Below are 57,671 nucleotides of genomic sequence, written 5' to 3' on the forward strand. Positions count from 1 at the left end.
AGTTATAAAAACTTGGCAAACGGATAAGAAATTCACTGATCCAGATTTATTGAAAGTAGCAAATGGCTTATCGTTAATGTCAAATTATTTCTTTTATGTAAGTATGAATTCTGGTGATGCACCAAAACGTCTAGATTTAGCTGAAGCAATAACGCACATAACAGATCCAGCTTTGAAAGATGTTTACTTGCGCGATGCGGTAGCAACTTCAAGAATGAAAATCGAAGAGTATGAAAAAGTAGCGCCAAGCATCAAACCGTATATGATTTCAGATGCGAGTAAAACTTTTTTAGTAGAATACGAAAAAGTGCTTCATAAAAACGTTGGACAAAAAGGACTTGAATTCACATACAATGATATTAACGACAAGCCAGTTTCGTTTTCAGATTTTAAAGGTAAATTTGTTTACATCGATTTATGGGCAACTTGGTGCGGACCTTGCAAAGCTGAGATTCCACACATGAAAAAAATCGAGGAAGATTATCATGGAAAAAATATCGTTTTTGTGAGTCTTTCTTTAGACAAACCAAAAGACGCTCAAAAATGGAAAGATTTTGTAACCAAAGAACAATTAAAAGGAATTCAGTTAATGGCTGATAAAGATTTTGGTTCTGATGTGGCTAAAAACTACGACGTAAATGCTATTCCGAGATTTTTATTGTTTGACACAAAAGGAAATATTATCAATGCCGATGCGCTTCGTCCGTCAAATCCAGAATTGAGAGTGCAGTTGGATAAATTATTGAAGAGCTAAATAAGCAAAAAAAAATATTTAACACATAGAATCATAGATAAAAAAATAGGGAAAAGATATTTTTAGAATCAAGATTTCCCACATAGTAGCTATGTTCTTTAGGATTAAGTGAAACGCCTTTTTATAGGTTGCTAAACTATGTTACTATGTGTTAAAATATTTACTAACAATTTATAAAAGGAAATATGTTTTATAAAAAAATATCAATTTTATTATTCATCGTTGGGTGTTTCTCATCCGCGAAAGCGCAGAATTTTAAATCTACCGACCCAATCGCGGTCAACCAAAAAATAAAAAAAGGAGTTCTGCCAAACGGAATGACGTATTATATTTATCCAACAGATGTAAATAAAAATACGGCAAGTTATTACATCATTCAAAATGTAGGGTCAATTTTAGAAAATGACCAGCAGAAAGGGCTAGCGCATTTTCTGGAACATATGGCGTTTAACGGAACCAAACATTTTGAAGGAAAAGGAATCTTGAATACACTTCAAAAACAAGGAGCCGTTTTCGGAAAAAATATCAATGCGTACACAAGCACAGATGAAACGGTTTACAATTTAGATAACATTCCGTCAAAAGATGGGAGCGTTGTTGATACTTGTTTGTTGGTTTTGCACGATTGGTCGAATTTCTTGTCTCTGACAAATGAAGAAATCGATGCGGAACGTGGCATAATTACCGAAGAATGGCGTACGAGACAAAATGCTCGTGCTAGAATTTACAATCAGTTGGCGCCTTATTATTACAACAATTCGCTTTATGCAGAGCGCATGCCGATTGGTGATATGGAAATCATCAAAAATTTTAAATATCAAGTTTTAAAGGATTTTTATAAAGATTGGTATCGACCAGATTTACAGGCAATCGCGATTGTTGGAGATATCAACTCAGATGAAGTTGAAGCAAAAATCAAAAAACTTTTTGCAGATATTCCAACGCCTCAAAATCCTAAAAATCGTTTTGAAATCGCAATTCCAGAAAAAGTAGAGCCAACTTTTAAATTGGCTTTAGATAAAGAAATTTCGGCTTCCAATATCAGTTTTATGATTCGTCATAAAGCTGAAAAAACAACTAATACGTATGCAGATTTAGAAAAATCGACACAAAGAAGTATTGCTTTTTCAATTTTGAATAATCGTTTGGCTGAATTGGCACAAAAACAAGAATGTCCGTTTAAAGGTGCACAAATCGGCTACCAAAATTATACGCGTTTGAATGATATTTGGATTTTGAGCGTTTCGCCAAAACCTGAAAAACAAGCTGAAGCTTTTGCCGCAGTTATGAACGAGTGGATTCGTGCATACAAATTTGGTTTTTCAAAAGGAGAAATTGAAAGAGCAACTAAAGAAACCATTTCTGGATATGAAAATTATTTGGAAAAACTAAATGAGATTTCGCATAAACAAGTAATCGAAATGGTAAAGGACAATTATTTGGATCATGAAGTTATTGCCGATCCGAAAGCAGAATTTGAAATGACAAAAGACATTTTGAAAAATCTGGACAGTAAAATTCTTCAGGATCAAATTGCTAAATTATATTCTTCACAAAATCGCGTGATTACGGTTACAGGAGTTGAAGGCGAAGAAAATCTGAATCAAGAAAAAGCGTTTGATATTGTTCAGAAATCGGAAAACGATGCATCGTTGCAACCTTATGTAGATACTTTTGAAGGAAAAACACTTTTAGGAAATCTGAAAATTAACGCTGGAAAAATTGTTTCGGAGAAAAAAGAAGCAGCAATTGATGCGACAACTTTTGTATTAAGCAATGGCGTAAAAGTGCATTACAAATTTGCCGATAAAAACAAAAAAGAAGTCGAGCTAAAAGCAGAAAGTTTTGGCGGAACTTCTTTGTACGAGTCGCAAGATCTTCCATCTATTGGTCGTGCAACAGTTTTAGCAATGATGTCTGGAGTTGGAGAACTTTCAAATGTAGATTTAGAAAAAGTCTTAAAAGGAAAAATTGCCAATTCTTCGGTAAGTGTTAGCTCTCTTAAAGAAACAGTTTCAGGTGCTGCAAATGTAAAAGATATTGAAACAATGATGCAGTTGGTGCATTTGCGTTTTGTTCAGCCAAGATTTGACAATCAAATGTATGCGCTTATGAAACAACGATTAGAAAATTCGTTGAAAAACAGAGCAAATGACATCAATGCAAAAATGGAAGACATTTTATCAGCAGTCGTTTATGGAAAAAACAACCCGAGAATTAGAGAATTCAATCAAAAATATATTGACGATTTGTCTTTTGATAAGATGAAAGCTTTTTATCAAGATCGCTTTGCAGATGTTTCAAATTTTGAATTTTATATTGTTGGAGATGTTTCACCGGAAGTCTTGAAACCTTTATTGGAAAAATATATTGCAAGTATAAACGGAGTTAAACGCAAGGAAAAGTTTAAAACAAATGTTCCGAAATGGGTTTCGAATAAAATTGATCGCGATATTTTCATTAAAATGGAAACACCAAAAAGTTCAGTTCGTATTGCATTTTTACAAGATTGTGCTTTTACTCAAAAAAACAGAATCTTAGCGTCATATTTAGGCGATATTTTGACTTTACGTTATACAGAAAGTCTTCGTGAAAAAGAAGGCGGAACTTATGGCGCGGGAGTAAAAGCGAGTATTGATAAACTTCCAATTTCAAAAGCAAGTCTTCAAATTAATTTTGATTGTGATGCGGATAAAGTGGAGCATTTATTGCCAATTGTTTATCAGGAAATCGATAAAATCAAAAAAGGAGAAATTGCTTCTGAAGATATTGAGAAAACAAGAACGAATTATTTAAAATCGAGAGAAGACAGCAAAAACTTCAACAGTTACAGCATGAACTTGATTTATAATTATTTTGAAAACGATTACAATATGAACGATCCTAAAAATTATGTGGATATTGTAAAAAGCATCAATGCAAAAGACATTCAGGAATTTGCTAATTCACTTTTGAATAAAGCTGATGCTATGGAGGTTGTTTTCAAACCGTTGAAATAATCTTAGAAATTTAACTTGTACTTCCGTAATCAATTGATATTTTGAATTAGTAAGCATTATTAGTTGTAATATCGGATTTATAGGAGGGTTGTTTTTGCTATTCAGCCCTCTTTTCTAAAATTTTACCTATGAACAAGAACATATTTTTAGTGAGTCTGCTGTTGTTGTTTACAATAATGGTAAAGGCTCAAATTTATACTCCCATTAAGTGGAAAACCAGTGTCGAAAAGATTTCAGATACTGAATACGAATTGCAGGCAAAAGCGACTCTAGAAGCAGGCTGGCATTTATATAGCCAAGAAGTTTCAGATGGTGGCCCAATTCCAACTCATTTTACGTTTACTAAAAATGCAGATTTTCAATTAATTGGAAATGTCAAGGAAGAAAAAGGAAAAACTATAAATGATCCTGTTTTCAAAATGTCGATTAAATTTTTTGAAAAAGAAACGACATTTAGACAACGAATAAAAAATACTGGAAACAAGCCTTTTAAAATCAAAACTGAGGTTGAATACATGGTTTGTAATGATGAAAATTGCCTTCCGCCGAGTTATGACGAACTTGAATTTTCTGTAAGTCCATCGGCAACAACAGTTGCATCGGTTGAAGAAATTATTTCTGAGGCAAAGCCAGAAAAGATATTGCATGATTCCACTGCGGTTGATAAGGTTCAGGCTGAACCAACAGTAGTAAATAAACCAATTACTGCTGTAAAACCAGCCATTACAAAAAAGAAAAACAAAGCCGAATTAGATAGTTTATGGACGATTTTTATATTGTCATTTTTCTCTGGTTTTGCCGCTTTGCTTACGCCATGTGTTTTTCCTATGATTCCGATGACGGTTAGTTTTTTTACGAAACAAAGCAAAACCAAATCACAAGGAATTAGAAAAGCTGTTTTTTACGGAATCTTTATTATCACGATTTATATTTTTCTTGGAGCAGTCGTGACCTGGGCTTTTGGTGCAGATTCGTTAAATGCAATGTCGACTAATGTTTGGTTTAACTTGATTTTCTTTGTGCTTTTACTGGTTTTCGCCATGTCATTTTTGGGCGCTTTTGAAATTATGCTTCCAAATTCATTAGCAAATAAAGTGGACAGTCAGGCAGATAGAGGCGGAATTATTGGGATATTATTTATGGCTTTGGCCTTGGCAATTGTTTCGTTTTCATGCACAGGTCCAATCGTGGGAACTTTATTGGTGGAAGCGGCTTCAAGAGGTGGTGTTGCACCTTTTGTGGGAATGTTTGGGTTTTCTTTGGCTTTAGCTTTGCCTTTTACTTTGTTTGCTGCTTTTCCGGGTTGGCTGAATTCGTTGCCAAAATCTGGTGGTTGGCTGAATTCGGTAAAAGTGTTTTTAGGCTTTTTAGAATTGGCTTTGGCTTTCAAATTTTTATCTAATGCCGACTTGGTTTTGCAATTGCATTGGCTGGAAAGAGAAACATTTTTAGCCATCTGGATTGCGATTTTTGCAGTTTTAAGTTTGTATTTGTTCGGGAAAATTCAATTGCCGCACGACAGTCCGTTATCGCATATTAGCGTAGGAAGATTAAGTCTCGGAATTGTTGTTCTCTCGTTCACCATTTATTTAATTCCAGGTATTTGGGGCGCACCATTAAAATTAATCAGTGGTTTTCCGCCGCCGTTGAATTACAGTGAAATCCCGAGTGGTTTAGGAACAAACTCAGACGAATTGACTGCAAAATTGCCAGAAGGAGCTGAATTTGGTCCGCATAACATTATCGCTTTTACCGATTATGATTTGGGAATGGCCTACGCAAAAAAAATGCGCAAGCCTGTGATGATCGATTTCACAGGACATGCCTGCGTAAATTGCAGAAAAATGGAAGATAATGTTTGGTCTGACCAAAAAGTGCTTAAAGTTTTGAAAGAAGATGTTGTTCTCATTTCGCTCTATGTCGATGATAAAAGAGAATTGCCTCAAAACGAACAAGTTGTTTCTCAATTGACAGGAAAAAAAATAAAATACATCGGACAGAAATGGAGTGAATTCCAAACCGTCACATACAAAACCAATGCACAACCTTTTTATGTATTGGTAAATAATGAAGGCGAAACTTTGAATGAAACTTCGGCATATAATCCTGATAGTGCAGATTATTTGGCTTGGTTGCAAAGTGGAGTTTCAAATTTTAAAAATAGTTTTAATTAATTTTTATTTATTGTTACCCAAGGTTAAATTGGAAAAAGGGAATAGCAAAACAGCTATTCCTTTTTTTTTGCAAATTTTAGTGCTTGTAGTGCTGCAAATAAGGTGTTACTTTTGCAAAAAAAAATCAGTAAACCAAAAATGAAGAAAATCTATATTGCTGTTTTGACAGTAATTTGTACCAATTTTTACGCGCAGACAAAAAAAGATTCCATTAACCAAATGGATGAAGTCATAATTAACGAAAATCGCTTTAGTACTCCAATTTCAAAGCAGAACAGAAATGTTTATATTATTTCTAGTGAAACCATAAAAAAACTTCCGGGAAGAACACTTCAGGAAGTCTTGCAATATGCCAATGGTGTTGATATTCGACAAAGAGGGCCATTTGGAACACAAGCCGACATCAGTGTTGATGGAGGAAGTTTTGAGCAAACTGTCGTTCTTTTAAATGGAGCAAAAGTTATTGATTCACAAACGGCTCACAATATGCTTAATTTGCCTCTTCCTGTAGAAGTTATCGAAAGAATTGAAGTGGTTCGCGGGCCTGCAGCAAGAATTTATGGAATTAATAGCTTGACCGGAGCAATCAACATTATTACAAAAAAGCCAACGGATTCTGGATTTTTAGTGAGCACTTATGCAGGTTCAAATTTCGAGAAAGATTCTGAAGATACAGGAGATACTTTTTACGGAACTGGAATTCAGGCTGGCGCTGTTTTAGGAAAAGAAAAGCAACAACATTTAATTTTCGCTTCTCACGACAAAAGCAATGGTTATAGATACAATACGGCATTCGAGAACAATAAAATTTTCTATCAAGGAAATGTTCAGATTAATGATAAGAATCAAATTGTAGGTTCTGCTGGCTATATCAATAATGGATTTGGCGCTAACGGATTTTACGCAGCTCCTGGAGATAAAAATTCCACAGAAATAGTTCAGACAACATTTGCCAATATTCAGTCTACACATTCTATTACAGATAGCTGGAAAATTATGCCGAGAGTTACATACAGATACAATTACGATGATTATCGTTATTTAGGAAACTCTAATTTGGCTGTTGGAAGAAGTCAGCATTATACCAATTCTATAGCTGGAGAATTGAATTCGACGGTTAAATTGGCAAAAGGAGAAATTGGTTTTGGAGCTGAATTTAGAAACGAAGACATTCATTCTTCAAATATCGGAGATCACGATCGTGAAAATGTTGGGCTTTACGCCGAATATAGAACAAGTTTTTCTGAAAAATTAGATGTAAATATCGGGACATACTTAAATTACAATTCCGATTATAAATGGCAAATTTATCCCGGAATTGATGCCAGTTATGCAATTTCAGAGACATTCAAAATTATTGGAAATGTTGGTACAAGCCAAAGAATTCCATCGTTTACAGATTTGTATTTGAAGCAAACGGGAAATATTGGAAATCCAGATTTAGATTCAGAAAATGCTTTTCAGAGTGAAATTGGCTTCAAATACAATAAAAAAGCCTTGAACTTAAATGCGAATTATTTCTATAGAAAAATTGACAATTATATCGACTGGATGCGCAACGCAACTACAGTTCCTTGGCAGAGCCAAAACACGGGAGATTTAAATACAAACGGAATTAATTTGCGTGGAACTTACCGATTCGATTTTTCTAAAGATGCTAGATTGAATATTCTTTTAGCATACACTTATTTGGATTCGGAATTTAAAAGTTCGCGTACAGAAATTTATTCAAAATACTTGATTTCGTCACTAAAACATCAAATTACAAATACAATAGATTATCAATTTAAAGATTTCTCTGTTTTGTTTGCAACACGTTTCAACGAAAGAATTACTGGGCCATCGTATTGGATTAATGATTTTAGAGTAAGTCAGTCGATACATAAATTCACAATTTTTTTAGATGCTCAAAATATATTTAATGCAACTTATTATGAAGTAGGAGCGGTTCCTTTGCCATCAAGATGGTTTACATTGGGCGTGAAGCTTGTAACTTTTTAAAGTTTGATTAAAAAAAATATAATAAAGGAATAGCGAATTTGCTGTTCCTTTTTTTGTGCGATTGATGTTGCTAAAAAGTTTTTCGTTAAAAATTTAATTGTTTAAAAAATAGTGTGTTAATTTGACACTAATTCTTTTTTTATGAAGCAAATTTTAATAGTTGACGATCATTTGGTAGTACGAAATGGCGTTGCGATGGTTTTAGAAAAACAAATCGAAAATGTAGAAATTTCTCATGCTGAAAATTTCTTTGAAGCTCTTGCTGTTTTAAGGGAAAAACCAATCTGTTTGGTGCTTTTAGATATCAATATTCCCGGTGGAAAAAATACTGGGATGATCGCTGATATTAAAGCAATTCAACCTGCTGTGAAAATTTTGGTTTTTTCTGCTCATGAAGAAGATCAATATGCTTTGCAATATATTTCGGCCGGAGCAAATGGTTATTTGAATAAGCTTTGCAGCGAAGAAAAAATGATATTTGCAATCAATTCTGTTTTTGAGACTTCAACTTATGTTTCTCCAGAACTCGTAAGTAAATTGTTGGAAACTAGAATAAATAAAAAATCGAAAAACCCATTAGAAAGTCTTTCTAAAAGAGAACTTCAAATTGCCGAAATGCTGATAAATGGCAACGGAAATCTTGAAATTTCAAACATGCTCAATATTCACATGTCAACAGTGAGTACCTACAAGGCAAGACTTTTTGAAAAATTAAGAATCACAAATTTGGTTGAATTGATCAATCTTTTCAAAACCTATGATTATTAATCGTATTCAACCATTATTTCAATAGCAGTTCCTTTTCCTTCTGTACTAGTAATATTGATGTTTCCTTGAATAATCAAGAGAAGCTCAATAATCATATGCAGTCCCAAATGATAGTTTTTTACGATTGGATTTTTGTAAAAATCAAGGTAATAATCAATAAGTTCTTTGCTCATTCCTTTTCCGTTGTCAATAATAGTAAGCAACAACATATTATCCTTGGTTCCAGAAAATAATTCAACATGGCCGTTTGGAGCATTTTTTATGGCATTATCAACTAGATTGTGGATAATGATAGACAATGCTTTTTTATTTGTTCTGATGCGGAGTTTTGGGTCAACGCTATTAATGACTTCTATATTTTCGGCTTCGGCTATTTTTTCAAAAATGTCAATTTTTTCTTCAATCAAATTGTACAATGAATAGCAGTCGTCTTCGAGTTTTTTTCCTTCAATAAAAATAGAAGAGTATTTAATAAGATTTTCAACATATTCATACAATTGCGTAGTTGACATTTTGATTGTTCCAACGTGTTTTTTTAGTTGGGCATCGTCTTGAATGATTTCATTTTCAAATAAATGTGTGATTGAATTTGTCAAGAATTTCAAAGGGCTTTTGATGTCATGACTGATGCTTTTTACTAATGTTTCCTGCTGTTTGATTTCTTGCTTCAGAGTACTTTTTGTCTTTTGCAGTTTTTTGACTGTTGTCGCCAGTTTTTTTGTTTTTATATCAATAACCTCTTTCAGCTTTATATTTTTTCTTTTGATGTAATACAATCGGATGTACCAAAGTGAAATTATAAATCCGATAAACAAAAGGTACGTCAAGATGGTAAACCAGATGGTTTGATAGAATTTTGCTGGAACTTTTAGCAAAATTCTTTTATATACATATTCAGATCCAAAACCAGATAAGCTTCTTATGTTAAGTTTGTATTCACCTGGTGGCAAAGTGGTAAATGAAATCGATCTTTCGTTTTTTATTCGTTCCCAACGGCTGTTTGCTGTTTTCTCTAGTTTTGCTTCAATATGTAAATTTTCTGGATTGCCATAATAAGGATACGCAATCAAAATGCTGACCCTTTGAAAATTATTTGGCAAGACAATGGTATCACTTGGCTGAATTGCTTTTTGATCTACAATTATGTTGTCTATAAAAAGTTCTTTACCAGGGAGGAGCGGTTTTACTTTATATGGATTAAAAAATACAAAGCCATTTATAGAAGGCAAAACAATATTTCCGTTTTTAAGAAAATTGCTATTAGGCTGGCATCCGCCATTGAATTCATTGGTTAAAAAGCCATCTGCTTTATTGTATTGATGATAATATATAGCCTCTGATTTATCTTTGAGGTGTGCCAGTAATGCTTTTCTCGATGTTTGAAAAAGACCTTTGTTTGTAGGAATCCAAAAGAAGCCATTTTTGTCTTCGGTGATAGAATGTGAAGAATTCAGGTAATTGTCTTCATCTTTTGGAAAAGAGTGAAGGTGTTTGCGATTAGGGGAATAAAGAAAAAAACCTTTTTCATAAGTGGTCAGCCATACTTTTCTCTCATGGTCGATGAAAATGCTTCTGATATTTATTTGATTCGTATTTTTTATATAAAAGAGCTTTCGAGTATTTTTTTCATATCTAAAAAGACCTTTTTCAGTACCTAAATAAAGTGTCTGCGGATCTCGTTGGGCAATAAAATTAATATTGGTTTTAAACAGTGCGATCAAAGTTATTTTTCCGTTTTTTATGCAATATAATTTTGGTTTTTGGAATTCGGTATAAGCCAGACTAACCCAGATATTGTTTTCATTGTCACTGAATATAGTTTTCGGATTTTGGTTGAATTTATAAGTGATGTATTTTTTATAACCAGAACTTCTTAAATAGCATAAAACATTGGTGCGTCTGGAAAGCCATATATTTCTAGCATTATCTTGTGCAATTGTTATTTTTTCATTTAAGTCAATAATTTTTTCAAATGGCAAACTATCAATTAGTTTTTTGCTGTTGAAAATCAGTCCTTTTGGAGTTATTATGGTGCTATCAGTAAAAGCTTGAGCAGCATAGTAAGCCTCAGATTTTGTCGCTTCCTTTTTTACCGATTTAAAAGCGGGAAAAGTTATGATGCACAAACCATTTGTGTTGCTTCCTAAATACAGCTTTTGGCTAGATTGATCATAATAAATAGAAACGATATTGCTGTTGACAAAATCATCGAATTCGACAATATATTTGGAAGAAAGTTTTCCATCTTTAAATTGTACAAGATAGATTTTGTTTTTAAAGGAAAGGAAAATTTGTTTGGTGGTAATGTTCCAGAAAATTTTGGGTTTTGTTTTAAAAATATTAGAATCGAGTTGTCCCGAATTTTTTCCGTTTATTGAAAAGCTAGTATAATTTCCATTATCATTGAGATAAAAAAGAGTGTTGCCAATTGCAAAAAAGTTAAAAACAGAATTGTTTTTATATGCAATTTTATAAAGGCGTTTCATTTTTGAATCGCATAATTCTACTTCATCGTTATCGACAAAAAAGATATTTCTATTTGAAGTTTTGATGCAAAATTGCTGCGTGGGATCGATCGTAAGATAAGACGGAAGTCCGTCATGAAAAAAGGAATGTCCACCTTTTCTAATGTAATGAGTAACTGGAGGTTTTTTTTTGAAGACCTTTATTTTTCGGCCTGTAATGACTGCCAGTTCTTTTTTTCCTTCATTATAACAAAGCAGACTGTCTTTTTCAATACTCCCAAAAATATCTGTAAATCGGCTTCCTTGTAAATTGGTATTAGATGCATTGAATGCGGTAAAAGTATTGCCATCGTATCGAACAATTCCATTTTCAGTTGTCATCCAAATAAAATTGTATTTATCTGCAACTATGGCTTTTATACTGCTCTGAGGCAATTCATTATTATCAGCAGTGTACCATCTGAAAGCATAGTTTTCTTGGCAGAAACCCTTGGCTACAGTGAGTAGCAAAAACAAACAGCAATAACGAAAAGTGATAGATAACGTCATTTGTGCAATCAGATTTGAAGACACAAACATAGCAAACAAAATTTAGAATCTGGAGTTTGTAGTTTTAAATCTACAAAAATGTAGGTTTATTGGTACGCTATTACAAATCAATCGATTACAATATAAATTTATATTTGTTGTGTTAACATTTTACTTTTATGATTTAAGAATTTTTTTATGGAATCGAAGTAGATTAAAAAATAAAAAGATATGAAAATTGGATTTATAGGAGTTTGCAGAACAACAATGGATTTAGCCTCACGTGCTGCTAAATCAGGACACCAAGTGTTAATTAGTCATACGCGCAACAATAACCACATGCGGGATCTTGTTCAAATGATGGACGGAAAGGTAAAATTAGTCAGCCGACGCGAGGCCGCAAAAGCCAAAATGCTCGTATTGTTTATACCTCGGGAAGATATCCAGCTTTTTTTATCTGATTTGCCAGATATGACGGAGAAAATATTAGTACATGCAAACAATCCAATTTACAGTTTAGAATGTTTAGAGCCAAGTTTGAATATGAAATCATCTGGCGAAATAATAGCTTCTTTATTACCTGAAGCACATGTAGTTAAAATTCACAATATTGTTGATTCTGATATTCCTGTTCCAATGCATAAAAAGCACGAAAACAATGAATTGTTTTATACAGGATCTAACAAATTGGCAAAAAATAAAGTTAAACACTTTTTAAAAACTTTAAATTTTTCAGGAATTGATTTCGAAGAAATGTATCTTGAGACAAAGTTCGCGTATTCGTCAAACTAAAAGTAATAAATAAAAAAAGGGGGAATTTTTTTTATTATGCTACGTTGAAGGTTATATTAATTCACTTTAAAATCTAAAGTTTTTGAAACTGCTTTTTAAGCAGTTTTTTTTATTTATTTTTATGAGGAATTTCTCCAACACAAAAGAGTTTTAGCAGAGAGAAATGTAATTCCTAAAACTGTATTATGAAAGCAATAATAATTGGAGCTACAGGTTCAACGGGTAAAGAATTAGTTGAAGAGCTTTTGAAGAATAACGATTACAGTTCGGTTTCAATTTTCGTGAGGCGTTCAATCGGCAAAACACATCAAAAACTGACAGAACATATTGTCGATTTTTCCAAAATAGATCAGTTTAAGGATTTAATTACGGGAGATGTTCTTTTTTCTTGCCTCGGAACGACTCTGAAAGTTGCGGGTTCAAAAGAAAATCAATGGAAAATAGATTTTGATATTCCTGCCGTATTTGCAACTATTGGTAAAGAAAATAATATCAAGTCTTTTGTTTTGGTTTCTTCATATGGTGCTTCTGCAAAAAGCAGCGTATTTTATTCCAAAATGAAAGGGAAATTAGAAGATTTTATAGCCGATCTTCATTTTGACCAATATTTAGTTTTTAGGCCAGGACCACTAATCAGAGAAAATACAGATCGTTTGGGTGAAAAAATTTCAGTTGCATTGATTTCGTTCTTTAATGGAATTGGGCTTTTTAAAAATTTAAAACCAATTTCTACAGCATTCTTAGCTGAAAAACTGGCAATTGCGCCAAAAAAACTTCCCGCAGGAAATACTATTCTGGAGCTCAATGCCATTTTGAATTTGAATTAATACTACATAATAATTTAAAAAGCCTTGAAGAACTTTCTTTAAGGCTTTTTAGATTTTGGAGAAAATATGATTTTGCTCGGTTGAATTAAGGCGCAGGAACATCAAAACCATTTAAGAGTGTTGCAAGTAGTGCGTATGCGTCTATTAGAAATTTCAAGGTTTCTAGTTTTATAGGAAATATTCAGATGACATCCGATTTTAAGATTTAGGAAAGATTTTTTTCAAATTATTGATCGACCGAAATGAAAATCAATGCTATATAAAAAAAAACGCAATCATCAGTTTTTAGATGATTGCGTTTTTTACACATTATTTTGAATCAAAAATTAATTCGTTCCTGCTGCAGCTTTATCTACTAAAAACAATAATTCACCAGAAACAGGTTTGATTAATTGCATTGGATATAGCGTTGGATTATAATCTCCAGTTGTAACTTCTTTTAAGGCGTGTGTTTTCTTTTCTCCAAAAGCTACTACAACAATTTTTTCTGCTTTGTTGATTAACGGGGCAGTAAGCGTAATGCGATACATTTTTTGCGGTGCTAAATAATAAGCATCAACCCATTTGGTTTGTTCTTCTAAAACAGCTTCGCCTGGGAAAAGAGAAGCAGTATGCCCGTCATCTCCCATACCTAATAAAATTAGGTCGAATTTTCCTTCTTCGCCTAAAATTGTTCTTACTGATTGCTCGTATGTTGCTGCGTATTCTTCGGGAGTTACGCCATCTTTGTACATTTCAAAAATGTTTTCTTGCGGAATCGGGACATGGCTCAATAACGTTGCATACGACATTTTAGCATTGCTCAAATCATCGTTTAGCGGAACCCATCTTTCATCTCCCCAAAAAATATAAACTTTGCTCCAGTCAATTTTGTTTTTATAAGCATCAGAAGCTAATAGCTTGTAAATTCCTGCAGGAGAAGAACCTCCTGTAAGAACAGCTGAAAATTTGCCTTTTGCAGCAATTGCTTTTTCTGCAGAAGCAGTAAAAAGGTCTGCCGCTGTAGTATTAATTTCTTCTGTGTTATTGTAAATCTGTATCATTTAAAACTTCTTCTTTTGTTTGTGTATTCGGGATCCATTTGTGGCCTTGGCGTGCTAACAATTCGTCGGCTTCTTCTGGTCCCCAGCTTCCAGCTTTGTAATTTGGGAAATTCTTTGGAGCGGTTGTTTTCCAAACTTGCTGAATTGTATCAATTGCATCCCAAGCTTCTTCAACCTGATCCCAGCGCATGAAAAGCGTAGGGTCACCCGCTAAAGCATCTGCCAATAAGGTTTCATAAGCTTCTGGCGACATTGTTGAGCAAGCGAAATAATCAAATACCATTTCTGCAGGTCTTAATGCAAGCGAAAGTCCAGGTTTTTTAGTCATAAACTGCAATTTAATATCCATTGCAGGCTGAATATTTATAATCAATCGGTTTGGTGTCATTCCTTCTTTTCCATAAGAAAATGAAGAATGCGGCACTGGCTTAAACTGAATAATGATTGAAGATTGTTTTTCTTCCATTCTTTTTCCTGAACGTAAATAGAACGGAATTCCTTGCCATCTCCAGTTGTCCAAATAAATCTTCATTGCCACATAGGTTTCTGTGAGAGAATCGGGAGCAATGCCTTTGTCTTGACGATAACCTGGAACTGGAACTCCTTTTATTTCGCCAGGACCATATTGACCACGAACAATATAATGATCAACTTCTTCTGGTTTAATGCGACGGATTGATTTCAAAACATCGGCTTTACGATTACGAATGTCATCTGCGTTTAATGATGCAGGCGCTTCCATGGCCGTCATGCATAAAATCTGCAAAAGGTGATTCTGAATCATATCTTTTAATGCTCCAACACCTTCATAGAATCCGCCTCGTTCTTCAACGCCGACTTCCTCTGCTACAGTAATTTGCACGAAATCAATAAAATTTCGGCTCCATAAAGGTTCAAACATCGAATTTCCAAAACGGAAAGCCAAGATATTCTGAACCGTTTCTTTTCCTAAATAGTGATCGATTCTGTAAATCTGCTCTTCTTTGAAAGTCTGCGAAAGCATTTCATTTAGTGCAATTGCAGAAGTTTTATCGTAACCAAAAGGTTTTTCAATAATAATACGATCTTGTTTTGGATTTGCCGCAAGTCCGATTTTCTTGATGTTGCTTGAAATCGTCGAAATGAAAGAAGGTGTAATCGAAAGATAGAAAAGACGATTGGCGCGTTCTCCAAAAGATTTGTCAAAACCTTCAATTTTCTCATTTAATCCAACGTAAGATTCTTCTTTGTCGATATCAAGACTGTGGTAAGTGATGTGCGAAAGAAATTTTTCTGTTTCTGGATCATCAATTCCTTTTTTTCTTGAAAAAAGACCTAGATTTTCTGCTACATAAGCGCGAAAATCTTCATTGGTTTTTTCTGCTCTACCGAGAGCGATAATCTGAAACTTTTCAGACATACGCCCGTCAAGGTACAGATTTTGAAATGCGGGAAAGAGCTTTCTCTTTGCCAAATCTCCGGTTCCTCCAAAAATTACTATAATTGTTGGATTCTTTAGTTTATTTTTAGTCATTGTGTGTAGTTGTGTTGCTTTAAGTTGCTTATTCAGCCCATTGTGTGTGGAAAACGCCTTCTTTGTCTATACGCTCATAAGTATGTGCTCCGAAATAATCACGCTGTGCTTGAATTAAATTTGTTGGAAGATTTGCTGATCGGTAAGCATCAAAATAAGCTAACGAGTTCATTAATCCTGAAACAGGCAATCCTTTTTGAACCGCAAACTGAATCACAGCTCTCATTCCAGCTTGGTTTTCTACTAATTTTGAAGCAATTCCACCATCTAAAAGCAAGTTTGGCAAATCTGCTTTTGTAACATATGCTTTTCTGAAATCTTCTAAAATTGTCGCACGAATGATACATCCGCCACGCCAGATTTTAGCAACAGTTTCTAAATTCAATCCGTAATTATATTCTTTTGAAGCAGTATGAAGTTGTGCTAAACCTTGAGCATAAGTCACAACGATAGAAAAATACATAGCCGATTTTAAAGCCGCAATCGCTTCACTTTGAGAAACATTGGTTTCGCTTGCGTTCCAAACTAATTTTTTAGCAGCTTCGATTCTTTCTGGTTTTGTTTTCGACATATCGCGCATGTTTACTGCGGCATCAATAGTCGGAACTGGAACTTGTAAATCCATTGCGTTTTGCGAAGTCCATTTTCCTGTACCTTTAGATCTTGCCCAATCCGAGATTTTATTGATTAATTGAGTTCCATCTTCATCTTTTTGTTTTAAGATGTTTCCGGTAATTTCAATTAAATAGGATCTTAAATCATCCGTTTGATTCCATTCTGCAAAAGTTTTTTGAATGGTTTCATCATCGATGTTATAACCTCTTTTCATAAGGTCATAAACTTCAGAAATCAACTGCATGATTCCGTATTCAATTCCGTTGTGAACCATTTTTACATAGTTACCAGCAGAACCATTTCCTAAATATTCTACACAAGGTTCTCCGTCAACTTTTGCCGCAATTGCTTCAAAAATTGGGCGAAGTCTTTCATATGCTTTTTGATCACCGCCTGGCATCATAGCAGGACCTAAACGTGCTCCTTTTTCACCTCCAGAAATTCCCATTCCGAAAAAGTGGATTCCTTTTTCAGATAATTCTAAAAATCGTCTGTCTGTGTCAGTGAAATAAGTATTTCCGCCATCAATAATGATATCTCCTTTATCTAAATGAGGAAGTAAGCTTGCAATAGCACTGTCAACAGGTTTTCCCGCAGGAACCAATAACATAATCGCTCTTGGCTGTTGAATAAGCTCCACAAAATGTTTTACGTCTGTAGTAGCTTCAATAGTTTGGTTTGCATCGGCTTCTTGCTGAAGAGAGTTGACTTTTTCTGTGTCTAAATCTAAACCTGCAGCCGCAAAATTATGGCTTGCAATATTTAAAAGTAAGTTTCGGCCCATTACACCTAATCCTACAATTCCAAAATCAAATTTGTTCATAGTTTTTAATTAACTAAATTATTAGAAGAATGTTTGCTGCAAAAAAATAAGGATAAAAGCTCCAATGCTTTTTTATTCAGTGTTTTGCAGAAAAACAAAGTTTGTTTTGCATCACCTATTTTAAAATGATGAACGCAAAGTTAGAGAAAAATGCTGAAAAAGGAGGAGTAAAATCGTTCACTTTTGGTCTTTATTGTGATACTTTTTATGTGTTTAAAACACGGTTATTGTAAAAGGAATAACTATTTCGATTTCGGAACTTTATTGCTTTAAAATTGAAATAGAAAATTCAATCAAACGTATTGTTTAATGCTTTCGTTTTAAGAAAATTCCGATATGCAGGAAATTTTCTTCATTTTATTAACTCTCTTGTTTTTAATGAATTATGTAAAAACGTTTTTCTTAGTTAACATTTTTTTTTCAAAAAGAACTCTTAAAATTTTTAAGTTCGCTATTTTAATTTACTTTTGTTCTATCAAATTAGTAGAGTTTAAAATATAAAACTATAGATTATTTGTGAGAGCGCGAGATTTCTGGGCATTTTTGGTTTTAAAATAGTCTTTGCTAAAATCTTTACTCTGAATTTACGTAAAATTTTAATCAAAAGAATCTTGGTGAGAGAGGATTTAATTTGATACAAGCCAAATGAATACTAATCCAAAATTAAAAAAGAAATGAAAAAACGAATGTGTTGCAGGTAAAAAAGAAAAAACCATTTCTGTTGCAGCAGAAATGGTGAAGCTTAAAGAAATTGTCATCTCTAGAAGGAAAGCGAAAATGGAATAAATCTGTTTTCAGCTCACCTTTTTATTAAACTAAAACAAAGTAATGAAAAAAAAATTAAACAGCTATATACTGTTGTGTATTTTATTGATTTCCATAGGAGTTAAAGCACAAGAAACAAAGCCATTAATCCAGTCAAAACTTGAAGGAACAGTTGTAGATGCTGTTACAAAAGAGCCTGTAATTGGTGCTTCGGTAAACATAAAAGGAACAACGCACGGAGTAGTAACCGATTTAGACGGTAAGTTTTTCTTCCAAACCGGACAGAAATTTCCATATACATTAATAATAAGTTATTTAGGGTATAAAAAAACGGAAGTTGTTATTCAAAAAAATGCAGTTGTCATAGGTCTTGAACAAGAACAAAATGCATTGTCAGAAGTAGTTGTTACGGCACTTGGAATTACAAAAGAAAAGAAATCGTTAGGATATACTACTCAATCGCTTAAAGGAAAAGAACTGGCGAATACAAAAGAAACGAATTTCTTAAACAGCCTTACTGGTAAATTAGCAGGTGTTCGTATTACCAATTCACAAGGAGATATGGGATCATCGCGTATTATTATTCGTGGAGAAACTTCTATTGCTGGAAACAACCAACCTTTATTTGTTGTTGATGGCGTTCCTGTTGATAATTCGCAATTGAATTTTGGAGGCGCAACTCGTGATTTCAGAAATGCAATCGCCGATTTGAATCCTCAGGATATTGAAACATTGACGGTATTGAAAGGACCTAACGCGGCGGCGCTTTATGGATCGCGTGCGGCACATGGTGTTGTTTTGATTACAACAAAATCTGGAAAAGGTCAAAAAGGATTAGGAATCAGCGTGAATTCTGGAATTACGATTTCTCAAGTGAGTACTTTGCCAGCTTTTCAAAATTCATATGGACAAGGTTCAAATGGAAAATTCAGTTATGTAGATGGTAAAGGAGGCGGTGTCAACGATGGAGTTGATGAAAGCTGGGGGCCAAGATTAAATGGACAACTTATACCTCAATTTTATTCAAATGGAGTTGCTGTGCCTTTTGTAGCACATCCTAATAACGTAAAAGATTTCTTCAATACAGGACTTACTTATGACAATAGTGTTTCGGTAGCCAAATCAGATGATAAATCAGATTTTCGTTTGGGAGTGAACAATCAAAAGCAATTAGGGACTGTGCCAAACAGTGAAATAAACAAAACAAATTTTACTATTAACACAAATTACCAAATTTCTAAAAACGTAAAAGTTGGTGTTAATGCGAATTATATTGTTACTGCTGCTCCACAGCTTCCGGGAGGGCCGTCAGGAGGACGTGCAGCTGGTGTTATGTTGCAATTTCTTTGGTTTGGACGCCAAGTTGACATCAATGATCTTCAAAATGATTGGACTAGAAACTGGAACAACAGCTATTACAGCAATCCGTATTGGAATGCTTATTACAATACTACAAGTCAGCAACGTAACCGCTTAATTGGAGATATTCATTTGGATGCAAAAATTATAGACGGACTTAATTTTAGATTCCGTACTGGAGTTGATTATTATAATGATCGCAGAAAATACACTATTAAATATGGAACAAACGGAACTCCTTTTGGATCGTATGCCGAAGATGCTTATACAGTAAACGAACAAAACACAGAAGGGATTTTTCAATATACAAAAAACCTGAATGACGATTTTAGTTTGGACGCACTTGCAGGATTCAATGTACGTAACCACAGTGATGCAAACAATTATCAAAAAGCACCACGTTTGGCTGTGCCGGATTTATATACGCTGACGAATTCACGTGATCCGTTGACTTCATCAAATTCGTATTCTCGTTTGAGAGTTTATAGTGCTTATGCTTCGGCGCAATTGGGTTTCAGAAATTATGCGTTTTTGAATGTTACAGCCCGTAATGACTGGTCATCGACATTGCCAAGCAATAATCGTTCTTATTTTTATCCGTCTATCAATGGTAGTGTTGTGCTGACTGATGCATTGAAAATCAAAAGCAATACACTTGATTTCTTAAAAGTGCGTGGAGGCTGGTCTGAAGTAGGAAACGATGCAGATCCGTACCAATTATCGACTGTTTACAATTTCCAAACAGCATTTGATGGAAACCCGATTCAGACTTCTTCTCAGAAAAAATTGAATGAGAATTTGAAACCAGAAACAACGCGCTCAAGCGAAGTTGGTTTAGAAGCAGCTTTCTGGAAAAATAGATTGCGTTTTGATGCTGCTTATTATAATACGAACAGTTTTGATCAGATTTTGGAAATCAAAACAACAGCTTCAAGCGGTTATAATTCGCAATTAATCAATGCCGGAAAAATCAACAATCATGGTATTGAAATTCAGTTGGACGGAACTCCTATCCAAACGAAAGATTTCAAATGGAATATTGGCGTAAATTATTCTAAGAATACGAGCAAAGTTGAAATTTTGGATTACGACCAAAAAATCCAAAACTATACTATTGGTTCATCAGGAGGTGTTGATGTTTTGGCATCTGTTGGACAAGCATACGGTGCACTTTACGGAACAGCATACGAGCGCGATGCAAACGGAAATATCGTAGTAGGAGCAAATGGATTGCCAAAAGCAGATCCGACAAAAAGAGTTTTAGGACATTATACTCCAGATTATTTGGCAGGCGCTACGAATACATTTACATACAAAAATCTAGAACTTTCGGTTCTTGTTGATGCAAGCGTAGGAGGTGAGCTTTTCTCTGGAACAAACAGAACTGGTAATTATACAGGAGTTTTAGCACAGACGCTTCCGGGCCGTGGTGCTGAAAATGGCGGATTGAGCTATTATTATCCAGGAAACAATACTTCTAATCCAAAAACATTGGTAACGGGAGGAGCTGCTCCTGGCGGTGTAACGGTTTATGATGACGGAATGATTTTCGGAGGTGTATTTGCTGACGGAACTCCAAACAATAAAGTAATTAGCGCACAAGAATATTACAAAGCATCATACAATATTAGCGAAGCTTATATCTACAGTTCGACTTATGTAAAACTTAGAGAAGTTAGATTGACTTATAATGTTGACAAAAAAATAGCGAAGAAACTAGGATTAGATGGAGCAAGCATTACTGCAGCGGGTCGTAACTTATTGTTTATTTACAAAGATGTGCCAAATATTGATCCTGAAACAGCTTTCAATACTGGAAATGCACAAGGATTAGAAAGTTTAGCCTTGCCTACAACCAGAAATTTTAGCCTTAACGTTAATCTTAAATTTTAAAAACTCGGAATCATGCTGAAAAAACTATTATATATTACACTATTTGCATTGACGCTGAGCTCTTGCAATGATGATACTTTGGATGATATCAATAAAAATCCAAATGCAACCGAAACGCCATTAGCGCCTTATCTATTAACAGGATCTTTGAAACAAGGAGCCGATTTGTATTGGGGAGATGGAAATAATTTTAACTCATCTTTATTGTTTGTGCAACATTGGGCAAAAATTCAATATACAGAGCCAGATCGATATGATGTTTCGAATACCTCGTTCACTTCTTTATGGAACACTGGATATGCAACTTTGATTACAGATTTGAATACGATTATCAATTTCCCGGCAGATCAAGCCAATTCAAATTATAAAGGTATCGCGTTGACATTGCGTTCTTGGACATTTTTATTGCTGACAGATGCTTACGGAAATATTCCTTACAAAGAAGCAGGCTTAAAAGTAACGCCAGCCTATAATACACAAAAAGAAGTTTACACCGGATTACTTGAAGATTTAAAACTAGCGCAGTTTCAGTTAAGTACAGCAAACGGTGCTGTAACAGGTGACTTGGTTTACAAAGGTGATATTGCAAAATGGAAGAAATTTGTGAATTCACTTCGCTTAAGAATTGCATTAAGAATTTCTGATAAAGAACCTGCTTTGGCTAAACAAGCGGCAATTGACGCCATAAGCGATGTGGGCGGATTAATCAGCAGTAATGCCGATACTTTTAAATTCACTTACATCAGTTCGCCACAACAAAATCCGGCTTCGGCTTGGTTTGAAACTCGTGATGATTTCCGAATTTCAAAAACAATGGTGGATAAATTATATGAATTATCAGATCCGCGTTTGCCTGTTTTTGCGCAATTGCCATCAGATGCAAGCGTAGGCAAATATGTTGGAGGAGCAAACGGATTATCAAACAGTGATGCCAATAGTCAAGGCTTTGCCAAAACATCAAAACCGGGAACGTACTTTTTGACTTCGACATCGCCAGCAGTAATTGCTTCTTATTCAGAAACATTATTTAATCTTGCTGAGGCTGTAGCTCGTGGCTATATTTCTGGAGATGCTGAACAGTATTATAAAAATGCCATTACGGCTTCGTTCACTCAATTCGGAATTACCGATGTAACTGCGATTTCGAATTATCTGAATCAAGCAACAGTAAAATATGATGCTGCTAATTATGCGAAATCAATTGGTACGCAAAAATGGATTGCTTTCTACGGACAAGGTCTTGATGCTTTTACAGAGTGGAGAAGATTAGATTATCCTGTTTTGAAAGCAGGTCCAGCGACTGTTTTAGACGGACAAATTCCTTCTCGTTTCTTTTATCCGGGAACAGAACAATCTTTAAACGGAGACAGTTATAAAGCAGCAGTTGCCAACCAAGGAAAAGATTTGTTGACTACGAAGCTTTGGTTTGATGTAAAATAAATTTTATACGCCGATAGCTAAATATATTGGAAAGTAAAAAGCCTGAAAAACTAAATTTTCAGGCTTTTTTTGTATTTACAAGGAAGATGGCTCGCCCAAGCGGGGAATATTATTTACTTGTTTTTCTAATATTAGCTTTATATTTATTATCTCCATATTAAATATCTTTAAATTTATTTTTAGTTGTTATAATTTTGAACTAATATATTTATCTCTAAAATTTTAATTATATAAATGGAAAACTCAAAAAATAACATTGTAATTAATATCGCATCTATTACAACAATAAGTGGTATTGTTCTTTATCAATTTGGATGGTTGTATTGGAGATTCTTTTTTAAGCGATTTAATATTGATTCTTCATTAATAGATATGTCTTTTATAAAAATTATTGCAACAACATGGACAAATATCTTATTAATTCTGTTTTTTGTTTTTTTTGCATCATTTAAAGAAATTGTAAAAAAAGAAGTTACATTAATGAATGCAATAATTGCATTTATAATCTCGTCATCTTTTATGTTCTATAGTCTTATAGATAATAAAACCTATAAAATGATAATTGTTGGAATTACATTAATCATTGTATTGATTTTGTCATTTAAAAAGCATTATATAAGTATTTCTAGAAAAGTATTCATGTATATTATGATAGCAGGGACTTATGTAATTTCATTTTTCTATTATCCTGTACTTGCAATTGAAAATGCTGATACCTTGTACAACGATTATTCGGAAGATGTTACTTTCATAATTAAAGATGATAATACAAAAATTTACGGAAAATTTATTTCACATATGGAATCAAAATACTTCGTTCTTGTTGAAAATAGTAATTGTAAAAAAGTAGTTAAAATTTTAAATGATGATGATATAATTTCTGTAGAACTTATTAAAAATGATAATGTTTTTGATGATTTAATTCGTAAAATTCCTAAAGTAGATGCGCCGATACCCGCAACAGGTCCATAATCAGTAAATACATAGAAGTAAAAAATGGTAAATAAAAAACAACTTAAAAGAGATAGGGAAACTAGAACAATTATAGCGATTTTTATTATTATGCTAATAATTCCAATAATCTGTTATTCAGAGAATGGTTTTTTTGTAAAAATATTATTTTACATATTACTTATTGCAAGCATAATTTTAATTTATAAGAGTGCAAGAAAGACATTCAATAACGTACTTCCATTTATAGTTGTTTTATCTTTTTTGATTATCATTTTTCCACTAATACATGACTGTTTGATTAAAGAGAAAAACAATTATGCATTAAATGAAGACTATATAAATCATAAGAGGATAGAGACAGAATTAAAATTAAGATACTATCAAGACGTAGATTTATTACTAGCATATACAGAAAAATTGCCATTAAAAATCAGGCAACTTAGGTGCGATGATTCTTTAACGAATAAAAAATTGAGTTTTAATATTGGATATTTAATAATTTCACCAGAAAAAATAATTAATCATACAGGTGGTGGAGGTATAAAAAATCCACCAAAAATATTTGATGTAAATTTCTATAATAATCAGAATTTAAAAATTGGGTATTTGAAATTGTCAAATGAAACAATAATCGAAGGGATTAATAATAAGAAAGAAGAAAAAGAGAATCTTGATTATATAATAAAAAATCTTAGAGTTGATGCACAATTTATTGATGTTTGGTTAGATTCAGTAACAATTTTTGTTTTTAGCAATATTAAACCGATTGGGCGAATTACTCAAATAATTCAATTTTTACAGGTTATTACATCATTTTTATTTATTTATATGTTGACAACATTTTTAGATAATTTTAAACAATTAAAAATTACTAAAAAAACTGATAAAGAAACTTAAGTAAAGTAATTGAATAAAACTAAATTTAATAAATTCTTATAATAAAGGCTAAGTCTAATGAATAGGATAAATTAAATTTGTAAACAGTAAAACATTAATTAAATTGTCTAGTGAAATCAAAAAAGCCTGAAAAACTAAATTTTCAGGCTTTTTTTTTATGGTATTTATTTAAGTTTTGTTTTTGATGATGCATACGATTGCAATGCAACAGAACTTATAATAAAAAGTATTCCGCAATCCCGCAAGTAAATTGTTCAGTCTAGATTCTAGACTACATTTTTAGTAAAGTAAATTTGCTCTTAATTAAAAATAAGTGTATGTTTAACACTTTAGTTTTGTGTTGTAAATAGAAATAATAAATCCAAAAAAAATGAAGCAGATTATAAAAAGAAAAATATTCAAAAAGTCCATGCTAACTTTTTTGATTGCAATGGTTTGTATCGGGGCAAATGCTCAAAAGTTTGAAAAGTACTTTCCCAAAAAAGATCTGACAACCGTAGGAGTTTATTATTATCCTGAACATTGGGATGAAAACCAATGGGATCGAGACTTGAAAAAAATTGCAGAAATGGGTTTTGAGTTTACTCATTTTGCAGAATTTGCTTGGGCACAATTAGAACCACAAGAAGGAGTTTATGATTTTAAATGGCTTGATAAAGCAGTAGCAATTGCAGCAAAATACAAACTAAAAATTGTCATGTGCACTTCTACAGCAACGCCTCCCGTATGGCTGGTGCGCAAGCATCCTGATGTACTCGTTACGTATGAGGATGGGACCAAAAGTGATCACGGTTCTAGACAACATGCCTCATTTTCGAGCAATTACTATAGAAGTTATTCTTTAAAAATGGTCGAGCAATTGGCAAAAAGATATGGGAATAACAAAAATATCATTGGTTGGCAAATAGATAATGAACCAGCACGTTTTCTAGATTATGGAGCAGATGCACAACAACGTTACCGCAATTGGCTAAAGGAAAAATATCAGAATATCGACACTCTTAATAAAGCTTGGGGCAATAGTTTTTGGAGTGGTATTTATTCTGATTTCAGTGAAATAAATATTCCCTTGCATAAAGAATGGGGAATGAATTTGCATTCACAGCTAGATCATTACAGATTTGCCGATGAGGAAACTGCTACTTTTCTGGATTCTCAAGCGGCAGTCATTCGCAAATATGTAAGCAAGGATCAATGGATTACTTCTAATTACAGACCCGCTTATGATGAGAGTTTTATCGGTATGAGCAAAGAATTTGATTTTGATTGCTACACTCGATATATGGTTTATGGCGGAAGTTTAGGGATAGGGAAGAATGGATATCGTTTGGGAGATTACGCCGCTATTGGAATGGCTAATGATTTTTTCAGACCCCTTAAAGGAATGTATGGTTGTATGGAATTACAGCCGGGACAAGTGAACTGGGGAAGTATCAATCCGCAACCTTTGCCGGGCAGTGTTCGAATGTGGCTGTGGCATGTTTTTGCAGGAGGCAGTAAATTCGAATGTACTTATCGTTTCCGTGCTCCTTTGTATGGTTATGAGCAGTATCACTATGGTATCGTTGGTACGGATGGCGTAACGCCAACACCGGGCGGACTGGAATTCAGCCAATTTATAAAAGAAATAGAAACACTTCGAAAAAACTATAACGCAAAGGCAGAATTACCAGACTACTATCTAAAACGCAAAACGGGAATTTTGTTCAATCCGGATAATGTCATGGGGATTGACTTAAATAAGCAAACCAAAGAATGGAATACGATTAATCACTTTTTAAAGTATTATAAAGCTTCAAAGTCAATTGGTGCTCCAGTTGATTTCGTCAGAGACACAACAGATTTTTCAAGATATCCTTTTTTGATCGTGCCGGCTTATCAAATGATCGATCAAAAATTGATTGATAAATTAACATTGTACGCAAAAAATGGTGGAAATTTAATCATGAGTTGCCGATCTGGAATTCAAAATCGTCAAGGACATCTTTGGGAGGCAAAATTTTATGAGCCGATTTGGAGTTTGATAGGATCTCAAATAGAATCCTATGATTTATTAATGCCTCATTCTCCTGGTGCTATTAAATTTGAAAATCAAGAATTTGCCTGGACAAGTTGGGGCGATTTACTAAAACCAGATAAAGAAACAGAAATCTGGGCAACATATCAAGGTGATTTTTATGCAGGTACAGCAGCTGTCGTTTCGCATAAATTAGGAAAAGGAACCGTGACATACGTTGGTACAGATTCGAAAAATGGCGACTTAGAAAAACAAGTAATCAGAAAATTATACAAACAGCAAAACGCACCTATAGAAGATTATCCAGAAGGAGTTATGGTCGATTATCGCGACGGTTTCGGAATAGCAGTAAATTATTCTGATAAGCCTTATAACTTCAATTTGCCAAAAGGCTCGAAAATTATCTTTGGAACTCAGTCTATAAAAACGGCTGATGTTTTGGTGTGGAAATATTGATGAGAAATTTTTAAATGTAAGTAAAAAGCCTGATGAAAATGTTGAATTTTTATCAGGCTTTTTTGGGTTTATGATCTTTCAGGACGAGACAGTTTATTAGGCTTTTTGATAGTGTCTTAGATTTTAATACAATACTTAAATATAAAAAACATGTTTAATAATTTTATTTCTTATAAAAATAGATTATTGTTTAAAGTCTGATATTTAGTTCATTGGTCAAAGAGTTAATACTTGTCCCGAGATTTTTTACAGATTTGTCAAAACCAAATTGAGCTCCTTTATTGAAAACATCGATTATACTATCTAGATTTTTTTCATTTGCATTTTCATCAGAAATAGTTTTATCATCTCTTAAAGCGATAAATCCACCTCCGATTGCAGTATGTAAAATAAAATCTAAGTTTATCCAAGGTTGATAATATTTGTCGTCTTTTTTTCTAATTTCTTCCAGATTATCAGGTTTCCAAATGTTCAATTTATAAGCTAGATTTGGATTTATGGGTTCAAGAGCTTCAATTAAAAAATCTCTGGCAAATGCCGGACTATATTTTTCAGAGAGAATTTCTTCTGCCAAAGCTCCAATACTGTTTAAATCTGCAATTGAAATATTTTCTCTTTTTTCAAGTGGGTAATTCAAACTTGCTTCTATAAGTTGTGAATCTTTTAAAAGGTAGTACCATATATATCTTCTCAAACATAAAAATGCTCTGTTTTTGGTAATCCAAAGCGCAATATTCATATAATATTGTCTAATAACCTTAAAATCAGCTGTGGTTAAACCAGATTGTAAACCTGGTATGTCGTCTCCGTTGAAATAAGATTCAGACCCATTTAGATTAACATTTACAAAATGATGCCAGGTTGAATCGACTACAATACGGCCCACTTTTGCCAAACGGCCATCCCAGACAGCAATTGAAGAAAAAGAATGTGGAATAGTTAACGATTTTCCGCCACCTCCGGTAGTGCTGCCTCCTAAAACATGAGATGTTGCAATATTTTGAGTAGCCACAGTGATCCCATTAACAGTAAATGATGTTTCAGGCTTGCATTCACCTTCATGGGGATGATCTGGCATGATATCAATCAATCCAGATGGTCTGACACTTTTTTTAATGGATAATAAAGGATGTGGCAGGCCTGTACCAAAAATTCTCACAGAAATATTTTGAGGAATGTTGTCTGATTGGTTATCAAAATACAAAGAAGTTGCATCACCTGCTTTTGGTCGGTTTGTATCATTTCTGCGTGGTTGGGTCATGCCCACTTCATTTGCGCCGAAATCAGCCCAATGTCTCATGTCTTTTACTCTTGGGATATTACTGCACAAAGCTGAACCTAAAGTCCCATGATCACCTGTGGCAAATAATCCGCCACCATTATTCATATAAGTTTCAATTGCGGCTAATTCATCAGTTGGTAAACCTGATCCTGAATCGATACCAAACAACCACACTTGGTCAAAATTAGCAAGCGTTACACTTGAAGCAAAATTAAAATTTGGAATAGTCGCTACAACCAATGTATTTGGATTCGAGAAGGGGGTAGGTCTTTTTTGACCAAGTGTTATTTGGTAATTATACCAGGTAGTTCTTTGCAGTTCATTAAAAGTGGTTAAGAATTCAGATAATCCAAATGCTCCTGTACCAAAATCCAAACCATCTGTTACAACTAAAACTTTTAGATTACAGCGTTTCCAAAGCCATCGTCCGGGAAAAAAAGGCTTCAGGATTTCCGGGCGAATTATGTCTATTTTACTGAGTAATCTCAAGCGCTCATCTCGGTCAAGAAGATGCATGTTTTTGAATTGTTCTTCTAAAGTTTCCATTTTATTAGTAATAAAATTACGTCTACTCTTTCTTGGATTTTCGACTTACTCCGAATTAAATTCTGGCCATGAATAGTACTGCTAAATTAAAAGTCTGGAACAATTAGAACAAGGGTGTATTTCCCCTATTTGTAGGAGGTTTTTTACTGATTTTGTTTATTACGAGATGGAATTGAAACTTTTGGCAAGTCTGGATGTAATAACTTAGTAATTGAATTCCAGTTAAAAACTAAATTTTAATGCTTGCCTATATAGGTTATCTGCTGACCTTCTTTTGATTGATATCGGGAATTAAATGAAAAAGGGAAGATATATTAAATATCTTCCCTTTTTGTGGAGTCGCCGGGAATCGAACCCGGGTCCAAACAAGCAACTAAAGAGCTTTCTACACGCTTATTTCCTGATTGGATTTTCGATGTCAAGCTAGGCCAGAAACAGCCACCGAACACTTATCTTCTTAATTTTCGAAACCCACCCGAAGCTCATGGATATCTAGGTTTATTTTTACGGTTCCCCTGAACGGAACGCCACAAACCAAGGCTTTCCAGGAGAATCCAGCTTCCCTACCTTGTAGAGACGTGGCGCAATCTTACTATGATTCGGATTAAGCAGCTAAAGCGTAATTATTTTCGCCGTGTAAAAGTTCGAGATCTTATATTTACGAGCAAGGTCTCAATGCTCGACGTGCTTACTGTTCAATTCGACTTGCTGTCAAAACCAGTCGACCCCAAAAAATAAGTTTGCAAATTTATACTATTTGAAATTACTTTCTACTAAAAATTTTAAAAAAAGTCATAAAGTCATAAAGTCGAAAGTCATAAAGTCATAAAGTCGAAAGTCGAAAGTCGAAAGTTGAAAACTGTGACGTTTTTAAAGTCACAGGTTTTTTCTTTTGCGTTTTTTTATTTTCCCGCAATTAGTATGTTTAAAAAAGACAAAGTCAATATTGTCAACTGTTAAAAGACTTTACGACTTTCGACTTTTGACTTTAAGACTATCTTACTCTTCGTCTTTAAAATTAAATGGATAATCGCCAAAAATTGGAGCTAGTTTGCGAACCGCATAAGTATTTCTAGTCATTTTGTTTGACAACGCAATTATGGTCACATTTTCTTTCATCAAAGTAATGTAAGATGAGGTATTTCCGTGCCACCAACCATTATGGAAATAAAAATTCTGCCCCGTTTCCCAGTTAATCATTCTGATTCCAAGACCGTAGTTTTTAGTTCCTTTGCGTTCGTTGCTGTAACCCGTATAAACTTGTTTTAACAAAGCTGGTTTTAAGAAATCTGGAGATTGTCTTGCACGGTCAAATTTCAAAAGATCGCGTACAGTTGAAAAAACATTTTTGTCTCCGTAAACATTATCTAGATAATCGAAACCAATTTCGGCTCCATTTCCTTTATATGAAGGAACAATTGTTTTTCTGTCTTTATCATCATCAAAAACATACGTATGTGTCATTCCAAGTGGTTTGAAAATCATTTCAGCCATTGCTTCTTTATATTTTAAACCTGTGATTTTTTCGATAATAAGCGCCAACATTGCATAATTGGTGTTGCAATATCCAAAACGAGTTCCGGTTTTTGCTTCAAGACCAATATCTTTTGTTGCCAAAATATCAAGAATGTCTTTATTAGTCAATTGATTATGTCGGTCCCAAACCGATTTATCGTGATCGGTGAAATAAGCATAATTACGCATTCCGGTACGATGGCTCAAAAGCATTCGAACTGTACAATCTTCGTATGGAAAGGTTTTTAGAATCGTATTGACTTTTTGGTCCAAATTAAGTTTTCCAGCATTAACTAATTTTAAAACCGCTGTTGCTGTCAAAACTTTGCTCACAGAAGCAATTTGTACAGGAGTTTCGGCAGTGATTTTTGTGCCTTCGTTTTTGTTGGCGTAGCCATTGTATCTTTCAAAAATAATTTGCCCGTTTCTTGCTACCAAGAAACTTCCATTCATACTGTTATTTGGCCAATTTTTATTATAAAAGTGATTAATTCTGCCTTTTACGGAATTTATATATGCTTGTGAAAGTCTTTTTTCTGGGCCTAACGGCTTCATCTTCGGCATGGTATCTTCAACTACTGAAGCCGGATCAACGCTAGTCTTTTTATCATTGCCACATGAACTTAAAACTAAAATTAGAAAAAGTATTTGTGGTATCTTTGTCATTTTAAGGAAACTCATTTTCATCATTCTTTAAAAACAAATATATAGAATTCAATATTTATGTTTTTGATATTTTAGTGACTTCAAATGGCTATGTTAACATAATTTTAACTAAAAAAATAGTTAGTCGATTGTTATTCAGCGTTCAACGGTAATTAAATATTCTAAATTGTAATTTTTGAACAAAACTTTAACTAAATTTGTTATATTTGAAACAAATACGATGTAAAAAGTTATATTATTAAATGCTTTAAACTTATTTAAATGAAATTTGGAATTATAAAAGAAAGAAAAAACCCACCAGATCGCCGTGTAGTATTTGCTCCAGATGCATTAGCAAAATTGAAACAGCAGTATCATGATGCTGTAGTGGAAGTAGAGGCTTCAGATATAAGGATTTTTTCGGATCTTCAATATAAAAGTATGGGAATAACCGTAACGGATGATGTTTCTGATTGTGATGTCTTATTTGGGGTAAAAGAGGTTCCTGTTGAGAATTTAATTCCAAACAAAGCCTATTTCTTTTTTTCGCATACCATAAAAAAACAGCCTCATAATCGAAAACTACTTCAAGCGATTTTAGAAAAGAAAATAGATTTGTATGATCATGAAACCATTGTAAATGAGCATGACCATCGTTTGATTGGTTTCGGAAAATATGCAGGAATGGTTGGTGTTTACAATGGAATTCGAGCTTTCGGAATAAAATTTGAATTGTTCAAGCTTCCAAAAGCTGAAACGCTTTCAGGAAAAGAGGATTTGATAAAGCATTTAAAACGCATTACAATGCCAGCTCTGAAATTTGTAGTTACCGGAACTGGAAAGGTTGGGAGCGGGGCAAAAGAAATTTTGGACGCTATAAAAGTGAAAGAAATTACGATTGATAATTATTTGACTAAGAAATATGCACAAGCCGTTTATGTGCAATTGGATGTTTTAGAATACAACAAAAGAAAAGACGGGCAAGTTTTGGATTTTGTAGATTTTGTTACTCATCCAGAAGAGTATGAATCAGATTTTGAAAGATTTACTAAAGTATCTGATATTTATTTTGCGGGACATTTTCATGCCAATACTGCGCCAATGATTTTAACGAAAGAAATGCTGAACGCAAGCGACTGTAAATTGAAAGTCGTTGCAGATATTTCATGCGATGTGAATGGCCCAATTGCTTGTACCGTTCGTTCATCAACAATTGCAGAACCTTTATATGGTTATTTTCCTTTGGAAGATAGAGAAGTAGATTTTTTTCATCCAGCTGCAGTTGCAGTAATGGCTGTTGATAATTTGCCTTGCGAAATCCCGAAAGATGCGAGCGAAGGTTTTGGTGAACAATTCATGGAACACGTAATTCCGGCTTTCTTCAACGGTGATAAAGACGGAATCCTAAAACGCGCCAAAATCACTGAAAATGGAAAACTGACCGAAAGATTCAGTTATTTGCAGGATTACGTTGATGGGAAATAATTATTAATGGTTAATTATAAATTGTTAATTATAAATTTAAAAGAGCTTTCTAATAATTTAGAAAGCTCTTTTTGTATGGCGTTACAGATTAATTAATCATTAACAATTCATAATTAACAATTAAGTTTAAACCATATCCTCCGGCTTTACCCAAGCATCAAAATCTTCTGCAGAAACATAACCTAAACGAACAGCTTCGTCTTTAAGAGTTGTTCCGTTTTTATGAGCTGTTTGAGCGATTTCAGCTGCCTTATAATACCCGATTTTTGTATTTAAAGCTGTAACCAACATTAATGAATTATCGACTAATTCTTTGATGCGTTTATAATTTGGCTCAATTCCTTGTGCACAATGTTCGTCAAATGAAACGCAAGCATCGCCTAACAATCTAGCTGATTGTAAAAAGTTTGCAGCCATAACGGGTTTGAAAACATTCAGTTCATAATGTCCTTGTATGCCGCCAACAGCAATTGCCATATCATTTCCAATAACTTGAGCGCAAACCATTGTTAAAGCCTCACATTGCGTTGGATTTACTTTTCCTGGCATTATTGATGATCCTGGTTCGTTTTCAGGAATATGAATTTCGCCAATTCCGGAGCGCGGTCCAGAAGCCAGCATTCTCACATCATTCGCTATTTTATTTAATGAAACAGCTAATTGTTTTAATGCTCCGTGCGTTTCTACGATTGCGTCATGCGCAGCCAAAGCTTCAAATTTGTTTTCTGCTGTTACAAAAGGATGATTGGTGAATTTTGCTATATATTCGGCTACTTTTATGTCGTAGCCTTTTGGGGTATTTAATCCAGTTCCGACAGCGGTTCCTCCTAAAGCAATTTCAGATAAATGGGTTAAAGTGTTTTTTAAAGCTTTTAATCCGAAGGCTAATTGAGCTGCATAACCCGAGATTTCTTGTCCGAGTGTCAAAGGTGTTGCATCCATTAAGTGTGTACGGCCAATTTTAACGACGTCTTTAAATTCGGTTGCTTTTTTTACTAAAGTAGCGTGCAGTTTTTCAACTCCCGGAATAGTGGTTTCTACAACCATTTTGTAAGCCGCAATATGCATTCCAGTAGGGAAGGTGTCGTTTGATGATTGCGATTTGTTTACATCATCATTTGCTTTTATAAATTGCTCACCTTCACCAATTTCGAAACCTTTCAAAACTTGAGCACGGTTTGCAATTACTTCGTTGACGTTCATATTGCTTTGCGTTCCAGAACCCGTTTGCCAAATTACCAGCGGAAATTGATCGTCTAATTTTCCTTCTAGAATTTCGTCGCAAACTGTGGCAATAGCATCTCTTTTTTCAATTGGCAAAACGCCTAAGTCGTAATTGGCATAAGCTGCTGCTTTTTTTAGATAGGCAAAACCTTCAATGATTTCTTTTGGCATAGAGGCTGCGTTTCCTATTTTAAAATTGTTACGTGAACGTTCTGTTTGCGCACCCCAATATTTATCGGCTGGGACTTGAACTTCGCCCATGGTGTCTTTTTCTATTCTGTATTTCATTATATTATATATAAAATGTTATTTGTGAAATGTGAGTTGTTACGTTTTGATTATAATTTATACGATTAAAAGGAACGCGGATGACGCTGATTTGCTCTGTAAAGACGCTGATTTAAACGGATTTTATTTTTGATGTTTGAAATTTCTTTTGAAATTGAGTGCCCTAGCCCCGATAGTAGTGAAAATCCTTTTATGTTTTTTCTTTAAAAACAAAAAAGATTGTAACGGATAGCGGGAAACAGCTCCTTAAAAAACTCATATTCTTCTTATTTAGAAAGTTGAATATTATTCGGAAAAATATCCTTATTTAAAATGAGTATAAATATACATATAAATGTTATTTAACGAAAATTGATTTAGATTTTATTGCCAAGGACGAATTTATAACCTACATTTGTCGTAACATTCAAAAATTCCGGAAAACATGTTTGAATTTTCACAGTACTTAGGCTTTTTGCTTTTCTTAACCATACTAACTATAGGGTTTTGGTTAATGTTTTTCTTGGTTGGTTTCGTATCTTACTGGGTTACGGGTGCTAGCTGGGAAATGTTCAAAGAAAAGAGAGCTAAAAGAAGACAAGAAGAACAATCAATTTAATTATAAATTGATTTCATAAAAAAGGACCACTATTGTGAGTCCTTTTTTTTTTGTTCCCAAAAAAAGGAAATCCCAAATTCATCCCGAGGTTTCGGGACTAAATTCCAATTCCAAATTCCTGCTGAACGTATAAACCCGACAGGTTTAAAAAAACCTGTCGGATTTAATTATGAACGAAAATTATTCAGATTCAAAAAAAAATCCAAATTCCAGTTTTTAAACTTGGAATTTGGATTTTTATCCCGAGGCTTCGGGATTGGGATTTAACTATGTGTTATCCAGGGAATTCTCCTCCGCCGTCTCCTTCTCTTGGAGCTTGATTTTTGTCTCTTTCGCCTTTAGGTTTGTTGAAACGGTATGTAAACGATAAATTGAATTGACGTTTACGGAACTGCATTTCACTATAAGCTGTCTGGCTTTCAAGTGTTGTAGAATTTTGAAGATACGTATATGATCTCATGATTCTTGAATTGAAAATATCACTGATGTTGAATGCAATAGTTGCTTTGTCTTTTAAAACATCTTTGCTGAATGCTGTGTTCATTCCAAACATATCTAAGTTTTTCCCTTGAGCTGTTTTTTGTGAACCATTGTAGTTAGCACTTAATTGCCAGTCAATTTTGTATGGTAAAGTCAGTTTTGAATTGATTCTTGCAAACCAAGTGTTGGCTTGATTATCAAGGTTTTGTACTACTGTATTGCCGTTGAAATCAACATAAGTGTTTTCTCCAGTTGTTTTTACGTTGTAAAAGTTGAAGTTACTGTTGATTCTCCAGATTTTAAATGGTGTATAGTTTAATGTGAATTCAAAACCAAATTTTTGCTCTTTTCCAAGGTTGATCGGACGGTTTAAGATAACTGGAATACCGTTTACTACATTTCCATTTGGAGTACGAACGAAACTGAAAACATCTTTTGTGTCTTCAAAATAAGCAGAAGTATTGAACGTTAATTTGTCCCAACGTTTGATATATCCGATATCATATTTATCAGTTAATGACGGATCTAGATCAGGATTTCCTTGAAAAATATTGATATTACTTGAATAGTTTACCGCTGGATTCATGAAACGTCCTCTAGGTCTTGTCAAACGCTTGCTGTAACTAGCTGAAAAACTGCTTTGATCTGAAAGTTCATAACTAATAAATGCGCTTGGGAATAAGTTGTTGTATTTTTTAGTATTGAAGTCATTCGTCTCTAATAAGTTTACGTGAATATTTGTATCCTCCCAACGAAGTCCAAATAAGTAAGAGAATTTATTTACTTTGAAACCATATTGTGTGTAAAGTGCATTAATGTTTTCTTTGTATTCTAACGTATTTGACAGATTTGGATCTTTAGCGCCATTTTCATCAGTTACAAAATATTCGTTATTCAAATCACCAAAGCTTCCTTTATAACCAGCCTCAAACTGACTTCCTTTTCCTAATGGCAAAACGTAATCTGCTTGAAACAATACTTGTTTTTGAACCTGATTGTTTAATGTAGTGTTGTAATTTGGAGAAGCAGTAATGGTACTGTTGCTGTCGTCATCATTTTTTGAAATTGATAGATCGGCAGTAAGTTTGTGACCTTTATCGTTGAAGTTTTTGATCAAATTCGAAGTATATTCCACATTTTGACTTCCTGTATTACCATCATTTAAACGGAAAGAAGTTCCGGTGAAAGCGTGAGCAGCATCGTAATTGTAATAATTGATTAAATCTCTGGTATCACCTGAATTTTTTTGATAGTTAATAGCATTTGTCCAATACGTGTTTGGTGCTACAGTCCATTCGATTCCCGCTCTTCCATTAAAACCGTCAGATTCTCTTTTTGTATCACGATCTTCATCAAGGAAACCTTTAGGAGTTCCATCAGCGTTTAAATATTCAGTGTTAGTCAAACCAGCACCTTCATTTGTTCTGTGATTGTATCCTAAAGTTGTAAAGTAGTTTAATTTTTCAGTTTTATAGTTCAAATTACCGCTTAATCCGTAAGTTTCAGGAATGCCTGTTGAAGCGATAAAAGTTCCGTTGAAACCTTGATTTTTTCCTTTTTTAAGGATGATATTGATTAATCCAGATCCACCTTCAGCATCATAACGAGCAGATGGATTGGTGATAACTTCTACTTTGTCAATTGCATCAGCAGGAAGTTGGCGTAAAGCTTCGGCAATATTAATAGCGTTTGAAGGTCTTCCATCAATCAAAATTCTAATATTATCGCTTCCTCTCAAGCTTACATTACCTTCAGTATCAACAGAAACAGATGGGACATTGTCAAGAACGTCGCTTACAGTTCCTCCTTTTACCATCATATCTTGACCAACACTGTAAACTTTTTTATCTAGTTTTATTTCTACAGTCGATTTTTCTGCACGAACCACAACTTCATTCAATTGTGCTGCATCTTCTGATAAATTTACAACGCCTAAATTAGTATCACCAGAAATGTTTTTTCCTTTGATTTCAGTTGATTTAAACGAAATGAATTCTACTTTGATATCATAAGTTCCAGGTGCTACAGCTACTTCGAATTCACCTTTTGGGTTGGTGATTCCGCCAGCAACAACTTTTGTGTCGTTTGGTGCCATAAGCGAGATTGTAGCGTATTCAAGTGGTTGTTTGCTAACTTTTTCGAAAACTTTTCCAGTAACTTTTACCTTGTTTTTACCAGGAGGTGCCTGTTGTGCATAGTTGTAAAAACTTGCAAAAAAAAGAACAAGCAATACAGCAAATTTGATTTTTTTCATTGTTATTTTTGGTTTCATTTGCTCTTTAGACACCAAATATGGCTCCAGGTTTAAAGCGGAAATCACAAAAAAATGTTAATTTGACTAATTTGTAATTAGTCTAAAAAGTTGGCTACTAAATCTAGATCTCTCCCAATGATGGCTTTGCCGTCTTTAACGACAATTGGGCGTTCTATCAAAATTGGATTTTCTACCATTGCTTGGATGATTTCATCGTTGCTCAGATTTTTTCCTTTATAATTTTCAATCCAAATTTTTTCTTTAACACGTACTAATTGAATAGGTTCCAAGCTTAGTTTTTTTAGCAATTCTTTTAACTCATCAGAGTTTGGTGTCTCAGTCAAATATGGGATAATTTCAAACTCTTGTTTTGACTGATCGATAAAAGCCAAACAGCTTCTTGATTTTCCGCAACGAGGATTATGGTAAATTTGTATCATTTTGTTATATTTAAATATTGTAAGATAGTTAACGCAAAAAATAGGTATTTTCGCAGTGCCAAAAGTACTACTTACTTATTAAACTGAATTCTCATTTTAAAATTATATTACATGTTTTTAGAACAAGGAATTAAACCTTATAATAAATTTTATCTGTATCTGATCGGGTCAGTTATTATCATAGCCGCTTCGTTTGTTGGTCAAATTCCGCTTTCTGTGGCAGTTCTTTATTCTAGTTTTAAAAATAAAACAGAAATTCCAACACAAGAAGATGCAGTTTTGAAAGTATTTGAACCAAACTTGACTTTGTTTTTGGTTATGATTTCTTTTGTTTTTGCGTTTGCAGGGGTTTATTTTGTTGTAAAATACCTGCACAAGCAGACACTTTTGTCGGTCACAACGTCAAGAAAAAAAGTAGATTGGAATCGTATTTTGTTTTCATTTATTGTCTGGGCCATTTTTTCAAGTTTGAGTTTTTGGGTAGTTTATTTGAAGGATCCTGAAAATTTTATATGGAATTTTAAATTGGTTCCTTTTTTGATTTTGATTGTAATTGCAACATTGCTTATTCCAATACAAACCAGTACAGAGGAATATGTTTTCAGAGGTTATTTGATGCAAGGTTTTGCCAATTTGGCCAAAAATAGATGGTTTCCTTTAATGATGACTTCTCTAATTTTTGGATCGATGCATATTTTTAATCCTGAGGTAGCAAAAATGGGTTACATTATTATGTTTTATTACATCGGGACGGGTTTGTTTTTAGGTATTATTACGCTGATGGATGAAGGAATAGAATTGGCTCTTGGTTTTCATGCTGCAAATAATTTGACTGGAGCTTTGCTAGTAACATCAGATTGGACGGTTTTTCAGACGCATTCCATTTTCAAAGATATGTCTGAACCTTCGGCAGGACTTGATGTGATACTGCCTGTGGTAATTGTTTATCCGATACTGTTGCTTATTTTCAGCAAAAAATATAAATGGACAAATTGGAAAGAAAAATTGACTGGTAACATAAATATTTAAGAATCTTTTAATTTTATAATCATGACACAGTTAACACATAAGAATGTACATAATTATTTTAAAATCAACGGATATCATTTAAATGCAAAAGATTTATGCCGTGTTGGATACAGCTTTATAAAAGAAGGTGATATTTATGAGCGAGCAATAGGTGAATTTCTTTTAGACTGGTTTGATAATAAAGATTATATCGAAATGACTACTTCGGGAACTACTGGACTTCCTAAATTAGTCAGATTAGAAAAGCAGGCAATGATTCAATCGGCTTTGGCAACGGGTGATTTTTTTGGTTTGGAGCCAGGTGATCGAGCTTTGCTGTGTTTGCCAACGCAATTTATTGCTGGAAAAATGATGCTTGTGAGAAGTCTGATTTTAGGTCTTGATATCGATGTGAAAGCACCAAGCACAGAGCCTTTGGCTTTTAATTCAGAAAAATATGATTTTGTCGCAATGGTTCCGCTGCAGGTTCAAAATTCTATTGATAAACTGAAAAATGTTAAAAAGCTAATTATTGGTGGTGCCAAAATCGATTCGGCTCTTGAAGCAGAATTGTTAAAACTAAATGGCGAAATATATGAGACGTATGGAATGACGGAAACCATTACGCACATTGCGGCCAAAAAGGTTGGAGAAAGTGCTTTTTCAATTTTGCCAAATGTAAAAATTGAAAAAGATGATCGCGGTTGTCTTGTGATTTATGTTTCATCTATTTCTGATGAGCCAATTGTTACTAATGATTTGGTTGAATTGATAAATGACCAAAAATTTGTTTTCTTAGGAAGAATCGATAATGTGATCAATAGTGGAGGAGTGAAGCTGATTCCTGAACAGATTGAAGCGAAATTAATTGGGAAAATTCCAAATCGATTTTTTGTAACTGGAGTTCCCGATTCTATTTTGGGAGAAAAGCTGATTTTGGTAATCGAAGGTGAAAAACAAGAATTTACTCCAGATTTTTTTGATGTTTTAGGAAAATTCGAGAAGCCAAAAGAAATTGTTTTTGTTCCGAAATTTAAAGAAAATGAAAACGGAAAATTGCTGAGAAAACCATCTTTACAATCGTAAAAATTCCAATATAAAAAATCCCAAATTTCAATAACTACGATTGAAATTTGGGATTTTTTTGCGTTTAATTGTGTAGTCCCTACGGGACAAATATGTCTTGCCGATTATTTTTCTTTCAATATTAAATCTCTACGAGATACTCCGTTAGGAGTAAAATATTGGTAGAAAAACATATATAAACAATATAAAATATCCCGTAGGGATTATACAAACAGTTTAAATGACAAATCCCAAATTCCATTTCAAAATTGGAATTTGGGATTTGTCAGTATTAGGATTTAATTCTTTTATTTTTTACGTTCTAAAAGTGCCATATAGAATCCATCAAAACCAGATTCTGAAGCCAACATTTTTCTGTCTTCAATAAATTTGAATTGTTGTCCGATTTCAGTTTTCAGGAATTTCTCAACCTGCTCTTGATTTTCAGAAGGCAAAACAGAACAAGTTGCATAAACTAATTTTCCGCCCGGTTTTACAATTTTAGAATAACTTTCTAAAACTTCGCTCTGCACTTTACGAATATTATCGATAAATTCAGGTTGCAATTTCCATTTTGAATCAGGGTTTCTTTTCAAAACACCTAATCCGCTACAAGGAGCATCGATCAAAACACGATCTGCTTTTTCATGCAATTTTTTGATCACTTTCGTGCTGTCGATAATTCGGTATTCAATATTAAAAGCGCCATTTCTTTTAGCTCTCAATTTTAATTGCTTCAATTTGCTTTCATACAAATCCATTGCAATCAATTGGCCTTTATTGTTCATTAACGAAGCCATGTGCAATGTTTTTCCACCTGCTCCAGCGCATGTGTCAACCACACGCATTCCTGGCTGCACATCTAAGAAACCGGCAACTAGTTGCGAGTTGGCATCTTGAACTTCAAATAAGCCTTCCTTAAAAGCATCTGTCAAGAATACATTTGCTCTTTCTTTTAAAACTAAAGCTTCTGGCTGATCTTTTAAATACTCGGTTTCGATATTTAAATCCATCAGTGTGTTTCTTAAACTTTCTTTAGTTCCTTTAAGAGTATTGGTTCTTAAAATAACTTTAGCCGGTTGGTTTTGAGCTGCAATTTCTTTTGCCCAAACTTTTTCGCCTAATTCTTTCACGCCCAATTCATCCATCCAATCCGGAATAGATTCTTTTAAAGCTCTGACTTTTGAAAGTTCATCAAAACGGCCTTTTATTTTTCTTTCAGGAGTTCCTTCTAATTGTCTCCAATCTGGAATTGGATAGCCTCTTAAAACTGCCCAAACTGCAAACATTCTCCATAAGTTCTCTCTGTCGTAAGGTTCTTTTACTTCGGCAATTTCTGCATACAGACGTTTCCAGCGAACAATTTCGTATATGGTTTCAGCAACAAACTTCCTGTCAGAACTTCCCCAACGTTTGTCTTTTTTTAATGCTCTAGCTACCACTTTATCTGCATATTCCCCTTCGTTGAAAATAGCATTTAAAGAATCGATGGTAGTATAAACTAAATTTCTGTGTAATCTCATTTCTATAATTTGAATTGCAAAGGTACTATTAATTGATTGAAAGTTAAATTTTTAATTCAGATTGTGCATTTGACTTTCATTTGAAAAGAAAAAAACACTCTGATAAAGTTTTAAAAGAGTGTTTTTTTTTTTTTTTTTTTGAAATATTTTATAAACAGTTAGTTTTTTATAATTCGGGTCAAACCAATGTTTTCTGGAGCATGAAGCACCATCGGGAATTTCTCAATTTTAACCGAACTGCTGTCTAATCCAAATGCTCTTTCTTCAGACAAACTCAGTTTTTTGATGAAGAAATAAGAGTTCATGATAATATTTTCGTGCCATCTTAAATCATTGTCGTTTGATAGGAATTTCTCAGACAATACAAATTTGAAGTCTCCAATAATATTGTTTTTATTAAGAGATTCATAACGGCTGGTAATATCCACTTCGCCACGTTTTACCATGTCGCGAATAACTTCCCTAAACATTAAATTGATTTTTGTTGGCTCTCTAAATCCTAAATTAAAGTCAATTCTGTAAATGTCGTCTTTAGCGATTTCAGTTACTTTGTATTCTGTTTTATAAGGTTCAGAAAGTACATTTACGTGTACGAACCAATAAATGTCAGCTCTTTTTGGACGTTTTTGCAAAATCGAATAAATTACTTTTTCCTCCAACTCATCTGTACGATTAGCATTTGTCATGTAAACCAAATGCGTTGCGTATTTTGGAATAGATAAATCTCTGCTCAGTTCAACTAATACTTTTTTGTAGTCGTCGATTTTGATCACTTTAGTATAGTTTTTATTGATTTTCTTAGCCAAATACCAAATCGTCATAATTGAAATCAAAAGCATCGCAATGATTAAAGTAACATAACCGCCTTCTGCAAATTTGGTGATATTGGCAAATAAGAAGCTGAATTCAATCAATAGATAAATCGTGATCAATGGAACCATAAAATACAGTTTTACACGTTTCATGATTAAGTAATAATTCAGCAAAATTGTAGTCATGATCATGCATAGAATAATGGCAAGACCATAGGCGTGCTCCATATTTCCTGATTTTTCAAAGTGTAATACAATTCCAATACAACCAAAAAGCAATAACCAGTTGATTGACGGAATGTACAATTGTCCTTTAACTTCAGTTGGATATTTTATTTTTACTTTTGGCCAGAAATTCAAACGCATTGCTTCATTGATCAAGGTAAACGAACCACTGATAAGCGCTTGAGATGCAATTACCGCCGCTAAAGTTGCTACCACAATTCCGAATGGAAGAAACCAATGAGGCATGATCAAGTAAAATGGGTTTCCATTTTCACCACCTAATTGTTGCAACGTGCTTCCTTCATGATGAATTAAATATGCCGCTTGACCAAAATAGTTTAATACTAATGTTGCTTTAACAAAAATCCAGCTTATTCTGATGTTTTTTCTTCCGCAGTGTCCCATATCTGAGTACAAAGCCTCAGCTCCTGTTGTACAAAGGAATACGAAACCTAGAACAAAAAAACCGTCAGGATGAATTGATAATAAATGATAAGCGTAATAAGGATTTATCGCTTTGATTACTTCTGGATGATAAAAAATTTGAATTGCTCCCAAAGTTCCAAGCATTGCAAACCAGATCAACATCATTGGTGCGAAAAATTTACCAACCAATTTTGTTCCAAATTGCTGAATGGTAAACAAAATAACTAAGATCGTTATTACAATATAGATAATGGTTTGGGTTTCCATTGTAGGGTAGAAGGCCCTGATTCCTTCAACGGCTGATGAAATTGAAATGGGCGGTGTAATGATTCCGTCGGCAAGCAAGGCACTACCTCCAATAATGGCGGGCACAATGAGCCATTGGATTTTTGTTTTTTTAACTAAAGCATAAAGTGCAAAAATTCCACCTTCACCATGATTGTCAGCACTTAAAGTTATAAGTACATACTTTATTGTAGTTTGCAGCGTTAAAGTCCAAAAGACACAGGAAATACCTCCTAAAACAATATCCGAATTAATAGCATATTCACCAAGAATGGCTTTCATTACATACAACGGAGAAGTACCAATATCTCCATAAATGATTCCTAATGTGATCAATAGACCACCAATAGACAACTTACTGTGTAAGTTTTTATGCGCTGCGCTCATGTTATTTTTATAAAAGACGGTTGCAAATTTACTGTTTTAAAACAAATTAGCAGCAATTATAAATAAAAAGATAAAAAAAAGCACAATCGGTAAATTGTGCTCTGTTTTTTTATTTAGAAATGTGATTTTGATATTAGCCTCTTCTGCCACCACCTCCGCGTGATCCACTTTCTCTTTGTGGCTGTCCGCCTCTTGATTCTTGGCTCATTCTTGGTGCTTCAGCGCGTTGTGTGTTTTGCGGTCTTGAACTGTAAGATCTGTTCTCAGAGTTTCCTCTGTTTTCAGAATAATTTCTTGAAGGCTCGCTTCTTTGTACAGAAACAGGTCTGTCGCTGTTTGAATTATTCATAGGGCTTCTTCTGTTTTCAGAATAACTTCTAGGTGCATCATTGTTTTGTGAAGCGGTTCTATCAGTATAGTTTCTGTTGTCTGAATTATTTCTGCTGTAATCTGATCTTGACGGAGTCGCAACAGGAGCAGTATTTTCTCTATTACTCATTGTAGGACGACTTGAGTTGTTGTAATTTCTGTCTGTATTTCTATCAGAACCATAACCATAACTTCTGTTAGATACTCTATTTTCTCCATATTGAGGTCTTCCGGCACTAGATCTTACTGGATTGTTGCTGTTTTGAGATGCAGTGTAAGGTCTGCTAGTCACTCTTCTTTGATCCAATTCATATCTGTTGTTCACATTACTGTGTCTTTCAGCAAAACTATAATTAGGTCTCATTCTTTCGTAGCCATAAGTACGTCTTGATGCATAAATTGTAGGCGCAACATAGCTTCTTCTGTAATTTACATAGTTGTAGCTGTAGTTTGCGTTAATGCAAATGTTTACGTTGTTTCTATATCTGTAAACAGGATAAGGTCTCCATGCTGTATAATATGTTGGATAGTAACCCCAATACCATGTTGAGCAATAAGGTCTGTAGTTTGTAACCCAAAATGAACTATAGATTACTGGAACAACATTGTAAACAGGCTCATAAATGTAGTTTGCGCCATACAAATAACTGTTTCCAACTACCTGAACGCTAACTTTGTTGTAATTGTCTCTTTCTACGTCAATTGTTGCAACGTCTTGATAAACATCGCGGTCTAAAACAGCTTGAATAATTACAACGTGAGTTCTGTTTTCTACAGATTCGATTACACGTAAATAATCAACCTGATCGTCGCCATTTAAGTCAAGATTTGATATTTGATATTTTGGGTCATTTAATCTTCTTTCAAAATCTTGAAGATTTGCTGATTCCCCAAACATCGAAGCAACTGCTCTTAAATCTAAGTTGTCGCTGATGTCTGAATTTTTTGCATAAACAGTCGCTTGGTTTTGTGCAGAACAAGAACTAAGTCCGATCGTTAAAAATGCTAGTATAAGTAGGTGCGCTTTCATGGCAAATAATATTAAAAAATTAGTTGTTAGCAAATATCCAATTACTGTGCCAAAAAAATAATTCCTTACTTTGTTTTTCTTAAGTGGTTGTTTGTTAGTGTGTTGTGCTTTGTGGTTTTGTTTTTGATTTTGCTTTTGTTAAATAGGCTGTTAAAAAGATTGTGATCAAAAAAAACAAAAGCTATTTTATATGTTATAAATAATTGTATTTTAGCAACAACTAAATCTTAACCTACATGAGAAAATTAATATTATTTTTTAGCTTATTTGTTTTATTGGTATCCTTTAAAGCATTGAAAAATAATGATAAAGCACCAGTTGCAGGAGGCTTTGTTTCAATGCAGACCGAAGTTTTATTTCAGGATAAAATTAGTATTCGAGCCATTACAATTGATAATAATAAAATATGGTACGGTGCCGATAATTCGCGTTTTGGCTGTTTTGATTTAGATAAAAGAGAAAAATTTGAAGATCATATTTATCGCGATACACTTAATTTAGAATTTAGAAGCATTGCACAAAATTCAAAAAGTGTTTTTTTATTAAGTGTTGCCAATCCTGCGTTATTGTATCAAATTGACAAAAAGACTAGAAAAGTAAAATTAGTTTACAAAGAAGTTAACTCAAAAGTATTTTACGACAGTATGCAATTCTGGAATGAAAAAGAAGGAATCGCGATTGGAGATCCGACAGAAGATACTTTTTCAATGATTGTTACTCGTGATGGAGGTGAAACTTGGACAAAACTGCTTTCTGACAAGTTGCCAACTAATACACAAGGCGAAGCTGCTTTTGCGGCAAGCAATACAAATATCATAATTAAAGGAAACGATACATGGCTGGTTTCTGGCGGAAAAAAATCGCGTGTTTTTTATTCTCCAGATAAAGCAAAAACTTGGAAAGTGGTAGATACTCCAATTATTCAAGGTAAAGAGATGACTGGAATTTTTACTGCCGATTTCTATGATGCAAAACACGGATTTGCGGCAGGAGGTGACTATGAGTTTCCTGAAAAAAACTCAGACAATAAGATTTGTACTAAAGACGGCGGAAAAACTTGGGAATTGATTGGTCAGAATCAAGGTTTTGGATATGCTTCATGTGTGCAGTATGTTCCAGGAAGTAATGCAAGAGAACTTGTTTGTGTAGGCGCTTCTGGCATTCAATATTCACAGGATGGTGGTGCGACTTGGAAACAACTTTCAGATGATTCTAAGCTTTTTACCATTCGATTTGTCAATAAGAATACAGCAATTGCAGCTGGTTACAATAAGTTAATCCGAATTACTTTTATATAAGAATCAAAACTCTTTAAAAATAACAAGCCCCCTAAGTAATAAAGTAAGCATTATTATTTAGGGGGCTTGTCGCTGTTGTATTGTATTTAATCTTTTGCGGCTTTATCTCGATATTGTTTTAATAATTTTCGATTAAAATCGTCTTCAGATTTTTTGAGCTTCAATATTTTTTTTGCTGAAAGTATCTTTTTTAAGTTTGAATTGTATTTCTCGCGCAAAAGATATAATTCTTTGTCAGTGCTTTCCATTTGCGCAAGCACGATTGCTGCTTCTTTTTCTGAAATTGAATTGATATTGTCATCATTCAAGCGTTCCATGTACGCTTTCATTTTTTGATGTCTCAATTCAAATTGCTTGTCATCGTAAGCGTTGTAAATGGGCCAGAATTTTTCAGCTTCTGAAGGAGTCAGTTCTAACTCGGTTGTTAAAAAAGAAACTTTATAAGCTTTAATCTTTTCGCGTTTTTCATCCATTTTTCCTCCTTGGGCGTAAAATGAAAAGCTTATCATGAACAAAATTATCGGTAGTATATTTTTGATCTTCATCTTTTAAGTTTTGTTTTTATTCAGAAATTAAGTGTTCGATGTTAGGATTTGATGCTAGAATATCTTCAAGAGTTTCATCTTCAATAGCAACATTTTTATTTAGTTTTTGAATGTCTTTCGTATCTAGATTCTGAATCAGATCATATTGATTCAAATTCGATTGATAGGATAAATAGGTTTCTAAAGTAGCTTCGTCAAGTTCTTTAGAAGTGTCATTATAATTATTGATAATAGGAATCATTAGTGCGAAAACAATTACCGCGGCCGCTGCAATTGAAATCACGTTTTTACGTTTGTAAAACGGTATTACTTTTACTTCAACTTCTTTTTCGTTAATCTGCTGTAAAACTTTTGCCGATAAATCATCAAAATAGTGTTCTGGAGTTTTAAATCCAGATTTGATTTTCGGTTCGTTTTCTAATTTAAATGCTTTCATAATGTCTATAAGATAGTTTTTTTTACAAAAGGTTTAATTTGATGTAACATATAATTCAATTTTTTTTACCGCATGATGATAAGATGCTTTCAAAGCGCCCACCGAAGTTCCTAAAATTTCAGCAATTTCTTCATACTTTAATTCTTCAAAATATTTCATTTTAAAAACCAATTGTTGTTTTTCGGGTAAAGTGACAATGGCTTTTTGGAGCTTGATTTGAATTTCATCTCCATCGAAATAAACATCCGATTTTAGATTTTCGATAGTTTTTGTTTGTAAAGCTTCAGATGTCAGGCCACTTAATTTTGCTTTTTGATTTAAAAATGTCAAAGCTTCATTAGTTGCAATGCGATACATCCATGAAAAAAGCTTGCTTTCGCCTTTAAAATTTTTTAGATGTTGAAAAACTTTTACAAAAGTATTCTGTAAAACATCATCTGTATCATCATGATCCAAAACAATGTTTCGGATATGAGAATACAGTGGTTTTTGATAATCAGACAAGAGTTTTTGAAACGCTACGTTTTGCGTTTTCGGATTTAATAATTGTTGTATAAATTCCTTCTCGTCTGTCAAACTTCTTCATTTATCCTATTAGAATGAATTTTAAGCTAAAGGTTTAATGTCCTTTGTTTTAGAACTCATCTTCTTCTGGTGTCGTTGTAGGTGTAGTAGGTTTTGGCGCTGCAGGTTTTGGTTTTGCTGGTTTTTTCACAACAGGCGCTGTTGTTGCTGGGCTTGCAACTGCAGGATCTGTAGTTGTCGTATTTGCTGCCGATGGATCTGTTTGAGTATTATATGGGTCAGAAACTGGAGCTGTCACAGGAACAACTTTTGGTTTTGTTGGGAAATAAATTTCAGTAAGTAATTTAGATGGGCTTTTGGTGTCTAATTTGCTTACAGTCAATACTTCCAAATGTGACCAGCTTAAATCTGGTACGATTTTTTGATTGTTGATGTATGCCGTGCTTTTGCCGATAGCTTCAGCTGTATGCGAATAATCACCAGTCAAAGTTGTTTTTACAGCTTCAAATCCGTTTAATTTGCCGGATAAAATATCGCTTCCAGAACTGATTGAAATTTCTTTATTTATTGGCAAACAAATCGAAATTTTTGCCAATCCAGTTGTAGTGTCATAAGTATGATAAATAATAAAAGGTTTTCCAGTAGCTTGTAAAGCATTAGTTTCGCTAAAGCGAATAAGCTTCGGAATTACAATTCTTGCATTTTTGGTTACTTTGGCAATTTCACTTGTAAAAGTTTGTTTGATATATGGTGTTTCTGTTTTTTGAACCACACCGTCAACTTTTATATTGTATGTTTTAGTTTCGTAATCAAGATTTTTGTCAATATTTGCTAAACTCTTTTCGTAAATGGTTCCAATAACTTTATCTGAACCTCCATTTAATGCGGTGTATATTTTAAACAAAAAGCTCATTGTTCCTTTTGCTTTCCAAGTAACTTTTGTTTTTCCTGCCAAAGTATCTTTGAAAGTCCAATTCACATCAGCTTCTGTGCCGTCATATTTCATTTTTTGTTGAATGCTTTCGCCGTCTTTTGTTTTTAGGGTAATTGCATTTCCAGCACCTTCTGATCCTGTCCAGTAAAATGAAGCTCCATTTCCGGCCGTTTTGTTTGGGAAAGTGAAATTTAATGAAGGATCTTCAACCGCCCAAGATTCAAAATCTTCATAATTTCTAAAATCATTGATGTAGTTATAAACTGTGGCTTTTGGTGAATTGATCACTTTGCTTCTTTCTACAGAAAAAATACCTTTTTGAGTAGCAACAAAAACAGTAAGAGCAACTAAGCTTAATAATGATAAAAGAAATAAATATTTTAGAATCTTCATTTGGGTAGATTGTTTGGTGTCGTAAAGTTATAAATTTTTATTACTAGTCACACTAAAAATAGCATTGCGATAAAAGTACACTTTATAAATTATTTTGATCAAAAAAATATTCAAATTAAACGTTTTTGAAAGCGTTTAATTATAATTTTTGAAATTTATTTTAAGAAAGCAAAAAACTGGATTCGATACTTATCTTTTGAAAAAGATTTTGATCACAAATAAAAGAGCAATGAAAAGTAAAAATACAAGCAAAACTTTGTAATTTCCTTTGTAGAATATTTTATGAAGCGCCAGATCTTTTCGATATGCAAATATCATAACGATTACAAAAGCAATAAAAAAGCAGACTCCGAATATTATTTGTCCTTGACTAAACATAGTTAAAATTATTTTTGGCAAATTTAGAGAATTGTATACGAATTGTTGCTAATTTGCCAATTCATTTAATCAATTAAAAACATGAAGAAACAACTGGATGCAGTAACTGAATTTCACACTGCTTTTAAAATAGGTCACAGTCAGTCACCAATTGCTGATTTGGGAGCAACAAAAAAGTTGCTTCGTTATAATTTGATGAAAGAAGAAAACGAAGAATATCTTGAAGCAGTTCAAAATAATGATATTGTCGAAATTGCCGATGCACTTGGTGATATGATGTACATTTTGTGTGGGACTATTATCGAGCACGGACTTCAGGATAAAATTGAAGCGGTTTTTGATGAGATTCAGCGCAGTAATATGAGTAAACTTGGCGAAGACGGTCAGCCTATCTATCGTGAGGACGGAAAAGTAATGAAAGGCCCGAATTACTTCAAGCCAGATTTTTCGAAGTTATTATAAAATAAAATCTTTAGCTCAAATATTTAAACACATAGAATCATAGTTTTTGATGCGCTTAAAAAGAGGGCGTTTCACTTGTGTTAATGCACATAGCTATATGTTAGCGGCAAGTTTACTCAGGTATTATGAATAAAGTAACTAAATTATTAATTAGAATTTTAACAGTAGTTTTTATACTTGGCTTTATGGTTTGTCAAGGTTTGCGTTTAATGGATATTGAAGATCGTTATGGAGATTTGCAAGATGTTTATTACGATTCTGAATCTGGAGATATTTTAATTAACAACTTGAATAAAAAAACTGGAAAAATTTTATTGGAAAACAATCGTGTATTTGTAGTTGATAACGACAAAAAGTTTGAACTTGAAGAGTGGCTTGGTCCAAATTCACATTGGAAATGTAATCTTAACGTTTATGGAAAAGATTCGAAAAGCAATACAAAAGTCCATATAGAATATGAATATTAAAAACCTGCCACTAACAGCCATTTGGCACGATTGGGGTTTTATGCTGAATTTAAAGATAGTTTTGTACTTGGGAAATTTGTGCATATTGGAAAAATCTCGCATCTTTATCTCCCAACCTCGCCAAGCGTCAGAACGTTAGAAACTTGTTTCTTTTTTAATATTCTTGAGGTATATTGTATCTATGTTTCTATGTGTTTAAATTTAGGCAACTGCTATAAAAATTAAAAACCCGATAAATTTTAAATCTATCGGGTTTCTTTTTATTGCGGTTTTGGATTATTGTACTTTAACTGTCCATCCATAAGTGTCTTCAGAAAGTTTGTTTTGAAGACTCGTTAATTTTTCTTTCAAGAAAGAAGCATATGAATTCTCAATAGGAGCCATTTCATAATATTCATCTTTATAAGAGAATCCTTTGATAACGCTGATTACTGCAGCTGTTCCAGCTCCAAAAATTTCTTTTAAAGATCCGTTTTTAGCAGCTTCAACTAATTCAGAAACAATAACAGGACGAACTTCTACATTAAGACCTTCTTTTTCAGCCATTGCGATCAAACTTTTTCTAGTTACACCATCTAAAATTCTTTCGCTTGTTGGAGCTGTCAATAGTGTATCGTTAATTCTGAAGAAAACGTTCATTGTTCCCGCTTCTTCTAATTTTGTGTGGGTTGCATCATCAGTCCAAATAACTTGTTGGAAACCATCTTTGTTTGCCAAGTTAGTTGGGTAGAATTGAGCGGCATAGTTTCCGGCAGCTTTTGCAGCTCCGATACCACCATTTGCAGCTCTACTGTAATGTTCAGCAATGATCACTTTTACTTCACCTCCGTAATATGCTTTTGCAGGAGAAAGTAAAATCATGAATTTATATTCGTCAGAAGGATTTGCGATAACTCCAGGCCCTGTAGCAATCATAAAAGGACGGATGTACATACTTGCTCCGTTTCCTCTCTGAATCCATTCTTGGTCGATTTTCAATAATTCATTTAAACCTTCCATGAAAATATCTTCTGGAACTTCTGGCATTGCCATACGAACTGCAGAATTGTTGAAACGTTTGTAGTTTTCATCAGGTCTGAACAACCAAACATCATTATTTTCATCTTTGTAAGCTTTCATTCCTTCAAAAATAGCTTGACCATAATGAAAGACTTTTGATGAAGGATCCATTAAAATTGGCGCATAAGGCTTAATGACCGGAGTCTGCCATTGTCCATTTTTGTAATCACATTCAAATAAATGGTCTGTAAATACAGCACCAAAGCTTAAGTTTTCAAAGTCTACAGAGCTTATCTTAGAAGAAGTAGCTTTTCTGATTTCAATTTTGCTTGTTTGAGTTGTACTCATAATTATGTAAAGTTTTATCGAATTGAATTCTTAACAGATGAATTTATAACGTAGTGATCTGCTGAAGAATAGTTTTTTGTTGAATGCAAAATTACGGAAAAATATGTAATTTCCTTGGTAAAACCGCATTAATTCCTGTGTTTGACTGAGATTTATTTATCTTATAATAAACCTAAAATTTTAAGTAAGTTTTATAAAGAATTTATGAAAAAACTGCGGTTTTTTAAGGCTTTACGCATTAGATTTGATTAAATTTGAGGATTAAAACAGACTGAAAATCAGTAAAAGACCATTATAAAATTCGAAAATCGTGAAAAGAGAAATAATTAAAACGCTAGATGGCTCAACGACAATTCATTTGGAAGAATGGAACGAAAGTTATCATTCAAAACATGGTGCAATACAGGAGGCCAAACATGTTTTTATTAAAAATGGACTTTCCTTATTTGAAAATAATCCAGTAACGATTTTAGAAATTGGTTTTGGAACTGGTTTGAATGCTTTTATTACTTTTTTGGAATCAGAAAGAAAACGACAGACTATTGATTATGTTGGAGTAGAGGCGTATCCGGTAAATGCTGAGGAGGTTTTAGCGATGAATTATGTTGCCGAATTAGAAGCATTGGAATTTGACAACATTTTTGAGAAAATGCATAAAAGTGAATGGAACGAGAAAAGCGAACTTAGCCGCACGTTCTCGTTAACCAAAAGGAAACAATTTTTTGATGAAATCGACGATTTTGAAACTTTTGATTTGATTTACTTTGATGCCTTCGGATATCGGGTGCAGCCTGAGTTATGGAGCGAGGAAATTTTTCAAAAAATGTACAATAGTTTAAAGCCAAAAGGCGTTTTAGTTACGTACGCAGCCCGCGGAGTTGTTAAAAGAAATATGATTTCGGTTGGGTTTACTGTCGAAAAATTGGCTGGTCCTCCAGGAAAACGAGAAATGTTTCGCGCTTTTAAAAACGTTTAAGCTAGTTGTTTAGAATTGTTCTAGATTGAAGTATATGTTTTAAGAAAACGTATTCGTTGCTAAAGTTTTTAAAAAAAATAGTTAAAAAGAGTCGTTATAAAGGTTATTTGTTTAAATTTGGTGCGAGTTTAAAAAATTAGATAACCCCAAAAATCTTATTTTATTATGTCAAAAATGATGTTTGATTACACGAAATCAATACTTGAGAGAGTAAGTTTCGATCCGGTACTTTTCTGCAAAGAGCTAGAAAAAGCTATCAAAACACTGTTACCTTACGAAATGGAACAATTACAAGAATGGTTGTTAAGTTTTGTAATCGAGAAACCAGAATTAAAACAAAGTCTACTACTGATAAAAGTATAAAAGAAAAGGAGCCAAATTGGCTCCTTTTTTATTACGCTTTCTTTTGCAGTGGACTGATGATTTGAACATTCTGAAAAACAATTGCGCCTTTTACAACGCCGGCAATTGTAGATCGGAGAGCATCAATGATTTGCATTTTTAATTCGCTTTTAGGGTAAATCAAACTTACTTCTCGAGCAGGTTTTGGTTCCTTAAAGTTTCGAAGTTTCAGTTTATCGGATTCTTTCAAATCCAAGGTGTGCAAATACGGAAGTAATGTTGTACCAAGGCCTTCGTCTGCCAATTTTATTAAGGTTTCAAAGCTTCCGCTCTGAATCTGAAAATTGGTTTGATCGATATCAGAAACGCTTTTGCAAAGATTTAAGATTCCGTCTCTAAAGCAATGCCCGTCTTGTAAAAGTAAAATTTCATTTAAATTTAAGTCTGCCACTTCAATTTCTTGTTTTTCAAAACTTGCATGATGTTCAGGAATATAAGCTACAAATGGCTCGAAGTATAAAACAATTTCTTTTATTTTTTCATCTTCAAGTGGTGTTGCCGCAATTGCCGCATCAAGATGTCCGTTTTTTAATTTCACTATAATTTCTTCTGTATTAAGCTCTTCGATTAAAAGTTTAACCTTCGGATATTTTTTGATGAAATTATTTAAAAACATTGGCAAGAGAGTAGGCATGATCGTTGGGATAATTCCTAAACGGAATTCACCACCAATAAAACCTTTTTGTTGCTCTACAATATCTTTGATTCGGTCAGCTTCGTTGACAATATTTTTAGCTTGGCTTACTATTTTTTGTCCAATATCTGTCAGCTGAATTGGTTTTTTGCTTCGATCAAAAATCAAAATATTCAGTTCCTCTTCAATTTTTTGAATCTGCATGCTCAAAGTTGGCTGTGTAACAAAACATTTTTCGGCAGCAAGAGTAAAATTTTTATGCTCGGCAACAGCTAATACATATTGCAATTGAGTTATAGTCATATTGATAGTAATTTTTGATGCAAAAATAAGAAAATATAATTTTTATTTATATAATTTTTTCTGAACTTACTTTAAATTTGTAGTAAATTAGTGTAAAAAATAGATTATGAAAACAAATATTTTAGGATTACCAGTAAAAGAATCAGAATTGCTAGTACAAGAATTGAATATTTTATTGTCCAATTTTCAAGTATATTATCAAAATTTAAGAGGAATTCATTGGAACATTCGCGGAAAGCGTTTTTTTGATCTTCATGTGAAATTTGAAGAATTGTATACAGATTCACAACTTAAAATTGATATGATAGCGGAGAGAGTTTTGACCATTGGCGGTACTCCATTGCATACATTTGAAGATTATATCAAGCATAATAAATTGACGGTTGGGAAAAACATTTCAAATGATGAAAAAGCCGTTCAATTGATTGTTCATTCACTATCAGATTTGTTGAAAATTGAAAGAGAAATCTTGAATAAATCAGGAGAGATTAATGATGAAGGGACAAATTCGATGATGAGCGACTTTATTGCGGAGCAAGAAAAAACAATTTGGATGATGAATGCATGGCTTGAAGAAACGATTTAAGTGTTTGTAAAATAATAGTTTAAAAGCAGAACGGCATATAAATTGCGTTCTGCTTTTTTGTTTATGTTAAATTTCTATAAAAAAAACTTTGATTTTATTTCTTTAACGCTATTTTTGCCTCAATGAAATTAGTTGCTCGCATATTATTATTCATATTTATTGCTTTCTTGGCAACACCAACTGTGGTGACGTTATTGAAGAAAAGCAATGATACGTCTATGTTTTTCAGTTTTTCTGAAGAGGAGCACTCGCATAAAGAACTTAAGGCAGCTGTGTACCCGGCAATACTTCAGCATGAGGTAATAGTGCCTGTTTATATTGAAAAAAAGACCATAGCGTCTGAAAACATTGTAAAATTAGAGAATATCTCTCCGAGCATTTTCGCTCCACCACCCAACTTGGCATAATACTTCCGATTATCTTGAACTGAACTGCATTTGCATAAATGCGGTCAATCTTTAATGAATAATTTTTTAGTATTGTGTTATGACAAAAAAAATCAATCTTTTTGCTAACCTAAAATCTGATTTTGCCTCAGGTTTGGTGGTTTTCTTGGTGGCTCTTCCGTTGTGTTTAGGTATAGCAATGGCTTCTGGAGCGCCGTTATTTTCTGGAATTATTGCTGGTGTTGTTGGTGGTTTAGTAGTAGGTTACTTAAGCCAATCACATATTAGCGTTTCAGGTCCTGCTGCTGGATTAACAGCAATTATTTTAACCGCTATTACTGATTTTGGTGCTTTTGATGTGTTTTTATTGTCTGTTTTTATCGCAGGAATAATTCAATTAGCATTAGGATTTTTGAAGGCCGGAAGTATATCAAATTATTTTCCAACTAATGTAATCGAAGGAATGCTAGCGGGTATTGGTATTATTATCATTTTAAAGCAATTACCTCATGCTTTTGGTTATGATGCTGATTTTGAGGGTGATCAGGCTTTTGTTCAAAATGATGGAAGCAATTCGTTCTCGTTTTTGTTTGATGTTATCAATCACATTCAATTGGGTGCTGTAGTAATTTCGGCGGTTTCTTTGGTAATACTTCTTGCTTGGGATAAAGTACCATTTTTAAAGAGCTTAAAATTAGTCCCAGGTGCTTTGGTTGCGGTTATAGCAGGTGTTGTGCTTAATGAAGTTTTTGTTTCGTCTGGCAGTTCATTGGCCATTGCAAAAGAGCATTTGGTTTCGTTGCCAGTTCCAAAATCTTTTGATGATTTCAAATCGATTTTGATTCTTCCAAATTTTAGCGCAGTTACAAATCCACAGGTTTGGGTTGTTGCTATTACAATTGCCATTGTAGCTTCTATTGAAACATTGTTATGTATTGAAGCTTCTGACAGAATGGATGTTCAAAAGCGTTATACAGATACTAATGTTGAGCTTAGAGCACAAGGAATTGGTAATATGATCAGCTCACTTTTGGGTGGTTTGCCAATGACATCTGTAGTAGTTAGATCATCTGCAAATAATAATGCTGGTGCAAAATCTAAAATGTCAACCATTATTCACGGTTTGTTTTTATTGATTAGTGTTTTGTCGATTCCGGCAATTTTAAATAAGATTCCATTAGCAACTTTGGCTACAGTTTTAATTTTAGTAGGTTATAAATTAGCTAAACCAGCAACTTTCATGCATTTCTGGGAAAAGGGCAAATATCAATTTGTGCCTTTTATAGCAACATTAGTCTTTGTTGTTGCTACAGATTTGCTGAAAGGGGTTGCGTTGGGAATCATAATCAGTATTATTTTTGTTTTGAGAGGAAACCTAAAAAGAGCTTATATTTTCAAGAAAGAAGAATATGAAGACGGAGATATTATTCATATCGATCTAGCTCAGGAAGTTTCTTTCTTGAATAAAGCAGCTATCAAACAAACCCTAAATGAGATTCCGGAGAATTCTAAAGTGGTAATAAATGCTCATGATACTGAGTATATCGCTCACGATGTTTTGGATTTGATTCGTGAATTCAAAGAAACGCGTGCTCTTGATGAAAACATCAAAGTAAAACTGAAAGGCTTTAAAGAGGCATACGAGTTGGAGAACACGCCAGATAATAATAATCATGTTACAATTGAGCATTATTACGACGTTGCGAAAAGAGCTTTGGTGAAAAAAGAAACAATAAAAGAAGGATTTTAAAACAAATAATAAAAATTAAAGTATTTCTATGACATAGGAAATGTCAAAATTTAGGTAACTTTACATAAGTTCTTTTTGATGCACTTGTGCAATAGAAATACCATTCAAAAAATAAAAAAAATGAGAAAATTTTATGAGCAGTTATTAGAAAACAATAAGAAGTGGGTTGAAACTTCATTAGCAAAAGATCCTAATTATTTTGCGGATTTGGCTAAGGGACAACAGCCGCCATTATTGTGGATTGGATGTTCTGACAGCCGTGTTCCTGCAAACGAAATTGTTGGAGCAAAACCAGGTGAAGTTTTTGTACATAGAAACATTGCAAATATGGTTGTTCACTCTGATATGAACATGTTGAGTGTGCTGGATTATGCGGTAAATGTTTTAAAAATCAAGCATATTATTGTGTGCGGGCACTATGGATGCGGTGGTGTAAAAGCAGCTATGGGGAATCAATCAGTTGGGATTATTGACAACTGGATTCGCCATATTAAAGATGAATACCGTTTACATGATAAATACTTGAATTCAATTGAAGACGAAACAGAGCGTTTTAATGCTTTTGTTGAAATCAATGCTAAAGAGCAAGTTTACAATTTGGCTAAAACATCAATTGTTCAGGGAGCTTGGAAAAACGGTCAGGATTTGATGCTTCATGGATGGGTTTACGGATTAAATTCTGGTTTTGTAACTGATCTGAATGTAACAATCAGTTCAAATGATGAACTTGATACTGTTTATCAACTAGATTTATAATAGAAAATAAAAAATCGCCTCAAAAGGGCGATTTTTTTTTTATTCGTTTTCGTCAAGATTTTCATTAAAAGCTGACGGAAGCATTGTTGGAATAAACTTTATCAAGATTGGCAATAATAAACT

At 33.6% G+C, this 57,671-nt stretch carries 43 protein-coding genes and 1 other RNA gene (2 of these 44 cut by a window edge); 23 read left to right on the plus strand and 21 right to left on the minus strand.

The annotated features are described in order from the left end of the window. The 5 genes from EYY60_RS22450 to EYY60_RS13705 form a co-directional block, all read left to right on the plus strand. Nucleotides 1-754, plus strand: the 3' portion of a protein-coding gene (locus EYY60_RS22450) for a TlpA family protein disulfide reductase (protein ID WP_235832331.1). 629 nt of this gene lie to the left of the window's left edge; only the last 754 of its 1,383 coding nucleotides appear in the window; the start codon falls outside the window, past its left edge; the stop codon is at nt 752-754. 185 nt (nt 755-939) lie between these two features. Then, nucleotides 940-3,753, plus strand: a complete 2,814-nt coding sequence (locus tag EYY60_RS13690) for a M16 family metallopeptidase (RefSeq protein ID WP_132989876.1) — start codon at nt 940-942, stop codon at nt 3,751-3,753. 128 nt (nt 3,754-3,881) lie between these two features. Beyond that, nucleotides 3,882-5,927 carry a protein-disulfide reductase DsbD family protein gene (locus EYY60_RS13695; RefSeq protein ID WP_132989877.1) on the plus strand — a complete coding sequence of 682 codons (2,046 nt, stop codon included), beginning with the start codon at nt 3,882-3,884 and terminating at the stop codon, nt 5,925-5,927. A 138-nt stretch (nt 5,928-6,065) separates the two neighbouring features. Beyond that, nucleotides 6,066-7,928 (plus strand): TonB-dependent receptor plug domain-containing protein, encoded by a 1,863-nt coding sequence (locus EYY60_RS13700; protein WP_132989878.1) that lies wholly within the window; start codon nt 6,066-6,068, stop codon nt 7,926-7,928. A 141-nt stretch (nt 7,929-8,069) separates the two neighbouring features. Next, the gene (locus EYY60_RS13705; protein WP_132989879.1) at nt 8,070-8,696 is read left to right on the plus strand and encodes a response regulator; all 627 of its coding nucleotides are present in this window, start codon (nt 8,070-8,072) and stop codon (nt 8,694-8,696) included. Here EYY60_RS13705 and EYY60_RS13710 read toward each other — a convergent pair. Next, nucleotides 8,693-11,740 (minus strand): sensor histidine kinase, encoded by a 3,048-nt coding sequence (locus EYY60_RS13710; protein ID WP_132989880.1) that lies wholly within the window; start codon nt 11,738-11,740, stop codon nt 8,693-8,695. The genes EYY60_RS13705 and EYY60_RS13710 overlap by 4 nt on opposite strands. A gap of 180 nt (nt 11,741-11,920) precedes the next feature. Between EYY60_RS13710 and EYY60_RS13715 the strand changes: the two genes are divergently transcribed. Both EYY60_RS13715 and EYY60_RS13720 read left to right on the plus strand, forming a co-directional pair. Beyond that, nucleotides 11,921-12,481: an NAD(P)-binding domain-containing protein gene (locus EYY60_RS13715; RefSeq protein ID WP_132989881.1), complete on the plus strand. Its 561-nt coding sequence runs from the start codon at nt 11,921-11,923 to the stop codon at nt 12,479-12,481. A gap of 185 nt (nt 12,482-12,666) precedes the next feature. Next, nucleotides 12,667-13,308, plus strand: a complete 642-nt coding sequence (locus EYY60_RS13720; RefSeq protein ID WP_132989882.1) for an NAD(P)H-binding protein — start codon at nt 12,667-12,669, stop codon at nt 13,306-13,308. Between the two features lie 326 nt (nt 13,309-13,634). On the opposite strand, the gene pgl is transcribed toward EYY60_RS13720, so the two are convergent. From pgl to gndA, 3 genes are read right to left on the minus strand one after another with little or no spacing between them, the layout of a single operon-like run. Next, entirely contained in the window at nt 13,635-14,351 is a 717-nt protein-coding gene (pgl, locus tag EYY60_RS13725) for a 6-phosphogluconolactonase (RefSeq protein ID WP_132989883.1), read from the minus strand. Further along, nucleotides 14,332-15,864 (minus strand): glucose-6-phosphate dehydrogenase, encoded by a 1,533-nt coding sequence (zwf, locus tag EYY60_RS13730; protein WP_132989884.1) that lies wholly within the window; start codon nt 15,862-15,864, stop codon nt 14,332-14,334. Before zwf ends, pgl begins: the two co-directional genes overlap by 20 nt. A 28-nt stretch (nt 15,865-15,892) precedes the next feature. Then, nucleotides 15,893-17,302 carry an NADP-dependent phosphogluconate dehydrogenase gene (gene gndA, locus EYY60_RS13735; protein ID WP_132989885.1) on the minus strand — a complete coding sequence of 470 codons (1,410 nt, stop codon included), beginning with the start codon at nt 17,300-17,302 and terminating at the stop codon, nt 15,893-15,895. Between the two features lie 828 nt (nt 17,303-18,130). On the opposite strand from gndA, the gene EYY60_RS13740 reads away from it, so the two are divergent. From EYY60_RS13740 to EYY60_RS13760, 5 genes are all read left to right on the plus strand, one after another. After that, entirely contained in the window at nt 18,131-21,319 is a 3,189-nt protein-coding gene (locus EYY60_RS13740) for a SusC/RagA family TonB-linked outer membrane protein (protein WP_132989886.1), read from the plus strand. Nucleotides 21,320-21,331: 12 nt separating this feature from the next. Further along, nucleotides 21,332-22,759 carry a SusD/RagB family nutrient-binding outer membrane lipoprotein gene (locus tag EYY60_RS13745; RefSeq protein WP_132989887.1) on the plus strand — a complete coding sequence of 476 codons (1,428 nt, stop codon included), beginning with the start codon at nt 21,332-21,334 and terminating at the stop codon, nt 22,757-22,759. Nucleotides 22,760-22,993: 234 nt separating this feature from the next. Further along, nucleotides 22,994-23,731 carry a hypothetical protein gene (locus tag EYY60_RS13750; protein ID WP_132989888.1) on the plus strand — a complete coding sequence of 246 codons (738 nt, stop codon included), beginning with the start codon at nt 22,994-22,996 and terminating at the stop codon, nt 23,729-23,731. A gap of 24 nt (nt 23,732-23,755) precedes the next feature. Further along, on the plus strand, nt 23,756-24,610 hold the full coding sequence (locus tag EYY60_RS13755) for a hypothetical protein (protein ID WP_132989889.1): 855 nt from the start codon (nt 23,756-23,758) through the stop codon (nt 24,608-24,610). A gap of 370 nt (nt 24,611-24,980) precedes the next feature. Continuing rightward, complete coding sequence (locus EYY60_RS13760) at nt 24,981-27,083, plus strand: beta-galactosidase (RefSeq protein ID WP_132989890.1); 2,103 nt, start codon at nt 24,981-24,983, stop codon at nt 27,081-27,083. A gap of 190 nt (nt 27,084-27,273) precedes the next feature. Here EYY60_RS13760 and EYY60_RS13765 read toward each other — a convergent pair whose 3' ends face one another. The 3 genes from EYY60_RS13765 to EYY60_RS13775 form a co-directional block, all read right to left on the minus strand. Continuing rightward, nucleotides 27,274-28,911, minus strand: a complete 1,638-nt coding sequence (locus EYY60_RS13765) for a hypothetical protein (RefSeq protein WP_132989891.1) — start codon at nt 28,909-28,911, stop codon at nt 27,274-27,276. 331 nt (nt 28,912-29,242) lie between these two features. Continuing rightward, nucleotides 29,243-29,640: a transfer-messenger RNA gene (ssrA, locus tag EYY60_RS13770) on the minus strand. A 270-nt stretch (nt 29,641-29,910) separates the two neighbouring features. Continuing rightward, nucleotides 29,911-31,113 (minus strand): serine hydrolase domain-containing protein, encoded by a 1,203-nt coding sequence (locus EYY60_RS13775; RefSeq protein ID WP_132990012.1) that lies wholly within the window; start codon nt 31,111-31,113, stop codon nt 29,911-29,913. A 240-nt stretch (nt 31,114-31,353) separates the two neighbouring features. Between EYY60_RS13775 and EYY60_RS13780 the strand changes: the two genes are divergently transcribed. Further along, entirely contained in the window at nt 31,354-32,556 is a 1,203-nt protein-coding gene (locus EYY60_RS13780) for an NAD(P)-dependent oxidoreductase (protein ID WP_132989892.1), read from the plus strand. 126 nt (nt 32,557-32,682) lie between these two features. On the opposite strand, the gene fumC is transcribed toward EYY60_RS13780, so the two are convergent. The 3 genes from fumC to arsC all read right to left on the minus strand — a co-directional run bounded on the left by fumC (nt 32,683) and on the right by arsC (nt 37,840). Beyond that, nucleotides 32,683-34,068, minus strand: coding sequence for a class II fumarate hydratase (gene fumC / locus EYY60_RS13785; RefSeq protein ID WP_132989893.1), 1,386 nt, complete (start codon nt 34,066-34,068; stop codon nt 32,683-32,685). Nucleotides 34,069-34,940: 872 nt separating this feature from the next. Then, entirely contained in the window at nt 34,941-37,400 is a 2,460-nt protein-coding gene (locus tag EYY60_RS13795; protein ID WP_132989894.1) for an outer membrane beta-barrel family protein, read from the minus strand. Nucleotides 37,401-37,495: 95 nt separating this feature from the next. Continuing rightward, entirely contained in the window at nt 37,496-37,840 is a 345-nt protein-coding gene (gene arsC, locus EYY60_RS13800; protein ID WP_132989895.1) for an arsenate reductase (glutaredoxin), read from the minus strand. A 111-nt stretch (nt 37,841-37,951) separates the two neighbouring features. On the opposite strand from arsC, the gene EYY60_RS13805 reads away from it, so the two are divergent. Both EYY60_RS13805 and EYY60_RS13810 read left to right on the plus strand, forming a co-directional pair. Next, nucleotides 37,952-38,869, plus strand: coding sequence for a CPBP family intramembrane glutamic endopeptidase (locus EYY60_RS13805; protein ID WP_132989896.1), 918 nt, complete (start codon nt 37,952-37,954; stop codon nt 38,867-38,869). 21 nt (nt 38,870-38,890) lie between these two features. Next, nucleotides 38,891-39,934 carry an AMP-binding protein gene (locus tag EYY60_RS13810; RefSeq protein WP_132989897.1) on the plus strand — a complete coding sequence of 348 codons (1,044 nt, stop codon included), beginning with the start codon at nt 38,891-38,893 and terminating at the stop codon, nt 39,932-39,934. 287 nt (nt 39,935-40,221) lie between these two features. On the opposite strand, the gene EYY60_RS13815 is transcribed toward EYY60_RS13810, so the two are convergent. From EYY60_RS13815 to EYY60_RS13825, 3 genes are all read right to left on the minus strand, one after another. Continuing rightward, on the minus strand, nt 40,222-41,436 hold the full coding sequence (locus EYY60_RS13815; protein WP_132989898.1) for an RsmB/NOP family class I SAM-dependent RNA methyltransferase: 1,215 nt from the start codon (nt 41,434-41,436) through the stop codon (nt 40,222-40,224). Nucleotides 41,437-41,594: 158 nt separating this feature from the next. Continuing rightward, on the minus strand, nt 41,595-43,571 hold the full coding sequence (locus tag EYY60_RS13820; protein WP_132989899.1) for a KUP/HAK/KT family potassium transporter: 1,977 nt from the start codon (nt 43,569-43,571) through the stop codon (nt 41,595-41,597). Nucleotides 43,572-43,704: 133 nt separating this feature from the next. Beyond that, a complete protein-coding gene (locus EYY60_RS13825; protein ID WP_132989900.1) occupies nt 43,705-44,970 on the minus strand; it encodes a hypothetical protein in 1,266 nt (421 codons plus the stop codon). A 236-nt stretch (nt 44,971-45,206) separates the two neighbouring features. Here EYY60_RS13825 and EYY60_RS13830 point away from each other — a divergent pair, with 236 nt between their 5' ends. Then, nucleotides 45,207-46,268, plus strand: coding sequence for a WD40/YVTN/BNR-like repeat-containing protein (locus tag EYY60_RS13830; protein ID WP_132989901.1), 1,062 nt, complete (start codon nt 45,207-45,209; stop codon nt 46,266-46,268). Nucleotides 46,269-46,354: 86 nt separating this feature from the next. Here EYY60_RS13830 and EYY60_RS13835 read toward each other — a convergent pair whose 3' ends face one another. The 5 genes from EYY60_RS13835 to EYY60_RS22455 all read right to left on the minus strand — a co-directional run bounded on the left by EYY60_RS13835 (nt 46,355) and on the right by EYY60_RS22455 (nt 49,479). After that, nucleotides 46,355-46,813, minus strand: a complete 459-nt coding sequence (locus tag EYY60_RS13835; protein ID WP_132989902.1) for a sensor of ECF-type sigma factor — start codon at nt 46,811-46,813, stop codon at nt 46,355-46,357. Nucleotides 46,814-46,829: 16 nt separating this feature from the next. Then, complete coding sequence (locus tag EYY60_RS13840) at nt 46,830-47,249, minus strand: hypothetical protein (RefSeq protein WP_132989903.1); 420 nt, start codon at nt 47,247-47,249, stop codon at nt 46,830-46,832. Nucleotides 47,250-47,282: 33 nt separating this feature from the next. After that, nucleotides 47,283-47,825 (minus strand): RNA polymerase sigma factor, encoded by a 543-nt coding sequence (locus EYY60_RS13845; protein ID WP_132989904.1) that lies wholly within the window; start codon nt 47,823-47,825, stop codon nt 47,283-47,285. 58 nt (nt 47,826-47,883) lie between these two features. Then, nucleotides 47,884-49,101, minus strand: a complete 1,218-nt coding sequence (locus EYY60_RS13850; protein ID WP_132989905.1) for an SRPBCC family protein — start codon at nt 49,099-49,101, stop codon at nt 47,884-47,886. Between the two features lie 189 nt (nt 49,102-49,290). Then, the gene (locus EYY60_RS22455) at nt 49,291-49,479 is read right to left on the minus strand and encodes a hypothetical protein (RefSeq protein WP_132989906.1); all 189 of its coding nucleotides are present in this window, start codon (nt 49,477-49,479) and stop codon (nt 49,291-49,293) included. 81 nt (nt 49,480-49,560) lie between these two features. Between EYY60_RS22455 and EYY60_RS13860 the strand changes: the two genes are divergently transcribed. Together EYY60_RS13860 and EYY60_RS13865 are read left to right on the plus strand one after the other, a co-directional pair. After that, entirely contained in the window at nt 49,561-49,941 is a 381-nt protein-coding gene (locus tag EYY60_RS13860) for a pyrophosphohydrolase domain-containing protein (protein WP_026730373.1), read from the plus strand. A gap of 125 nt (nt 49,942-50,066) precedes the next feature. Continuing rightward, nucleotides 50,067-50,408, plus strand: coding sequence for a hypothetical protein (locus tag EYY60_RS13865; protein WP_132989907.1), 342 nt, complete (start codon nt 50,067-50,069; stop codon nt 50,406-50,408). A 276-nt stretch (nt 50,409-50,684) separates the two neighbouring features. On the opposite strand, the gene EYY60_RS13870 is transcribed toward EYY60_RS13865, so the two are convergent. After that, nucleotides 50,685-51,755: a branched-chain amino acid aminotransferase gene (locus tag EYY60_RS13870; protein WP_132989908.1), complete on the minus strand. Its 1,071-nt coding sequence runs from the start codon at nt 51,753-51,755 to the stop codon at nt 50,685-50,687. A 310-nt stretch (nt 51,756-52,065) separates the two neighbouring features. On the opposite strand from EYY60_RS13870, the gene mnmD reads away from it, so the two are divergent. Next, nucleotides 52,066-52,731 (plus strand): tRNA (5-methylaminomethyl-2-thiouridine)(34)-methyltransferase MnmD, encoded by a 666-nt coding sequence (gene mnmD, locus EYY60_RS13875; protein ID WP_132989909.1) that lies wholly within the window; start codon nt 52,066-52,068, stop codon nt 52,729-52,731. A 165-nt stretch (nt 52,732-52,896) separates the two neighbouring features. Continuing rightward, nucleotides 52,897-53,094, plus strand: a complete 198-nt coding sequence (locus tag EYY60_RS22460) for a hypothetical protein (protein WP_026730370.1) — start codon at nt 52,897-52,899, stop codon at nt 53,092-53,094. 31 nt (nt 53,095-53,125) lie between these two features. Here EYY60_RS22460 and EYY60_RS13885 read toward each other — a convergent pair whose 3' ends face one another. After that, nucleotides 53,126-54,070, minus strand: coding sequence for a LysR substrate-binding domain-containing protein (locus EYY60_RS13885; protein WP_132989910.1), 945 nt, complete (start codon nt 54,068-54,070; stop codon nt 53,126-53,128). A gap of 106 nt (nt 54,071-54,176) precedes the next feature. Between EYY60_RS13885 and EYY60_RS13890 the strand changes: the two genes are divergently transcribed. The 3 genes from EYY60_RS13890 (at nt 54,177) to can (ending at nt 57,548) form a co-directional block, all read left to right on the plus strand. Further along, on the plus strand, nt 54,177-54,656 hold the full coding sequence (locus EYY60_RS13890) for a Dps family protein (protein ID WP_132989911.1): 480 nt from the start codon (nt 54,177-54,179) through the stop codon (nt 54,654-54,656). A gap of 486 nt (nt 54,657-55,142) precedes the next feature. Further along, nucleotides 55,143-56,792 carry a SulP family inorganic anion transporter gene (locus EYY60_RS13900; RefSeq protein ID WP_132989913.1) on the plus strand — a complete coding sequence of 550 codons (1,650 nt, stop codon included), beginning with the start codon at nt 55,143-55,145 and terminating at the stop codon, nt 56,790-56,792. Nucleotides 56,793-56,912: 120 nt separating this feature from the next. Then, on the plus strand, nt 56,913-57,548 hold the full coding sequence (gene can, locus EYY60_RS13905) for a carbonate dehydratase (RefSeq protein ID WP_026730365.1): 636 nt from the start codon (nt 56,913-56,915) through the stop codon (nt 57,546-57,548). A gap of 39 nt (nt 57,549-57,587) precedes the next feature. Here can and EYY60_RS13910 read toward each other — a convergent pair whose 3' ends face one another. Beyond that, nucleotides 57,588-57,671: the 3' end of an LETM1-related biofilm-associated protein gene (locus EYY60_RS13910; protein ID WP_132989914.1), read on the minus strand. The gene runs 1,119 nt beyond the window's last position; the window shows 84 of its 1,203 coding nt (coding positions 1,120-1,203); its start codon lies off the right edge, out of view; its stop codon occupies nt 57,588-57,590.

It is taken from the genome of Flavobacterium zhairuonense (genome assembly GCF_004352915.1).
GTDB lineage: Bacteria > Bacteroidota > Bacteroidia > Flavobacteriales > Flavobacteriaceae > Flavobacterium > Flavobacterium zhairuonense.

Bases quoted from the DNA above. Each gene is read 5' to 3' on its own strand.
- EYY60_RS13690 (WP_132989876.1), top strand. From the start codon at position 940: ATGTTTTATAAAAAAATATCAATTTTATTATTCATCGTTGGGTGTTTC.
- EYY60_RS13695 (WP_132989877.1), top strand. From the start codon at position 3,882: ATGAACAAGAACATATTTTTAGTGAGTCTGCTGTTGTTGTTTACAATA.
- EYY60_RS13700 (WP_132989878.1), top strand. From the start codon at position 6,066: ATGAAGAAAATCTATATTGCTGTTTTGACAGTAATTTGTACCAATTTT.
- EYY60_RS13705 (WP_132989879.1), top strand. From the start codon at position 8,070: ATGAAGCAAATTTTAATAGTTGACGATCATTTGGTAGTACGAAATGGC.
- EYY60_RS13710 (WP_132989880.1), bottom strand. From the start codon at position 11,740: ATGTTTGTGTCTTCAAATCTGATTGCACAAATGACGTTATCTATCACT.
- EYY60_RS13715 (WP_132989881.1), top strand. From the start codon at position 11,921: ATGAAAATTGGATTTATAGGAGTTTGCAGAACAACAATGGATTTAGCC.
- EYY60_RS13720 (WP_132989882.1), top strand. From the start codon at position 12,667: ATGAAAGCAATAATAATTGGAGCTACAGGTTCAACGGGTAAAGAATTA.
- pgl (WP_132989883.1), bottom strand. From the start codon at position 14,351: ATGATACAGATTTACAATAACACAGAAGAAATTAATACTACAGCGGCA.
- zwf (WP_132989884.1), bottom strand. From the start codon at position 15,864: ATGACTAAAAATAAACTAAAGAATCCAACAATTATAGTAATTTTTGGA.
- gndA (WP_132989885.1), bottom strand. From the start codon at position 17,302: ATGAACAAATTTGATTTTGGAATTGTAGGATTAGGTGTAATGGGCCGA.
- EYY60_RS13740 (WP_132989886.1), top strand. From the start codon at position 18,131: ATGAAAAAAAAATTAAACAGCTATATACTGTTGTGTATTTTATTGATT.
- EYY60_RS13745 (WP_132989887.1), top strand. From the start codon at position 21,332: ATGCTGAAAAAACTATTATATATTACACTATTTGCATTGACGCTGAGC.
- EYY60_RS13750 (WP_132989888.1), top strand. From the start codon at position 22,994: ATGGAAAACTCAAAAAATAACATTGTAATTAATATCGCATCTATTACA.
- EYY60_RS13755 (WP_132989889.1), top strand. From the start codon at position 23,756: ATGGTAAATAAAAAACAACTTAAAAGAGATAGGGAAACTAGAACAATT.
- EYY60_RS13760 (WP_132989890.1), top strand. From the start codon at position 24,981: ATGAAGCAGATTATAAAAAGAAAAATATTCAAAAAGTCCATGCTAACT.
- EYY60_RS13765 (WP_132989891.1), bottom strand. From the start codon at position 28,911: ATGGAAACTTTAGAAGAACAATTCAAAAACATGCATCTTCTTGACCGA.
- EYY60_RS13775 (WP_132990012.1), bottom strand. From the start codon at position 31,113: ATGAAAATGAGTTTCCTTAAAATGACAAAGATACCACAAATACTTTTT.
- EYY60_RS13780 (WP_132989892.1), top strand. From the start codon at position 31,354: ATGAAATTTGGAATTATAAAAGAAAGAAAAAACCCACCAGATCGCCGT.
- fumC (WP_132989893.1), bottom strand. From the start codon at position 34,068: ATGAAATACAGAATAGAAAAAGACACCATGGGCGAAGTTCAAGTCCCA.
- EYY60_RS13795 (WP_132989894.1), bottom strand. From the start codon at position 37,400: ATGAAAAAAATCAAATTTGCTGTATTGCTTGTTCTTTTTTTTGCAAGT.
- arsC (WP_132989895.1), bottom strand. From the start codon at position 37,840: ATGATACAAATTTACCATAATCCTCGTTGCGGAAAATCAAGAAGCTGT.
- EYY60_RS13805 (WP_132989896.1), top strand. From the start codon at position 37,952: ATGTTTTTAGAACAAGGAATTAAACCTTATAATAAATTTTATCTGTAT.
- EYY60_RS13810 (WP_132989897.1), top strand. From the start codon at position 38,891: ATGACACAGTTAACACATAAGAATGTACATAATTATTTTAAAATCAAC.
- EYY60_RS13815 (WP_132989898.1), bottom strand. From the start codon at position 41,436: ATGAGATTACACAGAAATTTAGTTTATACTACCATCGATTCTTTAAAT.
- EYY60_RS13820 (WP_132989899.1), bottom strand. From the start codon at position 43,571: ATGAGCGCAGCGCATAAAAACTTACACAGTAAGTTGTCTATTGGTGGT.
- EYY60_RS13825 (WP_132989900.1), bottom strand. From the start codon at position 44,970: ATGAAAGCGCACCTACTTATACTAGCATTTTTAACGATCGGACTTAGT.
- EYY60_RS13830 (WP_132989901.1), top strand. From the start codon at position 45,207: ATGAGAAAATTAATATTATTTTTTAGCTTATTTGTTTTATTGGTATCC.
- EYY60_RS13835 (WP_132989902.1), bottom strand. From the start codon at position 46,813: ATGAAGATCAAAAATATACTACCGATAATTTTGTTCATGATAAGCTTT.
- EYY60_RS13840 (WP_132989903.1), bottom strand. From the start codon at position 47,249: ATGAAAGCATTTAAATTAGAAAACGAACCGAAAATCAAATCTGGATTT.
- EYY60_RS13850 (WP_132989905.1), bottom strand. From the start codon at position 49,101: ATGAAGATTCTAAAATATTTATTTCTTTTATCATTATTAAGCTTAGTT.
- EYY60_RS22455 (WP_132989906.1), bottom strand. From the start codon at position 49,479: ATGTTTAGTCAAGGACAAATAATATTCGGAGTCTGCTTTTTTATTGCT.
- EYY60_RS13860 (WP_026730373.1), top strand. From the start codon at position 49,561: ATGAAGAAACAACTGGATGCAGTAACTGAATTTCACACTGCTTTTAAA.
- EYY60_RS13865 (WP_132989907.1), top strand. From the start codon at position 50,067: ATGAATAAAGTAACTAAATTATTAATTAGAATTTTAACAGTAGTTTTT.
- EYY60_RS13870 (WP_132989908.1), bottom strand. From the start codon at position 51,755: ATGAGTACAACTCAAACAAGCAAAATTGAAATCAGAAAAGCTACTTCT.
- EYY60_RS22460 (WP_026730370.1), top strand. From the start codon at position 52,897: ATGTCAAAAATGATGTTTGATTACACGAAATCAATACTTGAGAGAGTA.
- EYY60_RS13885 (WP_132989910.1), bottom strand. From the start codon at position 54,070: ATGACTATAACTCAATTGCAATATGTATTAGCTGTTGCCGAGCATAAA.
- EYY60_RS13890 (WP_132989911.1), top strand. From the start codon at position 54,177: ATGAAAACAAATATTTTAGGATTACCAGTAAAAGAATCAGAATTGCTA.
- EYY60_RS13900 (WP_132989913.1), top strand. From the start codon at position 55,143: ATGACAAAAAAAATCAATCTTTTTGCTAACCTAAAATCTGATTTTGCC.
- can (WP_026730365.1), top strand. From the start codon at position 56,913: ATGAGAAAATTTTATGAGCAGTTATTAGAAAACAATAAGAAGTGGGTT.